Consider the following 49,829-nt stretch of genomic DNA (forward strand, 5'->3'; position numbering starts at 1 on the left):
AAACTGAATATTTTGTGGGGTGCTTACCATTACTTCTGTTTCATTTTGTGGACGCAAAATGATGGGAGGTTCAATACTTTGAATCGGGAAAGTATTGGAACATCCTAGCGGTTCTTCGTCAGATATAGGGCGAAGTGTGGCAGGGTCATAAGCTCTCAAACACAAACGGTATGAGCCTTCAGGAATAGCGCCTGTACGGATAAGCGTATTTTTATCTATCCCAGAAACCTGAATTTTATTGATGTCAAAAATACGACTAAAGTCATTAGCTGATAAGCGGAGGCTTTGGAGAGCATTTACGGTTAAAGTTGTTTGCCCGACAAAAGGCACTGCTTTTAGTGAAACGCCATTGTCATCGGTTAATTCTCCGCCCAAAACAAACGTGTAGCTTTGTCGAGAAAGGTTTTGTACCAGTATCACAACTTGATTGCTACGAGTTTGTAAATCGGATATTGTTGTTGGATATGGAGGCAACATCGTTACCTGAATTTTTAGCGGAGATTGAGCTTGACTGAGAATACTTACCCATAGGAAAAGCATCAAGAAAAAGTACTTTTTCATAATAGTAAAAGTTTGAGGACTTACTTTTTGAAAAGGGCTACTGCTTGAAAATCAACCTGATGAGGTTGTTTCAAACAGTATATGATTAATATGGGTTTTAGAAAAGAAGATTATAGCTTACCTCGCCTCGTATTTCTGTGTATTTGAGATTGGTACTAGAGGCTGCTTGAGGCGAATTGCTAATCAGAAAACTGTTTAGCGCGAAGCGATGATGTCGATTTACCTGATACGTAGCACCAACATTTCCGTTGATAATAGTACTTTTTTCACCTCCACGGTCGCCTAACAAATAACTCACACTGCCTCTTAGGTTAAATTTATTATCTTTCCAAGATTTGTCAGAACCTAGCGTGACACCATAGTTTTTATCACTCAGATAAGAACCTGTGATAGTGGTGTAATTGAGAGTGCTATAAATAGAAAAATTACTGGCGTTGAAAGAAAGGTTGTAATTGAGAAATATATTTTGAGAACTCAAATTTCTTGATTTACTATCTTGAGAATAGGTATTATTAAAATCCTGCAAATCCATCAGGTTATAGGATAGCATTATAGAATTGGACTGTTTTTCTCCCAAAATTGTATAGCGTGGATTAATCGATAAATTTTGAGTTGTTTGAGTAATTCTGACAGTATCCGAAATCCTGAGTGCGTTTGGTGTCTGATTGTTTGAGTAATTAGAATAGTTGATATCTAATCCTAATTTTTCGGTAAAGTCAGTACTCAAATTTGCCGATCCAATGACTTTTTTGGATTCTGATTTTTTCTGTTTATTTAAGTTATCTCTTTGTAAACCTATACTTCCATTAAATCTGAATTTGTTTTTGAAGATGGAAAATTGTGGGGCAATGGTGATGTTTTCGATGTCGGAATTAAAGAAATAAGCTCCCATCGTTTTGTATTCTGGGTCGATGCGCCTATACTGGAGCCGTAGTCCCCACGACCTACTTTTGTACCGAAGTGCCGTTTGAACAGCCGTGTACAGCTCGGTAGTCCCATTGACCTTGAGTAGCTGGTCGAGTGTGTTTCCTGAAATGGGAAGTTTACTTTTATCGATTTCAGCACTCGAATTAACATCCTTTGTATAGCCACTCGCTCCAGCTTCGGTATCCCATGAGAGCTTTGACGAAAAGGAAATACGCATGTTCAAGCCCAAAGCTAGGTTTTCGGCAGCTGTGGTACTTGACAAATTGGGGTTTCCTTGTTGGGCAGATACATCAAACAGCGCACTTCCCATTTTATCAGATGCTTTGAGGGCACTGATTTCGAAAAAGGTTTTGTCGGTGCCATAACCAATTTTGACAGCCATACCAGTCCTATCGAATGCCACAGGTACTAACGATAGGGTAGTGGAGTCCAATTTGGTAGCTTTGTTGAGCTGACCATACATGAATCCCATTCGGAATTTGCCAGGTGTTAGCTCTATGCCGCCCACCCAACATGGTATGCCCACCCAAGGTAAACTGATTGAAGGATACATTGCGATAGCCGCCATGTAGCGTGAGCCATTTGTAAGTAGGGCTTAGCCCAAATTGAGCAAATGGCTGAGCAATTTTACTTTCCTGATTGCTAAAAGTAAAAGCAAATGGAATCGCAAGCCCATAAAGGTTCAGCGTTGGCGCTCCTGATAAAACGTAAGATGTACTTGGGTATCTTGGCGAGATACCGTTGGCAGAATAGTAAATTCCTCTTAGATCAATATTTCCTGATAGGGAGACTGGCTTTTGTTGAGATAAATTTTCAATGTTTTGTGTGTAGAGAGGTTCAAGAGAGGAAAAATACAGGATAAGTACAACTACTAAACGGCAATTGTTAGAAGTTTTCATAGTAATAGTACGGACTATTGAATATTTGAGTCAATATTACAATTTCTTGAACTATCTAAGAAGGAAAAATCAGGAATCTGAGTAATCGGTATTTAAACTGTAGTTTTTCTTTAAGTATTATGATTGTGAGTGATTTATGTGATTGTGGAAATATTGCTAAGATTGCTTGATTTGTACTTTGAGTTCGATAAAACTACCTTTTCCCACTCTAGAAAGTATAGTAATACTACCACCAAGACTTTCAGCTCGTTTACGCATATTTCCTAAACCATTACCTGCTTTGATGAGATTTTCGTCAAAACCAACGCCATTATCCTTGACGAATAAACGTAGCTCTGAATTTTCAAAACTGATTTCAATGTTTACCTCTGTCGCTTCAGCATATTTGACAATATTATTAATTGCCTCTTTGAAGATCAAATAGAGGTTATATTGTTTGTTCGCTGATAGCTGAATTTCGGGTAAATTTTCAGTTTGGAAATAATAATTGATATTTTTAGGTTCAAAAACTTCTGCCGCAAATTCTTTCATTTTGACTAATACTTCGCCAAAACTATTACTCGTCTGTCTAGTTGTCCAGACAATATCACTTAATGAACGTTGTACTTTTTGAGAACTTTCATTGATACGTTGAACTAGCTCTTTTACAGATAGTGGATTTTTATCTATTTGGTATTCAACAACTTGGCTTAGTATTCCGATACTACTCAATGTGCTACCAATATCGTCATGCAAGTCACGTGCGATGCGGCTTCTGATTTGTTCATTTTCGCGAAGTTGTTGGATTACTTCGGCTTGATACTTTTCTTTTTCTAAACGATAATAGTTGATGCGATACGCTAAGGCAAATGACAGGAGTACGACTTCCAATGCCGAACCTACCTGTAGGGCATTGCGGGTAAAATTGTCGCTTTGTAAAACATTAGAAAGTTGTAAAATAAATATCAAGGCACTCACCAACATCACAGCCCAAGCCACTAAGAAAAACAAGGCTGCTTGAGAACCTTGAATCCAAATATAAATGGCTAAAAATAGGATATACATTACGGCCAAAAAGGCAATACTATGTAAAATTTGTGTGCTCATTGCTCCAGCCCCCAACCAATTGGCCACCAAGAAAAACGTAATAGCAGACAAAAGAATACGAACTGTTTTATACGAAGCAGGAAGGTATTTGTTGGCATCCAAAAAGCTTTCAGCAAACAATAGTCCAAAGCCAATAGCCGCCGAAATAAATACCGAGGTAAAATGGTTGAACCAGATAGCATTGGGCCAAAGATACTCATGGGCAATTCCTTTATTGAATGAGAAAAAACCCGCAAAAGCCAATACATACATGACATAGTATAGGTATTCTTTACTTCGTACTGTCCAGAAAATAAAGAAGTTGAAGATGGCCATAACTAGCATGATACCCAAATAAATACCTTGCATGAGGTCTTTGGGATGGTTGTCTTCAAAGAAAATCTTAAGGGGGGCTACTCTTAAGGGAAATAAGAGTGGTAAATTATTTTGGATACGGATATAATAGGTACACTTTTGGTCTGAATTAAGCTCCAAATCTACCAGATACAAATTGGTTTGTATATCTCTCTTACTTTTATGTTGATAAACACCTAGCCTTTTGTGAGTGATGGTTCCATGATCTACTCGATAAATGGAGATACTATCGAGAACGGGTTCGCCTATCTCAAGATATAAACGTTGACCAGATTTGTTGACCAGTGTAAAGCGTGACCAAATAACCGATTTTGTGATACCGAAATTAGGACTAGCTTGAAGACTTTTGATAAAACGAGCGTCGACATCAGGGCGTTTCAATACATCATATAATGAATACATTCCTTTTTTATCCTCCAGTATTTCAATATTATTTCCAATAGAGAGTGCCTGATTAGGATTTTCAATCACGATTTCTTTTTGAGAAAATGCGAGCTGTGAAGAAAGAATAATCAAAGTTAGAAGTACCCAACGAATCATATTAAAAGAGAAATTAATAGCCTAGTCGATTGTTTAGCATAGTTGTAGTAAAGGAATAGAGCATTTATAAGAAATCAAACCTACGAAGTTACCTGCATTTATCAAAGTATGTACAATAAAAAAGGCGAGAAACTCTCGCCTTTAAAAATTAGATAAGCCTTTTTAGTTCATGGTAAGATTAACAATGTTGCTTGAATGTACAACCTTTTCTCTACCAAGTATATCTCTTACAGCTTGCGCGATGCCCTCTGGGTCAAAACCACACTCTTTGTGTAATTCAATTTGTTCGCCATGCTCAACAATTCTATCTGGAATACCAAGGCGTTTGATTTGTGCCGAATAATCATGGTCTAGCATAAATTCTGCTACCGCCGAACCAAATCCTCCTTGAAGACAACCATCTTCTACGGTAATTACCTTGTCAAAGTTTTGGAAAATCTCATGCAGCATAGCTTCGTCCAAAGGTTTCACAAAACGCATATCATAGTGAGCAGGATTGATACCTTCCAGAGCAAGCTCTTCGCAAGCTTTTACAGCATAGTTTCCGATATGTCCCAGCGTAAGGAGTGCTACCTTTTCGCCATCTTTAACTTTGCGACCTTTTCCAATTTCCATTTTTTCAAATGGCGTTTTCCAATTTGGCATAACACCCTCGCCACGTGGATAACGAATAGAAATAGCTTGCTTTAATTCTTTAAAATCATCCAAAGATGTGGTAAACATGATATTGCGAAGCTCTTGTTCATTCATTGGTGAAAAAACAATCATATTTGGAATACAACGCATATAGGCAATATCATAAGCACCATGGTGGGTTGGGCCATCTGCACCTGCAAAACCAGCTCTGTCAAGACAGAAGATTACTGGTAATTCCTGTATTGCTACATCATGCACCACTTGGTCAAAAGCACGTTGCATAAATGTAGAGTAGATATTACAGAATACTGTCAAGCCTTGTGTAGCCATCCCTGCCGAGAATGTAACTGCATGTTGTTCGGCTATACCTACGTCAAAAGCACGATGAGGCATTGCCTTCATCATAATATTGAGCGAGCTACCTGAAGGCATTGCTGGCGTAACTCCCATAATTTTGGGATTTTGCTCTGCCAATTCAACAATAGTATGACCAAAAACATCTTGATATTTGGGAGGCTGAGGAGTAGCGTAAACTTTCTTCTTAATCTCTCCTGTAATTTTATCAAACTTCCCTGGAGCGTGCCACAAAGTTTGATCTTTTTCGGCTAAAGCATAACCTTTTCCTTTGGTCGTAATACAGTGAAGAATTTTTGGGCCAGGAATATCTTTTAGGTCATTTAAAACCGTTGCTAGATACTCAACATCATGTCCATCGATTGGGCCAAAGTAACGTAGATTCAATGACTCGAATAGATTACTTTGTTTGAGTAAAGTAGCTTTCAGCCCATTTTCGATTTTAGAAACAATTTCTTGTGCTGATTTTCCAAAATTGGACATTTTGCCAAGCAAGTTCCAAACTTCGTCTTTTACTCTATTGTATGTATGTGAAGTAGTAATATCAGTTAAATATTCTTTCAATGCACCCACATTTGGGTCGATCGCCATACAGTTGTCGTTCAAAACAATCAACATATTGTTGGGAATATCGCCAGCGTGGTTCATGGCTTCAAAAGCCATCCCTGCCGTCATAGAGCCATCACCAATTACTGCGATGTGTTGTCGGTGGTTTTCGCCTTTGTATTTTGACGCCACAGCCATACCCAATGCTGCTGAAATTGAAGTAGATGAGTGACCTACCCCAAAGGCATCATAAGGACTTTCTTTGCGTTTTGGAAAACCAGAAATTCCTCCATACAAACGATTTGAATGGAAAGAATCCTTACGACCTGTCAAAATTTTATGTCCATACGCCTGATGACCTACATCCCAAATCAACTGGTCGTCGGGCGTATTAAATACGTAATGAAGTGCAACTGATAATTCAACAACACCAAGTGATGCGCCAAAGTGGCCACCATACACCGATACGTTATCGATGATATACTGACGTAGTTCGTCGCAAATTTGCAACAATTCCGAGCGGTCACGTTTTCTCAAATCCTCAGGGGAGTTGATTTGAGCTAATATTTTGCCTGGTGTAATTTGCATGATTTCGATTGGTCTAAAAGTAGCATTTACTCTACTTGTTTGTTGCTTGGTACGTATCAACTGAGTGTTAAACAATTCAATTGCCTGAAGTATAAACTATGAGGGTTTTAAATTGTTTAAAAAAAATCTAATGGAAAGATTGATCGTTGCGCGGTCCAAATATGGTGCAATTTACGCAATTATTTTGGGCAAATAAAAAAGGGGATGTGTGTATTCAAGCACAACCCCTTTTTGTCGCTAATCTGCGATAGATTTTTCTTTATTTTTGAGAAGCTTTAAATAGCTTTTGTTTTTCTTCTTTGGTAAGACTTTCGTAGCCCGAGCGAGAGATTTTATCTAGTATTTCATCTACCTCTTCTTCGTCAGGAAATCCCGAATGACTGCTCGCTGTGCTACTATAGCTAGCTTCTTTTTGGCGATATGCTACCCGAATCTTGGGTTCATTTTTTCTTTTGAATAATTTTTCAAAAAACTCAATAACTGCTTCAATTGGAGTACTAAAATCTCTTCCCGCTCTGAGTTGTCTAATATAAATATAGCCGAAAATAGCTCCACCCAAATGTACAATTTCTCCACCTGCATTAGCACCAATAGACCCCGCCAGAGATATAATCAACAACAGGAATGCAATATATTTGATGCGTACAGAACCTATTAAAAATAAGAAAAATGAATAGTCAGGTGCTAAAGTTGCCGCCGCAAACACCACTGCCATTACACTTCCAGAAGCTCCAATAATAGAAGTACTTGCTATATTCTGATGATAATAAGGAATAAAATTGAATGCCAATACTGCTAATACTGCCCCAAATATTGCACCAACAATATATAGACCTACGAGTCTTCTACTACCTATATATTCCTGAAGGATTGAGCCAAACCAATACAGCATGAGCATATTAGGAAATATATGAACAATAGGGTTGATGTGATGCAGAAATGAGTACGTAAGAAGCGTCCAAGGTCTAAATAACAAAGTGGTGGGCTCAGGAGAAAGGCTTACATAAGAAAGCAGCGTATAGTATAAATTACCACCTTTAAAGAACAACGTAAAAGTTACAAATAAAAGTAGCGTAAAGATATAGATAGCCACATTCAACCATATTAGCTGAATTAATCCATTGTTACGCTTGGAAAAAGCATCTTTAAAATCATCCAAAATCCCACTCATTGTGATAATCTTTTCAAAACCTATATAATACGGGTCAATTAAATTTTAGCAAAATTAACGATAAAATATTTTGTGTACTCATTAGAAATAACCTTCAGCTGAGTATATTGTTTATCAAGTTGTAATTTATCAATAACGAGGCACAATTTCTAATTGTTGCTCGATGATTTATTATTCGTTTCCTTAATAAAAATTATTACGATTTTTACTCCAAAGTTTTATCAAGATAAAAGCAAAAATCATTCCTCCAATATGGGCAAAATGAGCAACATTATCACCAGGAGTTTTATGTATTCCTCCATAAAATTCATATAAAGCATATAAAGCTACTAAATATTTAGCTTTGATAGGAATTGGTATTGGAAAAACAATCAACTCGGTATTAGGGAATAACATGGCAAAGCCAGCCATTACCCCAAAGGTAGCGCCCGAAGCACCAATGGTAGGAGTGTTGAGTACCGCTCTTAAGCTTTCTTCGGCCACGATAATGGAGTCTTGCAAGGTAATTCGTCCTGAACTAGGTATATAACTATATGCCTCGCTAGGAATACCCATTGGATAGAATTGCTCCAAAAACTTATTAAACATACTCAAATCAGGATGCAAGATATAAGCCCTAGTGGCTTCTTCTAATACAGAGTAATCGTAATATTTCACTCCCATGTATAGAAGTCCCGCCCCGATACCAGTAATAAAGTAAAAAGCCAGAAAGCGTTTTTCTCCCCAATATCTCTCAAGTAAGGGTCCCATGAAAAATAATCCTAACATATTACTAAACAGGTGCATAAAGTTACCATGTACAAACATGTAAGATACAAATTGAATAGGATTAAACCGCTCGGAGGTAAAATAGTGCAAACCAAATAATGAAGTTATCTGATCGTCATAATGTGAATTAAAACTTTGTACCATAAACACTATAACGTTAATAACGATAAGTGTTCTGACAATAGGAGTTAACATTGGGGTTCTCATAGTGCCAAATAAGAGTTATATAGCTAATAAATTAGCAAAATTGTAAGGTTCGTTTAAAGACGGCAAAGTATGAAGTGTTCTATACCTTGAAGACATAACTCAATAACCCAAAACAAGAAGCGTTAGTTTATCATCTCACAAGTTTTTGATAAACTAACGCTTTCTTATTGATTCTATTCTTCGTAAGCCCAATCAATTTTGGTTTTCATGTCCTTAATAACAAGTCCATTGGCCTTGAAATAAGTTCTGATTTGGTCTACTTTGTCGTATTGCTTAGCTTCTTTGTATTCTGAGTAAAGAGTCAGCATTCCTTTTGCAAAAGCATCGATATTGGCATTTGACTCTTCTTTCAAGCCCAATACATCTTCTGTCAATGCTACGAATTTCTCCTGTAATTCGTTGAAGACTTCTTCTCCTAATTGCGCAGGTAATACTTGTCCCATATACAACTGATTAATTTTTTTCAATAAATTAAACAAACCTGCAATGGCTACTGCTGTGTTGAGGTCATCGTTGAGACCATCATAACAGCCTTGGATTCCTTTCTTAACTTCAGTAATTTGTTTTTCGTCTAAAGGAATGCTTTCATCGGCTTTGTAGCTAAGCGTTTTGATAATTCTCAAGCCGTTCATCAGGCGCTTATAGCCTTTTTGAGCAGCTTTTAGGGCATCGTTAGAAAAATCAAGTGTACTTCTGTATTGTGATTGCAACATAAAGAAGCGCACCGTCATTGGCGAATATGCTTGGTCGAGCAATGGATGTGAGCCTGCAAATAATTCAGATGGTAAAAATGAATTGCCTAGAGATTTAGACATTTTTTGACCATTGACCGTTAGCATGTTTGAGTGCATCCAATATCTTACAGGATCTACGCCTGTGCTGCCTTTGGCTTGAGCTATCTCACATTCGTGGTGTGGGAATTTTAGGTCCATACCGCCACCATGAATATCAAAAGTGTCGCCCAAATACTTAGTACTCATGCAAGTACACTCCAAGTGCCAGCCTGGGAATCCATCACCCCATGGTGAAGGCCAGCGCATGATGTGTTCTGGTGCGGCTTTTTTCCATAGGGCAAAGTCTAAAGGATTGCGTTTTTCGCCTACACCATCCAAATCACGAGTTTCTACCAAAAGATCTTCAATCACACGACCTGACAATTTGCCATATTCACCACCTTGTGCATTGTATTTGGCGATATCAAAATACACAGATCCATTCGATTCATAAGCTAATCCTTTTTCGATCAAGGTCTTTGTTGTTTCGATTTGCTCAACAATATGTCCTGTCGCAGATGGCTCGATGCTTGGAGGTAATAGATTAAATTGGGTCAATACATTGTGGAAGTCGTTGGTATAACGTTGTACGATTTCCATAGGCTCTAGTTTTTCCAACTTTGCCATTTTCCCAATTTTGTCCTCACCTTCATCGCCATCACCTACCAAGTGACCTACATCGGTAATATTGCGAACATAGCGAACTTTGTAACCTATATGTGTCAAATAACGATAAAGGGTATCAAAAGTCGTGAAGGTTCTAACATTACCAAGGTGTACATAATTGTAAACTGTGGGTCCACAAACGTACATTCCCACGTGAGGGGCGTTGATTGGCTGGAAAAGTTCTTTTTCTCTAGTGAGGGTATTATATATTTTTAATGATTGCATCTGATTGGTTGATTATCCTATTATGCCATCTTGATGACAGCATCTGATTGAAATTAAAGGTTGTTTCTGGAAAAGCAATGTATCAGAGGCAACATCGAAAATAAGTACTAAGTTCGGTAGGATTAAAGTTCATAAGAGTATAACGCATTGAAATTGATACACAAACTAATTACTTCGCTCGGCTAAATCGGCTTGGTCTTTTACGAAGTACAAAAAGTCTTCCGTTTTTTCGATATATGACAAAATTTCATCTGCCATAAAATCTCCAGCAATATCCTTTTGTAGTACTTGGTATTCTTTAACGAGCATTTTGATAAACTGCTGTATGCTATTGGGTACAGGCTCGCTTTTGATGATATATTCTTCGAAAAACGAGAAGGCTGAGTCTAACATCTTGATTACGATACCTCTTTCTGCAAGTAAACCGCGCATGAGCCATGTACATGCATAATAGCAATGATTGAGAGTGCCACGATAAAAGTCGTTTTGATAAAGATATTTGGCACTTTCGATTTCGTCTTCTGCTCTGAGTATATAATTTTTCATCTTGAGCTTTCCGATAATATTAATGACACAAAACTAATAAAACTTATTGGCTTTCGGTATGAAGTATTTCAATAGAAGGCTTCACAAAAATATCACAATCTGTAGGCTTGTCTGAGCCTGTACCGAATCTGTCCAATCAAATAACGTAAAAAAGACTATCTTTGAAGGATTTTTTCGCCCAAAACTTTTAATCAACAACCAAACAGATGAGGATTTTAGAAGTTGCTAATGATAAAAAGCTTCAAAAAGAGTTTTTAGAGTTTCCAGTAAAATTATATGCCCAAGATACTAACTGGATTCGTCCTCTTGACCAAGATATAGAAAATACCTTTAATCCTGCTAAAAATAAGCATTTTAACCACGGGGAGTGTATTCGCTGGATTTTACAAAGTGATACAGGAGAAACCATAGGGCGTGTAGCGGCATTTATTAATCACGAAACTGCCAAAAATGAAGAACAGCCTACTGGTGGAATGGGTTTTTTTGAGTGTATCGAGAATCAAGAAGCTGCATTTTTGTTATTTGATACCTGTAAAGAATGGCTCGCTAATCGTGGTATGGAGGCAATGGACGGACCAATCAATTTTGGCGAACGTGATTCTTTTTGGGGACTAATGATAAAAGGTTGGGACTATGAACCTACCTATAAAATGCCTTGGACTAAGCAGTACTATATCCAGTATTTTGAGGATTATGGTTTCAAAGACTATTTTCAACAATATGTTTATTCAGCGGGTATCTTGACCTCAAAGACTACTCAGAGTGTCATGGATAAAGCCAACCGTGTTTTTGGTAATCCTGATATTACTTTTAAGCATATCAAGAAACGTGAGCTACCCAAGTTTGGAGAAGATTTCCGTATTATTTATAACGAAGCATGGGCAAAATTTCCAGGAGTAAAGGCCATGACCGAGGAGCAAGGACAAAGCTTAGTTGCTCAGATGAAACCGATTATCGACGAACAATTGATATGGTTTGCTTATGATGGCGACAGACCAATTGCCTTCTTTATCGTAATTCCTGATCTCAACCAAATTGTCAAACACTTGAATGGAAAATTTGGGATTTGGGAAAAAATCAAGTTTATGCTTTTACTTTGGAGAGGTGTTGTGACGCGTACTTGCGGTTTGATTTTTGGCGTAGTACCAGATTATCAAGGAAAAGGCGTGGAGTCAGCTATAGCAATGAAACTTCGTTTGGAAGGTATGAAAGACCCTTTTTTCCAATACGAAACCATTGATATGAACTGGGTTGGCGATTTTAACCCCAAAATGAATCGTTTTGTGTCTCAATTGGGTACAACTCTCGACAAACAATATATTACCTACCGCTATCTGTTTGATAGAGAAAAACCATTTAAGCGTTGTCCGCGTGTGGGTTAATATCAAAATATTGGTTTCCTGTTTTGAGAACTCTCTGGTTTGCAGAGTATTTTGTATCTTTGCCAATTATTCAACTATAACAAAAACTAAATGAGTTTATTAGCTATTGGTTCGGTAGCGTTTGATGCTATCGAGACGCCTTTTGGAAAGACAGATAAAATTATTGGTGGCGCAGGAACATTCATTTCTTTGTCATCTTCATATTTCAAGACACCCGTAAACCTTGTAGCTGTAGTAGGAGAAGATTTTCCTCAAGAATATATCGAATTACTACAAAACAAGGGAATTGATACCACTGGTCTTCAAATCAAACAAGGAGAGAAGTCTTTCTTCTGGGCTGGTCGCTATCATAACAACATGAACTCTAGAGATACTTTGGTAACGGAGTTGAACGTGTTGGCTGATTTTGACCCAATTGTTCCAGCAGAATACCAAGACTGTGAGTATTTGATGTTGGGTAACTTGACTCCTGCTGTACAAAAAACAGTAATTGAGCGTTTAGCAAACCGTCCGAAATTGATTGTCATGGATACCATGAACTTCTGGATGGATATTGCTATGGATGATTTGAAAGCTGTTCTTCAAATGATTGATGTATTGTGTATCAATGATGAAGAGGCTCGTCAGTTGTCTGGTGAATATTCTTTACGTCTGGCTGCTAAGAAAATTTTAGGCATGGGACCAAAAACCTTGATTATCAAAAAAGGTGAACATGGCGCATTGCTTTTCCAAGGAGATAAACTATTCTTCTGTCCAGCACTTCCATTAGAAGAAGTATTTGATCCAACTGGAGCTGGCGATACCTTTGTAGGAGGCTTTATCGGTTATCTTGCTAAGACAGATGATATTAGCTTTGAAAATATGAAGCGTGCAATCGTTTATGGTTCAGCTATGGCGTCATTCTGTGTAGAAAAATTCGGTACAGAGCGTTTGATTGACTTGACTTATGAAGAACTTTTGTCACGTGTACAAGAGTTCAAAGAGTTGGCTGGTTTCGAAGTATAGAAATTATACTCCACAATATTTTCAGGAAACATGAGTTATCCCGAATTTTAGGATCATTCTCCAAGTTTTCATCAAAAAAAAGGCGTTCGAAATTAGTTTTTCGAACGCCTTTTTTGATGCTATATTTCAAAATACCAGCTCTTTAGACCTAAAGTGTTGCGTCTCTACCAGTATTAAAATAATCACTCATACACTCAATTACCACTCACTCGATTATGATACAGCTCCTGAGATAAAGTTTTGTAAATGATTGATCGTATTTTTTTGATCTTCAATAATAAAACGGACCAAATCTCCCATGGATACCAAACCAACTACATGCTTATCGGCAACAACAGGTAAATAGCGGATGTGTTTGTCTGACATAATTTCCATACATCGCTCAATACTATCCTCAAATTTTACCGATGTTGGATTGGCTTGCATGATTTCCGCAACTGTTGTGTCGTGTGAGTTTTTACCCATAATCGCCACTTTCCGCGCGTAGTCTCGTTCTGTAAGCAAACCTTTATATTCGCCATCTTGATACACGATGAGTGCACCAATATTTTTGGAAATCATAATTTCTAGAGCCTCAAAAACAGGTTTATGAGCCTCAATGGTATTGACTGTATTTCCTTTGTGTAAGATGAGATGGGATACTTTTTTCATAACTGTCGGTTTTAAGAATTTGATTACTAATAAATTAACTATCTTCTTTCTTAAAACCAAATTATTCTTTCAAAAATCCATCTTTGTTGTTCAAAATAATAGAAACTACCTATCTTTATTTACCACCGACAGCTACTTCGATAAGCGAAGCTGGGTCGAGATGCTTTTGAGCGGCTTCCAAAATATCCTCAGAAGTGATTTGCTGAATATGTTGGAAATACTGCTGATAAAAGTCAAGAGGTAATTGTTCTGACATAATCACTTTGTAACGATCTGCGATTTCAAATGGCGTATTCAATGAGCCAGCGAATGCTCCAGACATATAATTCCTAACAGTGCTGAGTTCTTCCTCCGAGACAAGTTCGGTACGGAGTACTTGAATCTCTTTTATAATTTCGTCGATAGTTAGTTGAGTAAATTCTTTTTTAACGTCAGTGCCAACAATAAAATATCCATTTTTTGAGAAAGGAACCACATTAGAGCCAATACCGTAGGTAAGCCCTTTTTCTTCACGAATATTCTTCATAAGTCTTGATCCAAAATATCCTCCCAGTACCTCATTTACGATTAACATATTAAAGTAATCTGGATGTGAACGAGTGAATAGTTGTTTCCCCAAACGGATAGAAGATTGTAGTGCATTCTCTTTCTCAATCAAAAATGAAGTTGCATCAAGTCCTCCATCAGTGTGCTCATAGCTTGTTGTATGACCACCACCAACAGGAATACTGCCAAGAATATTGTTTACCACTTCTATCTCTTGCTCTGTGATTTTTCCAGAAAGAAATATTCTGAATGGCTGATTTTGCCAGTGAGATTGATAATACTTTACCAAATTTTCTCTGGTAATGCTTTCAATAACTTCCTGTGTTAAATTAGTACCGTAGGGATGAGTTTCACCAAAAATACTATTTCGAATTTTTTGATTTGCTACAAAGGAAGTTTTCTCTTGATTAACCTGAATGGTTTGTTGTTGGATTTTTTTGATAGTATCTAATTCTTTTTGAGGGAAAATGGAATCTTGCAAAATCTCCTGAACCATAGGTAGTAATTGTCCTAGATGTTTACTCAAGCCATAAAGGACAAAGCTAGCTCTATCTACACTATGCGTAAACTCAGTAAAGGCACCATATTGATCAAAAAATTGATTAATACTTGCGGAGTTATGAGCAGAGGTTCCTTCATTGAGCATTTTAGCAGTAAAAAAAGAAATCCCTTTGTTATCATCAAACCAATTGCCGGCGTTAAAAATTAGCTCTAATTTGATTATAGGTTGCTCGCCTACGTTGATAATATGAAGAGGTAAACCATTGCTCAACGTGACATTTTTTACAGGAGGAATAAATACCTCTTGAATTGTTTGAAATGCAGGAGTAATAGAACGATCTAAAATATCTATAGCCATGTATATGAGAATGCTTTTGGATGAATAAAGTGAAAGCTGAAATTAGTCATTGAAGAGTATAAAAACAAAAAAGACATTTCCGAAGAAATGTCTTTTCTATTAATCAAATATCTTGGAGTCTTAGTTCGCTGATACTTTTGGTGCTGAATTTAAGTTTGCTTGCAAAGAAACTCTAAGTGTGTTGGCCAATGGGCTTCCACTTCCAGTAGGAACCAAGTATGAGAAATCTAAACTATATTTTTTCTCAATTTTGATACCAAAACCAACTGTTGCGTATTTACGGTTACCTTTCCATCCATTTTCGTAGAAGTAACCAACACGTCCAGCAAACATATCATTATACAAATATTCTGTACCGAATGAAACATTAACTTCCTTCAATTCTTCGCTGAAACCACCTGGTGCATCACCAAATGAACCCAAGATACCACCAATAGCAGTAGAAGGCTGAATTAATTTACCATTTGAATCATACTTTGGAGTTGGCACCATCAATTTATTGATATCCAATGTCAAAGTAAGCTTGTTACTAGCATCGATAGAGTTGATAGCAGCAAAACCAGCCTTTAAGTTAGTTGGAATGAAGTTAGATTCATTACCACCATAAGATACACGACCAGAAATGTTTTGGATTGCTACCCCCCAGTTGTAATTCCAAGGCTTATCAGTTTTGGATGTATGGAAAATACCAATATCCGCAGCTACAGAGTTTACTGGTTGAGCAGTAAATGTACCACCTGATGAGTTAGTTACCGTTCCGTTAAACAATGTAGAGTTGATATATTTGATATTAACCCCCAAACCTAGTTTATCAGATAACTTACGAGAATAAGAACCTGTAAGGGCATATTCTTTTGAGTTGAAATTACCTAGAATAGAACCATTGTTATCAGTTTGTTGGAATACTCCCATGTCAAAATAATGGAGAGATAGTCCAATTACATCGCCACCTTTTAATTTTTTGTATCCGCTAACATTTAGGAGAGCCATGTCATTTACCAATTGGCGAAGCCATGGAGTGTATGATAAAGAAACACCAATATCTTTGTTAGAGAAAGGCATTTTACCTGGATTCCAAAAAATTGCATTAGCATCACCATCAGCGTTTGATGTTGCCACACCAGCGTCACCCATACCGGCAGCACGTGCATCTGGAGTTTGAATTAAAGAAGTAATTACCGGTGACGGTGCATTTCTAACTTGAGCTACAACACTTGCAGCAGACATTGTCAATCCAAGCATCAAAGACGCTCTTAGAGCGTTTGTAACTTTTCTAATCATTGTTTTTAAAGTTAAAGTTGTTCGGATGAGGCACGTTCCAAAAGTAATATATTTTTATGCTAAACAGAAGCCATGCCCTAAAATCCTTTACTTAAATTATTTAACGGATACCAATTTGCCGTTTGCTGAAGCCTGATATGATATTGTTCGTGACTTTACAAAAATACGATAAAAGTAAACATCTCTTACAATCCTACCAGAATCTTCTGATAAATCCCAATAAATTTTGTCATAGGGACTCGAAATGTCGTATGCTTGTTGAGAAATCTCTTTGACAAGTGTTCCTCTGGAATCAAAAATTTGGAGAGTAATATCTACATCATCGCCCTCTCTATTGTGCTCAAAACTGAAATATACCTTATCAATGAATGGGTTAGGAAAGGACTTGATATTTTTTAAGGAAGAGATGTTATCTTGGACAACCTTAAATCGCAACGAGTTTTCTGATGAATTATTGTATGTATCCCAAACTTTTATTGATAATTTATGATCTCCCTCTGCGAGACCTTTAAAATCATAGATAATATTGCCTTGTTGGTAGGTATTAAGCGCACTTGTATAGTACTGATTTAGTATTACTTGAGTACTATCATCGAGCGTTAATAGTATTTGATGACCTAAGCCGTCTGTTGCAATATTAATGCCACTTTCATCTTCTAAATCTACTAATAGCCGAGGATTAGGCGTTGTAATATACGTCTCTTTTTCAATTTTTTCATCTAAATATAAATGAATTTTTGGTCCTGTATTATCAACTTTCTGAATTTTACCAGAACCTCCTATCATTGGTCTTTCAAAACCGATTGCATCTGCTAATCCTGTGCTGCTTTGGGCATATAATGAAAACTTTCCTTCCCCATATTGATAATTAATATCCTTCGGTAATACAACAGTTGTTTCAAATCGCCCTTTACTTACAGTAGCAGTGCCCTTGAATAAAATGTTATTGTAATCAAGGTAAACAAATGGGGCATTGTTAGCACCAAGAGTACTTACTTTTTGTGCTTTATCATACAGGATTATTTGTACTGTTCCACTAAACTGTGTGTCGACAATCCCACTATTGGCTCGAACTTTTCCCACAATACGAACCTGTTCCAATGCTTTGAGGGTATCTGTCAGCCCTCTACCTTGTACAAGCATACTGTCGATGGTAATCTTTTGTTGTGGATACAATAACTGCATAGATGGGTCGCCCAACAGACTAAAATTTCGATTCACAACTCCTACGACACTGGCATTCTTTGTACTTCTGACAATATCTCCTAGGCGTTGCGTTGCCTGAGCGTTGGTAGGAAATACATTTTGATAGAATGCTTCGTTGATTAAATAATTTGTACTTTGATAAACAGGACGGGTTGTCGTTAATAGCGCAATTGCTCCTCCTCGATTGCTCAATAGTGCTAATTCGGCTCCTGAAACCTGATTGGGATCATCATACCGACCAAACTGGCAGGTGGCTGTAAGCATCACGGGTAGATTTTTGAGATTGCTCAATTTATCAATATCATTAATCGTTAAAATCTGCTCTTCAGTCCATCCTGTTTCGGCACCATGTCCATTATAATTTACTATCAAAGATCCATTTTGTAGTGCTTGAAAGAGGGCATCTTTAGCTTGAGGACTTCTTTGTCCCTCAGCCAAAGACAATAAGGGATAATTATCTAAATAAATCTTTTGACTTTGATAGGAGGGGTAAAGTTTCTCTACTAGTTGAGAAAAATCTTCTGCATCGCCTTGATGTAGGTTGCCATCGCCATTATCTGCCACAAAAGTGATTTTTGAACGCCAATCTCCTGCTTTACTACTATTGTGATAAGAGATAAGCTTGGTCACTATATCATTTGCTTCTGCCTTGGTTTTCACAGGTAGACGACCTACGCCAATATCGAGGGTATGATTACCATTGGCATTTTCTTCCCAATCTCCTTCCTCTGCTTCCAAAAATCCAAAGTAATCGTCGGATGCATAGCTTAAGATAGGGTGTAGCGATTCTCTACTTTGATAAGCAGGTATATAGATATTTTTGACCTCATCTCCAACGACCTGACTTCGTCTTTTGAAATCATAGGACGCATCACCTAACAAGAGTAAGTATTTTAGTTTGGTTGGATTTTGATCGTATAAGTATTTTACAAAATCACGAATCGCTGTAATGTCTTGCTTCCCAGAAGAAAATTCGTTGTAAATACTTTCTTTGGTCGCCACTACTACATCAAGTTTATCATGGCTACGTCTGAAGTTTGCCAAAGCTTCAGCACTATTTTGAATGGATACTCCACAGACAATTACCAAATCTGGCGTTTTGAGTCCATGCAAATTTTGATTATCTATTTTAGTACTAAAAGCGGGTTGCAGTGCGCTTGATTCTCTAAAAAGAATATATTCTTGCAAATTGCTTTGTGTTCCTGAAATGGTCCAACCTTCGCTATTTTGAGTTAGTGTTTGATTCACAGGAACAGTAGGATTGGTAATATTCCAGACAGAAAGAGTGTTGTCGGTATCCGAAATTTGCCACTGAAAGTCTTTATATTGAAGTTGCTCAAATGCCCTAAATCGTAGGGATGTTGCGTTGTTGAGCTTGATATTCCTTTTGAGTTGGATACTCAGAAAATTCAAAAAGGCACCACCCGATGTAAGATTTTTTCTGTCGAAAGTCAATCCTACATTAATGACATCCGAAGTAACTAATCCACTATTGATACTAAAAATATTTTTTGCTGCTTTTCCTTTATAATCATAGGTACTTGCCGTGATACCATCCATATTTTGTGTGCCCACAGCTTGATTATTCATCGTAAGATTAAAAGCTGTCGTGCCATACGAGGTATTGAGTACCGACGATGTTAAGGATATTTGCGAGTTACTGGCTATGCCTTGACCGACAAAACTAAAAACCTGTTGACTATTGGCGATAAATTCCTCTCCGTACCACTCTTGTCCAGAACCTGCAAATGGGGCTTGCGCCAAAATATTACGTTTATCTATTTCATGAAATTGATAATCATCAAAAAGGCGAATCGTATTGGTAGACTTAACATCTGTAGCAGTTTTAATTCTTTGTCCATTACCACTCGATACAGTCAGAAAGTAATAGGTTGTGTCGGAATAAGTATTGATTTGATGAGAAATTTGCTTCTGAGCATTATCAAAAATCAGTTGCTGGGGTGCTTCTCCATAAAAAAGAATATAATCTGTATCATCCCACTTACCATCTTGTTCGCCTCGAACCAAAATTGCGTTTTCAATTAAGTCGCTAGGGCGATAGGTGCTATTTTTTTGAGGTAACATTTTACCACCATTACCATATAATTTAAGATTCTGTGGTGTGATTTGACTCAAAGACCATCCTGCTTTGCTTAAAATGTCTTTATCAATTTTATATATACCACTTTGTGTAACGCCAACTTTTATCCAGTTACCCTCCGAAAGTACGCTTTTTTGAGCTATGCCTTCATTAGTATAAATTATTAAAACTATCAAGATTAATGCCTTCAACCAGTTTTTCATCTTTTTTCTATTAGCCTTCCTTTCTATTTATAACAATTTGACTAGCGCATTCGCTGCTACTACATAACGTTTTCCTGTTGTAGTTTCGGTACATAAAAAGCGAGTTCTTCTAAGTTCACCTTTTACAAAGCTTCTACCATTGACAATAAAACTTTTACCTACTTCAACTTGGGTTAAAGGAATATGTTCATCGAGAAGAATTGGGGTATCAAATGCTCGGAGCGCATTACTCAAAGGAATACAACCTTGTGTACTTGCAGAAGGGTTTTCTAAATAGGCAGTTAATGGAGATAGAATACTATCAGGAAAAACTTCTGTGTTGAGGATTGGGAGAAATAGCTTTTTGAACATCATCTTCCATTCTTTCCCGTGAGGCTCTTTACGGCGTTTGTAATGTGTAAAAGTTACTAGATGCGCTACTTCATGGATATAGGTAATGGTAAATGCGTATGGATTGAGATTCTGATTAACGGTTATCTGATGACCACTTTCACGACGAAAAGAATAATCACCTAATTTGGAGTTGCGAGGACGAGTTATCTTAAAATGGAATTGATGTTTTTTCCAAAGTTGGAAACAGTAAGGTACAGCCTCAGTGGGAAAATACTGTTGAAAGGTGGCGTAATCGTTTTTCATGACTCTAATATACAGAAAAACAGAAGGACTATAAAAGTAAAAAGCCTCATTCTAAATGAGGCTTTTCCAAATTTCTTTCGAAATCGTTCAGGAATACTAGTGAGCAGCAGGAGCAGCAGCAGTATCAACAGCAGCTGAATCAGCAGCAGCAGTGTCAACAGCAACAGTAGTATCTACAGCTGTAGCAGCTGAATCAACAGCAGTAGTTTCAGCTTTCTTCTCTGAACAAGCAGCCAATGACATCATACCAGCTACTAATGCGAATGCGAACAATTTTTTCATTTCTTTTGTGGTGTTTAAGGTTTGAGTTACAAAGTTAAGTACAACTTATATTCCCTCCAAGTTATTGAGCAATAATTTTAATTAATTTTTAATAATTCCTGATAAATTCTTTATTTATTACTTTATTTTATTTGAATAGTTATAATATTTGCTTGTAACCATCTAGTAAAAACATTAGAAAATTTTAATTTTTGCCTTTTAAGACACTAATTATGATGTGTTTACATCTTGATTTTGTGATATTTTTAGGGTCTTTAATTTTTCAAGAGCTTTTCAAGATAAATAGTGATGCAAATCTTGATACTGGATAAAATATAAAAGTCCCTACTGAACATTTACCAGTAGGGACTTTTTAATGATAATTATCGAATGAACGCCTTGAGTCTGTTATAAAAACCAGTACTTCTAAAAGTGAAGGTTTTGTGCATGATGTAGTTAAAAACAAAACTAAATCCCATGCCTACAATTTGACATCCTAGCTCATTTGGATTAATACTTTTTTGTAAAATGGGCAAAGTAAATGTTCGCTCTCCTAGCATTTGATTTACGAATGATAGTGAAGCTACTGCAAAAAACCAAGTTACTCCCCACGAGCCAGCAGCTACCATCATGAATTTGACCATTTCACGACGTGTTTGATTTGAGTTTCTTGCATCAAATGCAAACATTTTTGTGAGTGTGAATCCTACAAAAAAGAGATAATATATCCATAAGAAACAGATGCACCATAGGTTAAATCAAACTGATTTCTTAAAATACTACCTGACACTAATTGAACTACTGCTCCTGTACCTGCTACGAGAAAGTAAGCAATGAAATCTTTCTTGTTAAGCAGTTTTGATTGTTTTTGTTTTGACACTTTTAGAAAATATTTTTAACAAGATCTGGAGCAATACCCAATAGGATTGTCAAGGCTGTTGTTATAATCAATGTAAGTTTATAAATCGGAGACAATTCAATTTTCTCTAAATCACCTTTCTTCAAATAGGCTGCAATGATTGGCTTAAAGTAGTAATAAATACCAACAGTAGACATCAAAATCGCTACAACTGCAATTGTTTTGAATAGACTAGATACATTACTAAAGGCATCTGCGAAAATAAAAAACTTACCAAAGAACCCTGCCGTAAGTGGAATACCTGCCAAAGACAACATTGATACCGCTAAAGCAAATGCTAGTAGTGGATTGTTTTTAGCAAGACCATTTAAAGCATTAAAGCTTTCGTCTGTTTTACCTGTTTTAGCCTGCGCTTCAGATACTGCCATTAATACTGCAAATGCAGAGATAGTAGCAATTGAATAAGCCAAAGAATAGAACAAGATTGAAGAATTAGTAGTTGGAGTTTTGGCCAAAACGGTAATCAATAAATAACCAGCGTGTGAAATACTTGAGTATGCCAACATACGCTTGAAACTTTGTTGATAAACAGCCGTAATATTACCAATAAACAAAGTCAAACATGTAATATACACTAATGGATTACCCCACAAACCATACACCGCTGGAAATGAAATTGAAAGTAGACGGTAAGTAGCAGCTACACCAGCCGTTTTTACAACCGTCGACATGAATGCTGTAAAGATGCTTGGCGCTCCATCGTATACATCGGGCGTCCAGAAGTGGAAAGGAGCTGCCGAGATTTTGAATAGTAAACCAACGAAAATCAAAATGATACCACCGTAAAGAATAGGACCATAAGGATTCAACATGATATCTTGTAATTTGGCTTGATTAACCATATTGCCTATTCCATTGATATCGAAAGATCCTGTTGCTCCATAAACCAATGCAATACCAAATAGCATAATACCAGTAGCAAACGACCCCATCAAGAAATACTTAAGAGCTGCTTCGTTTGATCGAAGATTACGTTTATCAGATCCTGTAAGTACGTACATCGCAACAGATAGAATCTCGATACCTACGAATAACATAAACAAGCTTTGAAAAGTAACCATCATAATGGCTCCCACCACTGAAAAAAGCAAAATCGCATAATATTCAGCTGGGTGAGTATGCTCTTCATCTTCCCCAAAACCACGTGAAATTGCTACAACCAATGCCGTTGCTACCAAGATAATAGAGGTAAAGTTGATAGAAAGGTTATTAGTCTTGAGCATATTGTGAAACCAATAGTACTCATGATTCCAGTCGGCTAGATTTAGCCCTAGAGCTATCAGAACGAATAGGAGGGTGGCTGGCAATAAGATTTTACGGTTGTTCAAAAACCCTAAAAACAAATTGGAAATACCAAAGAGTGATAAAGCTATAATTGCGTTCATATCTGCTATATCCTAAGTCTGACAGCAGAACCATCAGACTTGATTAAATTTCTTACTTATTTATGATTGATAACAATTGACTTACCGCAGGCTCAGAAGCTTTCAGTATGATATTAGGCACAATACCTAATACAATTACTAATGTTGCAATTGGCAATAAAGTAGCTCTTTCTGTCAAGCCAAGGTCTTCAAATCCTTCAGTCAATGAAGTAGTTGTTCCAAACATTGATTTTTGTACTAAGCGTAGCATATACACTGCACCAAGGATAATTGTAAGTCCTGCAACTGCCCCCATCCAAGCGTTGTACTCAAATACGCCTTTCAATAACAAGAATTCACCAACGAATCCATTTGTTAATGGTAATGCTACTGAGCCCAACATGATGATAATAAATAATACCGTCAATTGTGGGGTAGTTTGGGTAATACCTCCTAAGCTAGATAATTCACGAGACTTGGTACGTTGTTGGATGATTTCTACGACGAAGAATAAACCCACTACGTTGATACCGTGCGCAAGCATTTGAATTAACGAACCTTGAATACCGTCTAAGTTGCCAGAGAAAATACCTGCTGCCATAAGGCCAACGTGTGCGAAAGATGAATAAGCAATCAAACGCTTCATATCTTTTTGCTGAATGGCGATGATTGAACCATATACGATTCCGATAATGGCCAAAACAACAGCAACTGTCCCCCATGCTTTAACGCCTAGTGGTGCAATTGGTAACAATAAACGAATCAAACCATAAGTACCCATTTTCAACATAATACCTGACAATAACATTGTACCAGCCGTTGGAGCTTCAACGTATGTGTCTGGTTGCCATGTGTGGAATGGGAATAAAGGCATTTTGATAGCAAAAGCTATAAAGAACGCCCAGAAGATAAAGCCTTGTTGAGACGCATCAAGTAATCTCGCTGTTTCGTACAATGCTGTAATTTCAGAACTATGTGTTGGCGTTTTGATGTACAAATAAACCAAAGCTAACAACATAAATAATGATCCGAAAATAGTATAAACGAAGAACTTGAAAGTTACTTTGATTCTATTTTCACCACCCCAAATTGCTGCAATGAAGTAAATTGGGATAAGGGCTGCTTCGAAAAAGAAATAGAACAAGAAAGCATCTTTTGCAGTGAATACACCTACTAAACCCGCTTGCATAAACAAGATGAGTGAGTAGAATGTAGATGCTTTTTCGTAGTTGTTTTGAAAAGTTGATAGAATAATAAAAGGCACTACCAACGTTGTAAGGCTCACCAAAATAAGGCTGATGCCATCGATACCCACTGAGAATTTGATGCCTGCTGATGCAATCCAATTATACGATACGCCAAACTGGCTGGTAGCGTCTGGTACAAAAGCAAAGAATGTATAAGCTCCTAAAGCTAGCTCGACTAATGCGGCTACCAAAGCTATAACTTTCGCATTTTCTCCTTTCGTGCTAAGGGTCAACAACCCTGCGATAATGGGAAGAAGTATGAGTGTAAGTGTTAACATTATAAAAACGTTATCTGTTAATCATTCTATTTAGAAAAACTGTTCTGAAAACAGCTGAATACCTTCGGGGAAATATTAACCTAAAATGAAGATTCTTAAACCCCAAATCAACATGACAGCAATCGAAATTACCATAGCGAAGATGTAATAGCCTGTTGTACCATTTTGTACCAAACGTGCTTCGCCAGCAATGCCTTTTACTAATTTGCCAATTCCTTCAACAATCAAGTCGATAACCAAGAATTCAACAAATGAATAAAATGCATTCGAAAGTGCTGTGATTGGTTTTACAAATACAGTATCATAAAGTTCGTCGATATAATATTTGTTATAAACCACTTTTTGAAGACCTGTCTCAGTACCATCTGCGTCTGGAACAGCCTTTTTACTCACATAAATCACATAAGCAACAGCTGCTGAAACCAAAGCTGCTATCACAGAAATAATCATCAACATTTTTTCTGTAGCTTCGTCTGGGGCATGAGCTTCCACATGACTTTGAGCAAACAATGGCTCCATGAAAGTGGCAAGACTTGCATGTCCACCAAAAATATGTGGTAAGTTAAAGAAACCACCTGCTGCCGAAAGTACTGCCAAAATCATTAATGGCGCTGTCATGGCAATTGGTGATTCATGCAAATGATGCTCTTGTTCGTGAGTTCCTCTAAATTCTCCGAAGAATGTCAAGAACAATAATCTAAACATATAGAATGATGTCATCATAGATCCTGCCAATGCCAATACCCACATCAATTTGTTGTGCTCGTATACATGAGCTAAAATTTCATCTTTTGAGAAGAAACCTGCAAATGGAGGAATACCAGAAATTGCAATTGTAGCAATCAAGAATGTAATGAATGTAATTGGTAATTTTTTACGCAAACCGCCCATTGAACGAATATCTTGTTCATCTGACATCGCATGAATTACTGAACCTGCACCCAAGAACAACAATGCCTTGAAGAATGCGTGAGTCATTACGTGGAAGAAAGAAGAACTATAAGCCATGACGCCTAAGCCCATAAACATATATCCTAACTGCGAAACAGTTGAATAAGCCAGTACTTTTTTGATGTCGTTTTGTAACAAACCAATTGATGCTGCCAACAATGCTGTTGCTGTACCTACCCATCCAATCACTTCAAGTGTTTCTGGTGAAAGGCTATACAACACATTAGAACGGATAATCATGTAGATACCCGCAGTTACCATCGTTGCAGCGTGAATCAAGGCTGATACAGGAGTAGGACCCGCCATCGCATCTGGCAACCAGGTGTACAATGGAATTTGAGCTGATTTACCCATGGCTCCTACAAATAACAAAAGCGTGATGTACATCAACGTTTTGTCACCTGACTCATAACCACCTTCAGCTACTTTGCTAAATACGTCAGCGTACTCAACGGTGCCAAAGTGTGTGATAATAAGGAAGATACCTAATAAAAAGCCTAAGTCACCAATACGGTTCATAATAAAGGCTTTGCGAGCTGCATTGCCGTAGTTAGTGTTTTTGTTCCAGAAACCGATCAATAAATAAGAACATAAACCTACGCCTTCCCAACCGATAAACATTACCACGTAGTTTGAACCCAATACCAACAAGAGCATGAAGAACAAGAAAAGGTTTAAGAAAGCAAAGAACTTTCCAAAACCTTCATCGTGGTGCATATAACCAATTGAGTATATGTGAATCAAAGAACCAACTCCTGTGATAATCAACAACATCAACAAGGACAATTGGTCGATTTGAAATGACATCGAAATGTTGAGATCTCCGATGGTAATCCAGTCGAAGATATGAGCAACTTCTGGCTGTCCAGAAAAGTTGAGGAACAGACTAAGCGCACAGGCAAATGAAGCCAACGCTGCTGCCGAGCCAATTACACCAACTAATGATTTTGGTACACGACGGAATCCAAGCCCGTTGATTAAAAAACCAATTAGTGGAAAAAGGGGGATAAGTACTGCTAATGACATAATTTTTAGAGCTATAAGCAGTGAGTCTTGCTGTAAATGATTTAAAACAAATACTCACACCTGATAATTACCACTTTAATTTATTCAAAATACCTACATCAATTGATTGAATATTGCGATAAATCATCACAATGATGGCCAAACCTACCGCTACTTCGGCAGCCGCCACAGCCATAATAAAGAATACAAATACTTGCCCAGTTGGGTCAGCTTTGTACGAAGAAAAGGCTGCTAAAAGAAGATTGGCTGCATTTAGCATCAATTCGACTGACATAAAGATGATGATTGCATTTCGGCGTGTTAATACTCCAATAATGCCGATACAAAATAAAGCCGTACTGAACCACACATAGTTGTTCAGAGGAATTTGTCGGATAACGTCAGGTATTTGTTGCATAAGTCTTTAAGTTTGGTGGATAGATGAAGTCTATCTCTTTTGTTTTTGTCAAACTAAGAAAGAATAGATTCGTCTAAACATTCAACTTTAAATGGTTAACCTCGAAGTGCGAGGCTCATTTATAGTTCTTACAGTTTTCGGAAAATTCGGGGCAAAAATAAGGAATATGTTTGAAAAGTCGCTAAAATATGAACCAAATACAAGCGGTTTTTCATTATAATTATTTTCCCTATTAACGATTATTAAAAGCTCGTAACTTTATCTCGGTAAGTTTTCGCTTAGTATCAAGTGGAAAATCGCCTTTCATCATCCAATCATAATACGATGGCTCGTCCTTAAGTACTTGTACTACAGGCTTTCCAGCGTGCTTTCCAAAGTTGATTACTTCTACGCCTTCACGATTGAACACAATTCTTTGCGCAAAATCTACCAGTTTGGCAGAAGTTAACTCATGAAGTGCATCCATATCATTTTTGACAGGGACGAAATCTTCCCCTTTCTCGTTTTTGATGACGACACCTTCGTATCGTTTAACTTGGGCATTCAAAATTTCCAACGTTGCAATCGTATCCGCTTCGGCTGAGTGCGCATCAATAAGCTCTTTACTACAGTAGAACTTATAAGCCGCCGAAAGGTTTCGTGGTTCCATCATGTGAAAAATCCTTTGAGCATCGATAAGGCGACGGTTTTTGACATCGAATTCTACATCATTGCGCAAAAATTCTTCAACCAACATTGGTACATCAAAGCGATTCGAGTTGAAGCCCGCTAAGTCACAACCCTCCAAGAATTGAGCCATAGATTTGGCAATTTGCTTGAATGATGGCTCATTGGCAACATCGTCATCATAAATACCGTGGACCATCGATGACTCCACTGGAATTGGCATTCCTGGATTGACACGACGAGTTTTGACCGTTACTGTCCCATCAATATTTGCTTTGGCAATACTGATTTCGACGATACGGTCTTTGATAACATTCACGCCTGTTGTTTCCAAATCGAAAAAGGCGAGTGGCTTGCGAAGGTTTAATTGATGTGTAAGCATAAGGCTAGCCCTCAGGTGAGATGAGGCTCTGCAAAGTTAGAGAAAATATAGTTGATTCCTGTGTTGGGTTTCACTTCTTATTTCTATTTTTGGCAAAACATAACAAAAAATGAGTATTTTCAGTTATTCTACTAAATCGATTTTGTACAACGTTTGTAGTTTACAGTTGGATTAAAATAGCTTCATAGATGATACTTTATCTGAAGTTTATTTAGTAGATAGAGACCCTAATCAATAAAGTTATCTTCAATGTTAAGTATAAAAATCTCATAGAGTTGAAGATACTTTTTAGCGATATACAATAAGAATGCTCTAAAACACATTGAGAGTTATATCCTGAACAAAAAATAAATGTTCGCATAGATAGAATTTGACAATTCAAATTCACCAATCATTATTTATCACCCTTAGTATCCAGCTTAGTAGTTGGATTAAAGTATGACCACAAAACAGTTTATCCAAGCTTTAGAAGAAGAATTTCAGCAACAACAATACGGGCAATCGCCGGTTGAACTTTATGAGCCTATTCGTTACTTGATGTCTTTGGGAGGCAAGCGTTTACGCCCACTTATGACCTTGATGTCGACGGCTTTGTTTACAGACGAATGGCAAAAAGCCATCAAACCAGCAACCGCAGTAGAAGTTTTCCATAATTTTACCCTAATGCACGACGATATTATGGACAAAGCGCCCTTGCGTCGTGGAAAGCCCACCGTTCATGCCAAATGGAATGACAATACTGCTATTCTTTCAGGAGATGTGATGTTGGTACAAGCCTATGAGTTGATGCTTTTTGTAGAAGATAAAAACTTGAAAAAAGCATTACAACGCTTCAATCGTACGGCGGCCGAAGTATGTGAAGGACAACAGTTTGATATGAATTTTGAGACTCGTGAAAATGTGACGGAGGACGAATATATCGAAATGATTCGCCTGAAAACTAGCGTACTTTTGGGTTTTGCCCTCGAACTAGGCGGAATCATTGGTGGCGCAAGTGATAAAACTTGTCAAACATTATATGATTTGGGTATTAATATTGGTTTAGGTTTTCAGTTGAAGGATGATTTGTTAGATGTTTATGGCGACCCAGCTAAGTTTGGTAAGCAAGTGGGAGGTGATATTATTTCTAATAAAAAAACTTATATGCTGATTGAAGCACTAGGTCAAGCTACTGGCGAAACTAAAACACAGCTTGAATATTGGTTATCCTTAAAAACTTTTGACCCGGCTGAAAAAGTAAACGCCGTGAGAGGTATTTATGACAAACTTGAAATTCGCAAAATGGCTGAAGCTAAAATCAATGACTATTTCCAAAAAGCCTTTGAATTGCTAGATAGCCTAAAAGTTGAAGCTGAGCGTAAAGCGGAGTTGAGGGCATTTGCTAATATTTTGATTGATAGAGAAGTTTAGTTTAAATTTGTAGAATACGGCTGTTGTCCGTAAGCTATGGGCTGTAGGCTTTTGGCTTATTTTATTGATAAAACTGGTAGTTTTAAAGAAGCTCCTGAGTTTCATAGAGTCTATACACTCAATATTCAAAAACTTTATGAACAGTCGGACCTGGTCTGACTGTTTTTATTTTTATTTCTAACAAATGGCAGATTTATCTCTAAATGAAGTACTAATCCTGATTACAGCGTTGGTTAGTATTCTCGCCTTTCGTAATTACGAGCTTATGGATAAGCTTGTTTTGAATCCCTATTCAATTAGTCGCCGTCAAGAGTATTGGCGTTTTGTAACTTCAGGTTTTGTTCATGCAGACTTTGGTCATTTGTTTGTAAATATGTTTACCCTGTATTCTTTTGGTAATATGATGGAGCAGATTTACAATCAAATTTCACCCGGGAATGGTGCTTTGCTCTATTTATTGCTCTATATCGGAGGTATCATTGTTTCGGATTTACCTACTTTTTTTAAACATAGGAATCAATTTAGTTATAATTCTCTTGGTGCTTCAGGTGGTGTATCTAGTGTGTTGTTTGCTGCTATTTTGTTTGCACCAACTCAAAGCCTTTATATTTTTGCTATTTTACCCATTCCTGCCATTGTTTATGGATTTTTGTTTACAGGCTATTCTATTTATATGTCCAAAAGAAGTATGTCGAACATCAATCACGATGCACATTTGTATGGCGCTTTATACGGTGTAATCATTACAATTATTATCTATCCAAAAGTACTTATGATTTTTACAAATCAGATTTTACATTGGGGAGGTGGGCTTTAAGTATTATTGGTGAATTTTGAATGCAAATATTTATACTCACAACTCTTCACTCAAAATTCATCACTCATAGAACCCTTCAACTATCTGAGTACAACAAACAGAATAGATTGTTTCATCATTAAGATTTATGCAAAAAAGGAATATTGCTATTTTAGGTTCGACAGGTTCGATTGGCACACAAGCCCTCGAAGTAATTCAGGCGAATCCTACTATTTTTGAAGTAGAAGTACTTACAGCTCAAAGTAATGCTCAGTTGTTGATTGAACAAGCCCTCGCTTTTCGTCCCAATTGTGTTGTGATTGGTAATGAATCACTTTACAGCCAAGTTTTTGATGCCCTCGACCCATACGGAATTAAAGTATATGCAGGCGCACAAGCCCTCGAGTCGGTTGTACAAATGGAAGCAATAGATATGGTATTGACTTCGATGGTAGGATATGCGGGCTTACTTCCAACAATCAAAGCTATCGAAGCTGGCAAACATATTGCTTTGGCTAATAAAGAAACTTTGGTGGTGGCGGGTGAGTTGATTACTGCCTTGGCACAACAAAAGGGTGTTAATATTTATCCTGTCGATTCTGAACACTCGGCTATTTTTCAATGCTTGGTAGGGGAGTTCCATAATCCTATCGAAAAGATTATTTTGACAGCATCGGGTGGTCCTTTTAGAGGAAAAAAACGTGAAGAATTAATTAATGTAACTAAAGCTCAAGCTCTGAAGCACCCTAACTGGGTGATGGGTGCTAAGATTACGATCGACTCGGCTAGCTTGATGAATAAAGGTTTAGAGGTAATTGAAGCAAAATGGCTTTTTAATCTTAATGCTTCTCAAATTGATGTGGTGGTACATCCACAGTCTATTATTCACTCGTTGGTACAGTTTGAAGATGGCTCTATCAAAGCTCAAATGGGTTTGCCTGATATGAAACTCCCTATTCAGTTTGCATTGGGTTTTCCAAACAGACTAAAATCAGACTTCCCTCGTTTTGATTTCATTAATTATCCAAATCTTACATTTGAGCAACCTGATAAAGAAACATTTCGTAACTTGCAACTAGCATTTGACGCAATGGCTCAGGGGGGAAATATGCCTTGTATCTTGAACGCTGCGAATGAGATAGCCGTGGCTGCCTTTTTGGAAGATAAAATTGGCTTTTTACAAATGTCAGATTTGATTGAAACTTGTATGGCAAAAGTTCTGTTTATCAAGCATCCAACTTTGGATGATTATATCCAAACAGATGCTGCAACGAGAGTATTTGCAAGTGAAAATCTCTAAGAGTTTATCCACAGGAGAAATAGGAATGTAGATAAAAGTATCGAAAACGAACTTTCTCAGCTAAATTATATTTTTAAAACCTTAATAGAAAACAGTATTGGTCTGACAAGTTCAGACTGGGGCTAAAAGCTAAACAATGGAAGGACTAGTGAAGGTTGGACAACTCATTTTGGGTTTGTCAATTTTAGTAAGTTTACACGAATTTGGGCATTATATTACTGCCAAATGGTTTAAGATGCGAGTAGATAGATTCTACTTATTTTTCGATTTTCTTTTTCCAATACCTACTTTATTGAATTTTGCTTTGTTCAAAAAGAAAATTGGCGAAACAGAATATGGTTTAGGTTGGTTTCCGCTCGGTGGTTATGTGTCAATCGCAGGTATGATTGACGAGACACAGGATGCGTCTAAGCTTTCGGCTACTCCTGAGCCTTGGGAGTTTCGTGGAAAACCCGCTTGGCAACGATTGATCGTAATGTTGGGTGGTATTATCGTCAATGTAATTTTAGGGGTATTAATCTTCTGGGGTATTAGTTTCAAAGAAGGTAATAACTATATTTCTAAAGCTGAGCTAAATAAAGAAGGTTTGTACGCTGGAGCACTCGGTAAAGAAGTAGGCTTTCAGTTAGGTGATAAGGTATTAAAAGTAAATGGTGAAGACTTCCATAGTTATACTGATATTGCTGGTGCTATTTTAGAAGACAAGACGGTTTATACAGTTGATAGAAATGGGAAAACGGTAGAAATCGTTATTCCAAGTGATTTCTTGAATAAGCTATCTGACCAAAAAGGAGAATTCATCCAGCCTTTATACAAATTTAAAGTAGCTCGTGTGGCTGAACCAAAAGAAGCCTCTTTCTTAGACAAACTTTTAGGTAATCCAGCGCCAGCCCCTGCACCAGCTTACACAGCAGGGATGAAGGATGGTGACGAAATTGTATCGATTAATGGCACTCCAGTGAAATACTTCCAGACTTTCAAGGAGGAACTTCAAAAGTATAAAAACAAACCAGTAACCTTGGCTATTATTCGTGCTGGTAAAGCGGATACGCTTCGTATGACTACTGCTGAGGATGGTACTTTAGGTTTTTTCCAGAGTATTTGGTTCAAAAATCACATGAAGATTATACCTTGGGGCAAGCTTTTGTGGTAGGAGCTGGCAATGCATTTGATGTAGTGTGGAAAAATATTCAAGGATTTAAGAAAATTTTCTCAGGTCAAGTACGTGCTGACAAAGCTTTGAGTGGCCCATTTGAAATTGCCGACATGTATGGTTCACACTGGGATTGGTTAAATTTCTGGAGCTTGACAGGCTTACTTTCAATGGCATTGGCATTTATGAATTTATTGCCAATTCCTGCTTTGGATGGTGGTCATGCTTTATTCTTGTTGTTTGAAATCATTACAGGACGCCCACCATCAGAAAAATTCATGGAGCGCGCTCAACAAGTAGGAACCGTGATTTTACTTGGTTTGATGGTATTCGTTTTAGGAAATGGCCTTTTCAAAAAGCTTTTCTAGCAATAACCAATTTATACATTCAACAAACGTATGTTAATAAAATCAAAAAATATATTCAAAAACCTGTGAGATTCTCTTACAGGTTTTTGCTTTTGGGCGTAATGCTATCGCTCGGATTGATGGCTTTCAAAAAGCACGCTTTCCATACTAGCATTACTGAAATGCGTTATAATGCAAAGGAGAAAAGCTTTGAGATAAGTTTGCGTGTTTTTAAGGATGATTTAGAAACAGTATTGACCAAAGAAAATCAAGGCAAGAAGATTGTATTGGACAAAACTGAAAAGTTTGACCCACAAATTGATAAATATATCCAAAAGCATTTTGTGTGGTTCAATGCTCGTAATCAGCGAGTATCCTATCATTATTTAGGAAAAGAGCAAGAGGGAGATGCGATGTGGTTGTATATCGAAATGCCTGCTCAAGAACCAATCAATGGCTCAAAACTTCAAAACGATGTATTGATGGAAGAGTTTGACGACCAAACCAATGTGGTTAATTTGTTTTATCAGTCAGAAAAAAAATCCTTTATTTTTAATCAAAAGAATAAGGTGTTTGGGGTAGGTTTTTAGTCACTATTTCCAATAAGTCTTCGTGGATTTTCTCCCAAGGTTGAGCTAGATTGATAGTTTCTATTCGGATTTGATGCTGTTCAGAAGTATAAGATAAGCTCAAAGATTGCTTTACAGTTGGATACAATAAGATACCTTCAGCCTGCTCGTCAGGCTGATTTTTTAGGTAGGCAAATAACTGGTATAGGTTCTCGGTATGTATTTTTTCTGAGTTAAAATAGGTATTTAAAGTACGAGCATAGTACTTGGTATCAATAATCAATTTTTTGCCATTGTTCAAAATCAAACTAATATCAGTTTGCATTTTGGGCAAATATTGTGGTTCTGTTCCTGTTAGTTTCCATTGAAGTCTTTCTCTAAAAACTTTCGCACTTTTGAGTTCTATTTTATAAAAATTACGTACAAAAGCTTCAAACAAACCTGCCATTTTACGATCATCTTGCTCAAAATCTCTAAATAAAATACTTTCTCCTTGCTCACTTACCATACTTTGAGAGTAAAGTAATTCACAAATATGTAGTAAAAACGTATAGGTTGTATTTCGATGGCATTGGGCAAAAGCCTGACGGAACAATGCTTCGTGTAGAGATATTTCTTGGATATAATGTAGTCTTCGTAATTCCGTATATAAACTTTGATGAACTTTTTCTGAAAGGGTCGATACCTTAAGAAGCCTAACTAGACTACTTTTTAAAATCTGATTGGCTAAAATATTTTCTGAAAATTCATCAAACTCACAATACGCCATTCCTTTCTCAAATGCTCCAGTTGCCAAAGAAGGTGAAATATGTACTTTGCCTCGTATGCCTTGGATATATTGATTTTGTTCTGTGTAATTCTTGAAATATCCTTTCTTCCAAAGCATAGGTAGCTCTCTAACCAAGATACTCGCTAATAATTCATAAATACTTTTTTGCCCTGACACACCAGCTTTTACCAAGCGGCGTTGCTCAAGTTTATCCCAAGCATAACAAAGCAAAAAGTAAATATTTTCTATTGGAATCATGTAGGGTCTATGTTAGAAATACTCGACGACTAGTTCAAGACTTAGTCTTGGACTTATTTTTATACAGTTTATAAACTGAAACAAAAGATAGTCCGAGACTAAGTCTCGAACTAGACAAGACCACAGCTACCCAAGCAGTTCTTCAACGCAATTTTGTACCTTTTCGGGCTGGTCGTACCAATATTCTTCCAGCAAAGGCGCTATTTCTAGTTGAATAATACGTTTGTACCATTTTGGGGCGTTTTCGCCTGCAGGAAAATGTGTAAAATAGCTATGTCCGATTTGAAAGCCTTTTAGTAAATGCCTATCTTGACTAATTTCCTGATTGAGTAAGTTGAATTTTTGAGCAATACCTTCCACAAATTCCTTATCTAGTCCTTGCCCGACTAAGCAATTTACCCATCGTTCATTAAAACATGGTTGTAAACTGATAAAAGCAAAGCGACGACGAAGGGCATAGTCAATCGTAGTCAATGAGCGGTCAGCAGTATTCATGGTTCCGATGATATGAAGGTTATCAGGAACGGAAAAAGGTTCAGCATCTTTGTCACCATAAGTCAATGGAATTTCGTTGGCTCGTCCACGCTTATCGTTTTCAATAAGTAAGAGTAATTCCCCGAAAATACGACTTAGATTTCCACGATTTATTTCATCAATAATAAAGAAATGGTCGATTCCTGCATTGCGTTGCGCCATTTTACAAAACTCATAAAAGACACCATTTTTGAGCTTAAAACCACCGTCACCATCGGGTCTTAATCCTTGTATAAAATCTTCGTAGGAATACGACTGATGAAACTGCACCATCTTTATTCTTGATTCGTCTTTTGTACCAATAAGCGTATAAGCGAGCTTTTTGGCAAGGAAGGTTTTGCCGACTCCAGGAGGGCCTTGAAGGATAATATTCTTTTTATACTTGAGTGTCTCAACTATTTCGTCAAACTGCTCTGCCTCGATAAATAAGTCTGCTAAAGCATCATTTCTTTCGAAGGGAATGATAATATTTTCGGCTACAATAGATTCTTTTTGTAAATCTATCATTGCCTGAATTGCTTCAAATTCGTCTTCAGAGATTTGAAATAAGCTTCCTTGATTATTCTTCAGAATATCTGAGTCTTTCAGAAAATGAATTTGCTTGAGTTCTGCCCATTCAATCGGAAAAGGGAGTTTTTCCTTCAAACAAAATGCAATAGATTCACCAGCTACAGGATGTACATGTAGTGGTTCGGTAATTTCTAGTATTGCTTTGATCTGTTTGATGGGTGTACTTTCATACCCAATCACCCAGTCACCTTTTTGTACTGATTGAAAGTGCTGGTAAATACGGCGTTTGTTTCCGAATTCGTTATGTGAGGTAAAGTGTTGTGATTGGTGATAGCGGAGCTGATCAATTGACCCTGTTTTAGGATTAAGATTGAGCCACCAATAGTTTCTATTTTTTTGAAAAGACATAAAGCAAAGATAAACATTCGGACAGCTCAAGACAAGCATAGGATAGGAGTGAAGCTACAATAAAAAACCCATCTACGAAGGATAGATGGGTTTTTATATTCATTAACCATTGAGTTCGATTTCTTCTCCGTGGTTGTTATGAAATTTAAAGTCGGTAATACCAAAAGAGCTATCTTGGATAATATTGACCCAAGTTTTGTATTTGAAATACCATTTCATTCGAAGAGAAGGGAAACCTTTGGTAAAGTATGCATGCAAGAAAGGATGCAATACGATAGTTGGCTTTTTCTCATTTTGTTTGATAATGATATGCTCAAGGTGATGTTCGATTACATCCGAAACAACAATACTCGCTGTGATTTTGCCTGTACCGCCACAAGTAGGACAGTTTTCAGACGTTACAACGTTCATCTCTGGGCGAACTCTTTGGCGAGTAATTTGCATTAAGCCAAATTTGGTAAGCGGCAAGATGGTGTATTTTGAGCGGTCAGATTTCATTTCCTCCTTCATGATGTCATGAATCAGCTTTTTGTGTTCAGCTTTCTTCATATCAATAAAGTCGATAACGATAATGCCACCCATATCGCGAAGACGTAACTGACGAGCAATTTCTTTGGCTGCTTCGATATTTACGCTTACGGCGGTTGCTTCTTGGTCTTCTTCGCTATTTGATTTGTTACCAGAGTTGACGTCGATTACGTGCAAAGCTTCGGTATGTTCGATAATCAAATAACCACCAGCAGGAAGACTTACTGAGCGTCCGAAAAGCATTTTTAATTGCTTTTCGATACCGTATTGTTCAAATACTTTGGACTTGCCTTGGTGTAATTTTACAATACGTTCTTTTTCTGGTGCGATGTGCTGTACATAAGCACGAGCTTCTTGGAATAATTCTGGCGTGTCAACAATTACGCTATCGAAGTTTTCATTCAACAAATCGCGAAGCATTGAAGTAGCACGGCTCATTTCGCCGATGACCTTGTCGCGTGGTTTTGCTGATCTGAGCGCTTTCATTCCAGCGTCCCATTTGGCTAAAGACTCCTTCAAATCTTTGTCCAATTCCTCTACATCTTTGCCTTCAGCTACAGTTCGAACGATTACGCCAAAATTGGCAGGCTTGATAGACGACATCAATTTGTGTAATCTTTGGCGTTCGGATTTGGCCGTAATTTTTTTCGAAATATTTACACCATTCGAAAACGGTACCAAAACTGTATAGCGACCAGCGATAGAAATATCGCAAGATAAGCGGGGGCCTTTGGTCGAAATAGGTTCTTTTACAACTTGAACAAGAATAGGAGAGTTTTTCCCTAAAACTTTATCAATTTTGTCGTGTTTGTCTATTTCGGGTTCAAGCTTAAAGTTGTCTAATCTTCCAGAATTGTGTCTTCCAGCGATAACATCTTTGGTGAATTTATTCAGGGAATTGACATTGGGGCCAAGGTCATGATAATGCAAGAAAGCATCTTTTTCATAACCAATATCGATAAAGGCCGCATTCAATCCCGTAACCATTTTCTTGACTGTACCGAGATAAATATCTCCAACAGAAAAGTGTGGTTCGGACTCCTCTAAGTGATACTCCACAATCCTTTTGTCTTGCAAAAGAGCAATGCGGTCACCTTTGGGAGTCGAATTGATGATTAATTCGTTGCTCACAGGTGATTGAAGGATTAGAAGTGAATAGTATATAAGAAAACGAATATATATTGTCGCTGTGAGCGGTTGGTGAATAGAAAATCAAAGCCATCAAACTACATATAGAAGGGTTCGTGCCGAAGAGTAAAAAGCAAGTTGTAAGAAATTGATTAAAGCAACTGAATTTTACAATTGGGAAGTCATTCCAACGGAATGCAATAAAGTAATAGTGAGTCTATAGTATTTTATTGGTTTTTTGATTTTTAATGTTGCTGACTTATTGCGTGGCTGTGTATTATGACCAATCTATAATACAACGGAATCCATGCGGTCATGAGCAGATAAATTATTGCCAAAAAATAAAGTAAGAAGGCAATGAATTTGGGTTTTACCTAGCAATCTCACAAAAACGACAAAAACAGGCTCTTTTCTACTGGAGAAAATAGCCTGTTTTCTAGTAATTAGCAACTAAGGATTAGCACCAATTCGTACTAATCCTTAGTTACAGATTACTTCTTCTTATGTCTATTCTTTCTAAGACGCTTCTTTCTTTTGTGAGTTGCAATTTTGTGTCTTTTTCTTTTCTTTCCGCAAGGCATGACTTTAAAAGGTTTTAAATGTTACGAAATCTGTTTTAGTTGTTTGTCACAGAAGATTCCTATCCAAGCACAATTTAGTGATAAAGTAGGAACTTACCGAGAACTTATTTTAATTTTGATAAAATTTCATTGGCAGCTGCCTTCTCCTGAGGGTCTTTGCTATTGGCTAAAACCTTCTCAAGAATAGTGCGAGCTTCATCAGTACGGTCGAGTTCTGCCAAACAGTATCCTAAGTTCAAAGCTGCTTTAGAATTAGCAGGGTTGATTTTCAAGATTTGTTTAAAACGCTCAACGGCCTTCCCAAACTGATTCGACCGAATTGATAGAATCCCCAAATTGAACAATGCTGGTTCAAACTCAGGCTCTTTTGCAATTACCTCACGAAGCATCAAAATTCCTTGCATGGGAGTTGATGTTGAAACGTAAGTCATTGCCATGTTCGTTTTTGCTAGAAGATTATTCGGGTTTTTTGTTAAAATTTCCTGATATAACGATCTAGCTTTTTCTCCCATATTCTTGGTTTTTGCATCCTCGAGTGCGTAGGTGAAGGCTTCATAATATAAGTCTGCCGCCTTCATCAAATTGCGCTCGTTGCTATCAAGTTTTACGACTTCTTCTGCATAATAGGCAGCGCTGTCGTATCTTGTAAATGCTGTAAACTTCGAAATAAGAGCATTTGCTGCTTCGATTTTATCTTGCTTGCTTGAACTTCCTAAATATTTCGCTCGTAAACTCTCAACTACCTTGCTCTGTTCGGGGCTAAGGGCTGTGCCATGGCTTTCATTAGCTTCACCTTCGGTGTGCTGATGGGTGTCTTCCGACTCAATGGCTTTATCACGATTGGCTGAGCCAGTCTGTGCTGTTTGCTCTAAGGTCTTTTTTTCGTCACTTACCACAACCTTCGGAAGGCTATATAAAGCTCCAACCGTACCCAGTGCAACCACTATTATGAAGATAAAAGACTTTTGCATGTCGTTTACAGATCTGTTATCTGTTACAAGTTATCGGCTATGAGTTCATAACTGATAACCTATAACGGACAACTTATTGCGAAAAATTATTTAGCGTTAGTTTTAACTTGCTCGATAAATATTTTAGCAGGTTTGAAGCTTGGAATAAAGTGCTCGTCAATCACAATAGAAGTGTTTTTCGAGATGTTACGAGCAACCTTCTTAGCTCTTTTCTTGTTCACAAAACTACCGAATCCACGAACGTAGATAGGTTCTCCTCCAGCCAAGTTATCTTTAACTACAGTGAAGAATGACTCTAGAGTGCTAGATACATCTGCCTTGTCAATGCCCGTCTTGTCTGCGATTTCTGCGATTACGTCTGCTTTTGTCACTTTTTTAAAAAATTTAGGAGTTAATAAAATATGATAAACAATGGTTGTCGATTGCCATAAGTTTCCAAAAAATTCAGTTGAATTAGCATCGATTAAGGTCGATTTCAGTGAATTTTGCTAACTCTCACAGCCTCAAATTATAAGCCCCTGATTATTAAGGGTCACAAAGGTACGACTTTGGTTTCAAATATGAAAGAATCAATAAATAAATGTCTGAACTTTTTTTTCGTAAATGCTTAATTTTTAGCTATTTGAATTCTAATTCTAAAATTAATCTAATTCAGACTTCTTGCTTTTCTCCTATTATTCCTCGGTTTTTGTTGTACTTCTTTCATGAATCATGGATTATTTATAGATTGTTTTATTCTAAATCTCTTCCTTTATTTTTGCTGAATCTATCCCTCTTTTAGACTGGATACGTTTCTTAAAAGATTTTTACTTTCATAAACCTATTTTATACTTTGAAGGTTAAATCAAAACAAGTTTTTTAAGTATTGGTTGATGATTTGTTTCGAAAACCTCCATTAAGTATCTTTTTTTAGCTAAATCAGAAAGTCAACTTTCCCTTTTTCATGACCGATTTTTCGCAATTTCATTTTTCTCAAAAACTCACCCAATGGTACGAAATCCATAAAAGAGATTTGCCTTGGCGCAATACAACCAATCCTTATTATATATGGCTGTCCGAAATAATTTTGCAACAAACTAGAGTAGTCCAAGGAATGCCTTACTATTATAAATTTGTAGAGGCTTTCCCGACGGTATTTGACTTGGCCGCTGCCGATGAGGCTGAGGTGTTGCGGTTGTGGCAAGGATTGGGATACTATTCTCGGGCTCGTAATTTGCATAAAACAGCCAAAATGGTGGTAGATGAATACGATGGCGTATTCCCTGAGTCGTATCAAGAGTTGCTCAAACTCAAAGGAGTGGGCTCTTACACCGCTGCTGCGATTGCTTCTTTTTCTTATAATGAACCTGTGGCAGTATTGGATGGCAATGTGTATCGTGTACTCTCAAGAGTGTTTGGCATAGAAACTGATATTGCATCAAACGAGGCAAAAAAAGTCTATTCAGAATATGCACAGGCGCTTTTACCGATCAATAATGCCAACACGCACAATCAGGCGATCATGGAATTTGGTGCCATGCAATGTACGCCTGGAACTCCCTCAGATTGTATGTTCTGTATTTTTGCGAACGAATGCGTAGCTCATGCACAAGGACGACAAGCAGTGCTACCTATCAAGAGCAAAAAGGTTAAAGTAAAAGAGCGTTTCTTTCATTATTTCTTATTAGAACAAAACGAAAAGTTTGTGATGCGCAAACGAGTGGGGCGTGACGTATGGGAAGGCATGTATGATTTTTACCTACTAGAGCCTTCCGAATCTTCTCAATTAGATGATTTGTTGGATCAGGATCACTGGTTAAAAGAAGTAATCTCCAATGCGGTGATTTTGAATGAATCAGGGAATTTTACCCATGTATTAACGCATCAAAAGATTCAAACAAAGTTTTGGCACATACGAGTAAATGCAGACTTTTCTCTAAATTTGCCAGAAAATCATGCGTTTTATAACCTTTCTGAAGTAGATGATTTACCTAAATCTACTTTGGTGAATAACTATTTGACTCAAGAATCAAAAATTTTAGCATAGTATTCCATAGAATAGATAGTTGGAGATTGATAGGATTTTTATTAAATTCACTCACATTAATGTTTGAATTCTCACACCATATTTAATTTTATGCCTATCAATTTATTTACAACTATTTTAAAAAATTAACCCAAATGGCTGGCGTAAACAAAGTTATTTTATTGGGCAATTTAGGCTCTGACCCAGAGGTGAGAGTTTTGCCTAGTGGTGCAAAAGTGGCAAATTTTAATATCGCTACTTCCGAAACCTACACAAATCGCGATGGACAGCGAGTAGAACAAACAGAATGGCATCGCATCGAATTATGGGATGGATTGGCTAATATCGCAGAACAGTATTTGCGCAAAGGAAATTCTGTTTATGTAGAAGGGCGTATCCGTACCGAAGAATATGTAGATAAAGATGGTATCACGCGTCGTGGTATTCGTATTCGTGGTACTTCTATGACTTTAGTGGGGGGCGGTAATCGCGACAATAGTGCTAATAGCGAGGGGGCACCAGCGGCATCAGCTCCTGCACCTGCTCGTCCTAATCCAGCACCTGTAACACCTCCACCGCCTGCATTTGATGCTGGTGGTGACAGCGATGACTTGCCATTCTAACGAAAGGCTTATCATTTGTTAGACTAGTTGAAAAACACTTTTCAACTAGTCTAACTTTTGTTTAACTAAACAAACCAAACCTTGGAAACTCGATTATCTGACGATTATCACCCGATTAGGGTGCTTTTGGCTCAAGTTGAAAGCACCTCATCTTACAGCGTATACGGTATCGATGCGCTTATCCTGATTGCCCTGCTGGGTATTTCTGCCCTACTGGCTGGCTCTGAAGTTGCCTTTTTCTCCCTATCTGCCGATGAACGTGTTGCCTGTCGTGAAAGCGATAGTGGAAGTGAGCGTACTGTTGCCAAGTTGCTCGACAAGCCTCAACAACTCCTAGCAACCCTCCTGATTGCCATCAATCTTGTCAACATTACCTTTGTGACAATCTCAACGTATCTAACAGAACAAATTTTAGGGGAAGAAGAAAAAGAAGGATTAGTTGCTACCTTGATTTTGTTGGTGGGTGTAACATTTATGATTACTTTTTTTGGAGAATTAATACCAAAGGTTTGGGCACAACAAAATAATTTGAAGTTTGCCAAACTTACTGCGCCGCTCATCGAAGTCGCCAGTATTATCTTCAAACCTTTGTCTTCTTTGCTTTTAGGAATTAGTAATATAATCGAAAAACGTGTCGAGCGAAAAGGATATACTATTACTGCTGATGAACTTAACCATGCGCTTGAAATTACAACTGGGCAAGGGACTTCGGCACAAGAAAAGGATATTCTAAAAGGTATTGTCAATTTTGGTAGTACTTCGGCCAAAAGTGCCATGCGCCCTCGCCGCGATGTAACCGCATTTGATATTGAATGGGATTTTCATGAATTGATGGATAAAATCAATAAGTCTGGGTATTCTCGAGTGCCTGTATTTAAGGAAACCATCGATAAAATAGAGGGAGTTCTTTATATCAAAGACTTGTTGCCACATATCGAAAAAGATGAGCACTTTAATTGGCAAGAGCTGATACATCAAGCATTTTTTATTCCCGAAAGTAAAAAGATTGATGACTTGCTTTATGATTTTCAAGAAAAGCGAGTTCATATGGCTATCGTAGTAAATGAATACGGCGAAACCGAAGGAATTATTACGATGGAAGATATCATTGAAGAAATTGTAGGTGATATCAACGACGAATACGATGAAGAGGATCTGGGATATAAGCGATTGGAAGATGGCTCATTTGAGTTTGAAGGTAAGGTTACACTAAACGATGTATGTCGTGCGTTGGGAATAGATAACGATTACTTTGAAAAGGTAAAAGGTGAAAGTGAATCACTGGCAGGGTTATTAATCGAATTGTTTGCTCGTCTACCTCATGCGGGAGAAGAAATAGATTATGATAAATTCAGATTTAGAATAGCCTCTGTCGATACGCGTCGTATTAAGAGAGTAAAAGTGACTATCAAAAACGAGGAAACCGACGAAACCAATCGAGAGCTTACCTAACGTGCCATTATTATTCAATGAAATATTACCCATTTTTAACTTTATTGACAGGACTTCTTGCTTGTAATAACGATTGCCCAACTCCAATAATTGATGATTTTGAGAAAGGTGTTGGAAGTTTAGTTGAGAATTCTAATCTAGATGAGGCTTCTGGATTGGCCGCAAGCTACACCAATCCTGGAATGATGTGGTCCCATAATGATAGTGGTGATTCTAATCGTATCTTCTTGATGGATAGCTTGGGCAAAGGAACCAAAGAGTTTTATTTGGAAGGTGCCGTGAACCGTGATTGGGAAGATATGGCTATAACCAAGTTTTCGGATGGTACTTATATATATCTGGGAGATATTGGCGATAATTTGGCAGTGTATCCAAGTTGTACAATTTATCGAGTAAAAGAACCTAATGCTGCTAGTCAAGCGGTTCAAGCTAGTAATAGTATTACGTTAAAAGATGTACAAAAAATTACTTATGTATATCCAGATGGCGCTCGTGATGCCGAATGTATGTTTATCGATCACGATACCAAAGATATTTACATTCTTTCCAAAAGAGACTTAAAACAGCGATTGTATAAACTGCCATATCCACAGTCTTATACTCAAACTATCACAGCGGAGTTTGTAGAAGAGGTCTCTTTTTCGACAGCACTCAATACGATGTTTTATATTACTGCTGGAGATATTTCGCCTGATAACAAAGAAATCCTTATCAGAAATTATGGACAGATATATCATTGGCGTAGAGCCGACGGCGAATCAATAGCAAAGGCTTTACTTCGTCCTGCCAAATTGTTGGATTATACTTATTCGGCAAGTGAAGAGGCTCAAGGTGAAGGAATAGCTTTTTCAAGAACTGGAACAGATTATTATACGATTGGAGAGGCAACAGATTACAAACTTCCTGTAAAGCTTTTTAGATATGCTAGAAAAAAATAGGCAAGCTTAGCTTGCCTATTTTTTTGTTTAAAACGAAATTTTATCTCCCTGCTTAATGCCGTTTCGTTGACAAAATCCTGCGTTTACTTCCAACACATACTGAGCTGGTTTGTAGGAAGGAATTGCTTCTTCTGAGAAAGGTGGGCGATTGGGTTGTATCGTGATGACTTCCTTATTAGAATTGATAAATAGGAGGTCTAATGGAATAAAGGTGTTTTTCATCCAGAAGCTTCTTTCTTGACTATCTGGAAAAACAAACAACATCCCACAAGTATCTGGCATGCTTTTACGATACATTAATCCTTGAGTAGTTTCGGCATCATTATCGGCAATTTCGATACTAATTTTCTTCTGAATTTTCGGAAAAGTTAATTCTCCTTCTTTTTTGAAAGCAGGTTCGTTCGAAACAACCCCAGATGGAGCAGGTGCTGAAATAGAGCTTACTGTTCCAGCTTCGCTATCTTCGGAACGAAAAATAGCAATTAGCTTAGGAATCATACTACCAAACAGTAATAAGCCCACAAATAAGAGAACTACGATTTTTTTCATTTTAGGATAATGAGTTTTTGATTTGAAAACGTTAAACGCCAGTTTTATGATATAATTCTGAGCTTCGCAAAGCTTAATAATAAGGTTTTTTCACCAACTCCTCCTTCAAACTCAATGGTTGCTTTGCGGTCGTTTCCGTTTACATCCATTTTTTGACTTTTCCATAACCAAATTTTAGATGCTCCACTCGGTCGCCTTCTTGTAAATTTTTGGTATCACTAGGGGCAAAGTCAGGTGATGGCACATACGTTGCTGGTGCCGAATTGACCACAGGCTTTTTCTGAATCAAATTAGAGGTCGTTGTGGATATACCAGTTTTGTTGCTGAGAGGCAAATTGTTAGATACAACACCAGACTGACTATCGGTTCTTCTGACAAATCCCTGTGGAACACGTTGGGTTTCTTCGACAGCACGACGGATATTTCTGGCAAACTGTAAATATTTTGGATCTATTTCATCTAAAAATCTACTAGGTTCACAAGGCTTCAATCTTCCGTATTGATATCTACTTTCGGCATAAGACATTACAAGTTTTTTCTCAGCACGAGTAATAGCTACATAAAACAAACGACGTTCCTCTTCCAAATCTGCACGACTCTGAAGCATCATTTGACTAGGGAAAAGGTCTTCTTCCATACCTGCTACATACACATGATTGAACTCCAAACCTTTGGCACCGTGAATTGTCATCATAGTTACACGGTCGTTGTCGCCATCAGGGTCATCTTCGTCGGCAGTAGTTAATAAAGATACTGTTTGCAAAAAGCTGGCTAATGAATGGTCTTCAGTATCGGGGTTATCTACAAACTGTTTGATAGAGTTCAATAATTCCTGAACGTTTTCATAACGAGAAAGTCCCTCAACGGTTTTATCCTCATGAAGTTCCTTTAACAAACCCGAAGCTTTTGCCACATGACTGGCTATTTCGTAAGCATCTTTGTTAGGTACTTGAGTCATAAGAATAAATGACTTAATCAAATCAGCAAATCCTTCGATGGTCTCAGCAAAGCGCCCTGCTTGATATTGACGAATATTACTTACAATTTCCCAAACAGATTTTTGTTGTTCAGCTGCTGTGATTTCGATTCTTGCAATGGTAGTATCACCAATACCTCTTTTGGGTAAATTAATAATACGTTTGAATGCCTCTATATCTTTTTGATTTATGACAAACCTCAAATAAGATAAAAGGTCTTTGATTTCACGTCTTTGGTAAAATGATAAACCGCCAACAATACGATACTTGATATTTAATTTTCGAAGAGCTTCTTCAAAGGCCCGTGATTGGGCATTAGTACGATACAAAATGGCAAAATCTGTATTACGCAAACCCAAGGCCATTTTCGCTTCAAAAATATTAGTTGCAATCAATCGACCTTCTTCATTGTCCGAAGCCGCCTTGATGAGCTCGATAGGGGAGCCTTCTTCGTTTTCAGTAAAGACATTTTTCTTTAACTGATTTTTATTTTTAGCAATAACTGAGTTAGCTGCTTGTACAATACTATTAGTCGAGCGATAATTTTGTTCCAACTTAATGGTTACAAGATTCGGATAGTCTTTTTCTAAATTAAGAATATTGTCAATATTAGCGCCACGGAAAGCATAAATCGACTGAGCATCGTCGCCCACTACTGCAAGATTGTTGTGCATAGCAGCAAGTTTCTTGATAATGAGATATTGGGAAACGTTGGTATCCTGAAACTCATCGACCATAATGTACTGAAACTTGCGCTGATATTTGTCTAATACCACAGGATGATCTCTAAACAATACATTGGTATTGAAAAGTAAGTCATCGAAGTCCATGGCATTGGCTTGAAAGCAGCGCAAGGTATACAATTTATATAGACGTCCTATTTCGGGAAGTTTGGCAGCCGCATCGTCAGCTTGAATGATTGGATTGTTGAGGTATTCATCTGGGCCAATCAAGCGGTTTTTCGCTCCTGAGATTCTGTTGAAAACAACATTGGGTTTATACACCTTATCGTCGAGTCCTCTTTCTTTGATGATACTTTTTAATAAAGATTTAGAATCGTCAGTATCATAAATAGAAAAGTCGGAAGTATAGCCCAAGTGTTTGCCCTCAAATCGCAATATTTTGGCAAATACTGAGTGAAATGTACCCATCCAGATATTCTTGGCATCGTTTCCTACAGCCTTTTCTACCCTTACTCGCATTTCGCCTGCTGCTTTATTGGTAAAAGTCAATAGCAGAATCTGAAAAGGATCTACTCCTTTATCCAAAAGATACGCCGTTCTGTAGGTAAGAACTCTTGTTTTGCCAGAACCCGCTCCTGCAATAATCATGAGAGGACCTGTGGTATGTTGTACTGCCGCTTGTTGCGGTTCGTTAAGACCTGCTAAATAATTCATATTTCAAAAACTCAATACTATTACAAGACACAAGCCATCAATCTTTATGTGTAAAAGATTGATGGCTTGTAAGTCAAACCATTCTCCAAAATTACGAAGAAAAACTATGGTAATCAGCTTATATCAAATATCCTTTACTAAGTTTGAATAACACCTACTTTAAATTCTTTTTCAATAGGAGCATGATTAGCCGCTGCAATACCTTCAGAAATGACACGTCGTGTCTGTAGTGGGTCTATAATTTCGTCAACCCACAATCTTGCTGCCGCATAATAAGGGGTTGTTTGAGTGTTATATTTTTCGATAATTTCTTTGAGTAGCTGTTCTTCTTCTTCCTTCGAAACTTCTTTTCCCTGCGATTGCATAGATGCTATTTGCGTTTGCAACAAAGTCTTGGCTGCTTGTTCGCCACCCATTACGGCAATTTTGGCACTTGGCCAAGCATAGATAAATCGAGGATCATAAGCTTTTCCACACATCGCATAATTACCCGCTCCGTACGAATTACCTATGACAATCGTAATTTTAGGAACGACCGAATTCGCTACAGCATTCACCATTTTGGCGCCATCCTTAATAATACCCGAATGCTCCGAGCGACTTCCGACCATAAATCCCGTAACATCTTGTAAAAACACCAACGGTATTTTCTTCTGATTACAGTTCATAATAAACCTTGCAGCTTTGTCGGCGCCATCATTATATATAACGCCCCCAATCTGAACTTCACCTTTGCCACTTTTAGTAATCAAGCGCTGATTGGCTACAATGCCCACAGCCCAACCATCAATACGGGCATATCCACAAAGAATAGTTTTGCCATAATCTTTTTTAAACTCATCAAACTCCGAATTATCAACCAATCGCTCAATAATATCTACCATATTATAAGGCTTAGTTCTGAGTTCGGGTAAAATATCATAAATCTCTTCCTGATTTTTGATTGGCAAACTAGGTGTTGCTCTATTAAAACCTGCTTTGGTATCCTCGCCAAGTTTTCCTATAATTCTTTTTACCTGATCCAAGCACTCTTGTTCGGTTTTGAATTTATAATCCGCATTGCCCGAAAGTTCGGTATGCGTGACAGCACCGCCCAGTGTTTCGGCGTCAATGTTTTCGCCAATAGCCGCCTTTACCAAATAGGGACCTGCCAAAAAAATTGAACTCTGTCCTTCGACCATCAAAGTTTCGTCTGACATAATAGGAAGATAGGCTCCTCCAGCAACACAACTTCCCAGCACCGCCGATATTTGAGTAATACCCATCGCACTCATAATAGAGTTGTTGTAAAAAACTCGCCCGAAATGTTCTTTGTCTGGAAAAATCTCGTCTTGCATTGGTAGAAAAACTCCAGCACTGTCCACCAAATAAATAATAGGAAGCCTATTTTGTAAAGCTATTTCCTGCAAACGGAGATTCTTTTTTCCCGTAATAGGAAAATACGCTCCAGCTTTAACAGTTTGGTCGTTGGCAACAATCATACATTGTTTTCCCGATACATACCCAATCCCTCCAACTGTACCTCCTGCAGGACATCCGCCATATTCTTTGTACATTTCAAAACCTACAAAAGCACCCAATTCTAAAAACGTTGTATCAGGGTCGATTAGGTATGCAATGCGTTCTCGTGCTGTGAGCTTTCCACGGTCGTGTTGTTTGGCAATATTTTTGAGACCACCTCCTAGCTTTATTTTCTCTAGATGGTTTGCCATTTGCTCTACCAATTGCTGGTTAGAGGATTGATTCATAGTTGACATGAGTTTTAGATAATAAATTGTTGATGAATGTGTTTATATAGAATAGCATAACCTTAGTATTCTATATAACTTTACTAAGTTATATAAATTATGCAAATATTAATAAATTGGATTATTTGACCAAATAGGCTACATTAGCAAATACTTAAATTTTGACAATAGGGAATATTCCTAATAAATTGTCTTATCATAAACTAACTATATACATATTGATATAATGACCAGAATTCTGCTCGTCGAAGATGATGAAAGCCTAGGGTTTGTAGTAAAAGATAATCTTGAACAAGAAGGATATCAAATCGATTTACAAGTAGATGGTAAAGCAGGGCAAAGAGCTTTCCAACAAAATGAATATGATTTGTGTATTTTTGATGTAATGCTTCCAGAAATGGATGGGTTTATGCTGGCCGAAACCATTAGAAAAGCAGGAAGTGAAATTCCTATTATATTCCTAACGGCAAAATCGCTCAAAGAAGATCGTATTAAAGGTCTTAAATTAGGAGCCGATGATTATTTGACAAAACCCTTCAGTATCGAAGAACTTGTTTTGCGAATTGAAGCTATCCTAAAACGGACAGGCAAAAAAACTACAGTTTCCAATGGTGTGCTTCAAATAGGACGTTATATACACGATAGTAAAAATCTTAAATTGACTATCGAT

Annotated in this window: 43 protein-coding genes (2 of these 43 cut by a window edge); 13 read left to right on the forward strand and 30 right to left on the reverse strand. The window is 37.4% G+C overall.

The window, feature by feature from the left end; translation table 11 throughout:
• The 9 genes from BWI92_RS00190 to BWI92_RS00230 all read right to left on the reverse strand — a co-directional run.
• Positions 1–561, reverse strand: the start of a protein-coding gene (locus tag BWI92_RS00190; protein WP_095160111.1) for a carboxypeptidase-like regulatory domain-containing protein. Its footprint begins 6,201 nt before the window's first position; the window shows 561 of its 6,762 coding nt (coding positions 1–561); it begins with the start codon at positions 559–561; the stop codon falls past the left edge of the window.
• Positions 562–658: 97 nt separating this feature from the next.
• Positions 659–1,960 (reverse strand): hypothetical protein, encoded by a 1,302-nt coding sequence (locus tag BWI92_RS00195; protein ID WP_176464324.1) that lies wholly within the window; start codon positions 1,958–1,960, stop codon positions 659–661.
• Positions 1,878–2,387, reverse strand: coding sequence for a hypothetical protein (locus BWI92_RS00200; protein ID WP_095160113.1), 510 nt, complete (start codon positions 2,385–2,387; stop codon positions 1,878–1,880). The genes BWI92_RS00195 and BWI92_RS00200 overlap by 83 nt, the downstream gene beginning before the upstream one ends.
• A gap of 156 nt (positions 2,388–2,543) precedes the next feature.
• Positions 2,544–4,367, reverse strand: a complete 1,824-nt coding sequence (locus tag BWI92_RS00205) for a 7TM diverse intracellular signaling domain-containing protein (protein ID WP_095160114.1) — start codon at positions 4,365–4,367, stop codon at positions 2,544–2,546.
• A 162-nt stretch (positions 4,368–4,529) separates the two neighbouring features.
• Entirely contained in the window at positions 4,530–6,491 is a 1,962-nt protein-coding gene (gene dxs / locus BWI92_RS00210; protein WP_095160149.1) for a 1-deoxy-D-xylulose-5-phosphate synthase, read from the reverse strand.
• A gap of 259 nt (positions 6,492–6,750) precedes the next feature.
• Positions 6,751–7,662 carry a rhomboid family intramembrane serine protease gene (locus tag BWI92_RS00215; protein ID WP_095160115.1) on the reverse strand — a complete coding sequence of 304 codons (912 nt, stop codon included), beginning with the start codon at positions 7,660–7,662 and terminating at the stop codon, positions 6,751–6,753.
• Between the two features lie 183 nt (positions 7,663–7,845).
• Positions 7,846–8,637, reverse strand: coding sequence for a rhomboid family intramembrane serine protease (locus BWI92_RS00220; RefSeq protein WP_229362611.1), 792 nt, complete (start codon positions 8,635–8,637; stop codon positions 7,846–7,848).
• 173 nt (positions 8,638–8,810) lie between these two features.
• Entirely contained in the window at positions 8,811–10,301 is a 1,491-nt protein-coding gene (gene cysS / locus BWI92_RS00225) for a cysteine--tRNA ligase (RefSeq protein WP_095160117.1), read from the reverse strand.
• A gap of 165 nt (positions 10,302–10,466) precedes the next feature.
• Positions 10,467–10,847, reverse strand: coding sequence for a HEPN domain-containing protein (locus tag BWI92_RS00230; protein ID WP_095160118.1), 381 nt, complete (start codon positions 10,845–10,847; stop codon positions 10,467–10,469).
• Between the two features lie 206 nt (positions 10,848–11,053).
• Here BWI92_RS00230 and BWI92_RS00235 point away from each other — a divergent pair, with 206 nt between their 5' ends.
• Together BWI92_RS00235 and BWI92_RS00240 are read left to right on the forward strand one after the other, a co-directional pair.
• Positions 11,054–12,229: a hypothetical protein gene (locus tag BWI92_RS00235; protein WP_095160119.1), complete on the forward strand. Its 1,176-nt coding sequence runs from the start codon at positions 11,054–11,056 to the stop codon at positions 12,227–12,229.
• Between the two features lie 90 nt (positions 12,230–12,319).
• Positions 12,320–13,234 carry a PfkB family carbohydrate kinase gene (locus BWI92_RS00240; RefSeq protein ID WP_095160120.1) on the forward strand — a complete coding sequence of 305 codons (915 nt, stop codon included), beginning with the start codon at positions 12,320–12,322 and terminating at the stop codon, positions 13,232–13,234.
• 213 nt (positions 13,235–13,447) lie between these two features.
• On the opposite strand, the gene BWI92_RS00245 is transcribed toward BWI92_RS00240, so the two are convergent.
• The 13 genes from BWI92_RS00245 to BWI92_RS00300 form a co-directional block, all read right to left on the reverse strand.
• Positions 13,448–13,885, reverse strand: a complete 438-nt coding sequence (locus BWI92_RS00245) for a CBS domain-containing protein (RefSeq protein ID WP_095160121.1) — start codon at positions 13,883–13,885, stop codon at positions 13,448–13,450.
• 115 nt (positions 13,886–14,000) lie between these two features.
• The gene (locus tag BWI92_RS00250) at positions 14,001–15,290 is read right to left on the reverse strand and encodes a pitrilysin family protein (protein ID WP_095160122.1); all 1,290 of its coding nucleotides are present in this window, start codon (positions 15,288–15,290) and stop codon (positions 14,001–14,003) included.
• A 120-nt stretch (positions 15,291–15,410) separates the two neighbouring features.
• Complete coding sequence (gene porV, locus BWI92_RS00255) at positions 15,411–16,571, reverse strand: type IX secretion system outer membrane channel protein PorV (protein ID WP_141234658.1); 1,161 nt, start codon at positions 16,569–16,571, stop codon at positions 15,411–15,413.
• Positions 16,572–16,667: 96 nt separating this feature from the next.
• On the reverse strand, positions 16,668–20,081 hold the full coding sequence (porU, locus tag BWI92_RS00260) for a type IX secretion system sortase PorU (protein ID WP_095160123.1): 3,414 nt from the start codon (positions 20,079–20,081) through the stop codon (positions 16,668–16,670).
• A 27-nt stretch (positions 20,082–20,108) separates the two neighbouring features.
• The gene (locus tag BWI92_RS00265; protein WP_095160124.1) at positions 20,109–20,717 is read right to left on the reverse strand and encodes a SprT-like domain-containing protein; all 609 of its coding nucleotides are present in this window, start codon (positions 20,715–20,717) and stop codon (positions 20,109–20,111) included.
• A 96-nt stretch (positions 20,718–20,813) separates the two neighbouring features.
• Complete coding sequence (locus tag BWI92_RS00270) at positions 20,814–20,999, reverse strand: hypothetical protein (protein WP_095160125.1); 186 nt, start codon at positions 20,997–20,999, stop codon at positions 20,814–20,816.
• A gap of 362 nt (positions 21,000–21,361) precedes the next feature.
• Entirely contained in the window at positions 21,362–21,667 is a 306-nt protein-coding gene (locus BWI92_RS28020; RefSeq protein WP_229362613.1) for a GtrA family protein, read from the reverse strand.
• Positions 21,668–21,684: 17 nt separating this feature from the next.
• On the reverse strand, positions 21,685–21,858 hold the full coding sequence (locus BWI92_RS28025; RefSeq protein ID WP_229362615.1) for a hypothetical protein: 174 nt from the start codon (positions 21,856–21,858) through the stop codon (positions 21,685–21,687).
• Between the two features lie 2 nt (positions 21,859–21,860).
• Positions 21,861–23,282 carry an NADH-quinone oxidoreductase subunit N gene (locus tag BWI92_RS00280; protein ID WP_095160126.1) on the reverse strand — a complete coding sequence of 474 codons (1,422 nt, stop codon included), beginning with the start codon at positions 23,280–23,282 and terminating at the stop codon, positions 21,861–21,863.
• A 52-nt stretch (positions 23,283–23,334) separates the two neighbouring features.
• Positions 23,335–24,786 carry a NuoM family protein gene (locus BWI92_RS00285; RefSeq protein WP_095160127.1) on the reverse strand — a complete coding sequence of 484 codons (1,452 nt, stop codon included), beginning with the start codon at positions 24,784–24,786 and terminating at the stop codon, positions 23,335–23,337.
• Between the two features lie 75 nt (positions 24,787–24,861).
• A complete protein-coding gene (gene nuoL, locus BWI92_RS00290) occupies positions 24,862–26,763 on the reverse strand; it encodes an NADH-quinone oxidoreductase subunit L (protein ID WP_095160128.1) in 1,902 nt (633 codons plus the stop codon).
• A 67-nt stretch (positions 26,764–26,830) separates the two neighbouring features.
• The gene (gene nuoK, locus BWI92_RS00295; protein WP_095160129.1) at positions 26,831–27,160 is read right to left on the reverse strand and encodes an NADH-quinone oxidoreductase subunit NuoK; all 330 of its coding nucleotides are present in this window, start codon (positions 27,158–27,160) and stop codon (positions 26,831–26,833) included.
• Positions 27,161–27,392: 232 nt separating this feature from the next.
• Positions 27,393–28,208, reverse strand: a complete 816-nt coding sequence (locus BWI92_RS00300; protein WP_095160130.1) for a 3'-5' exonuclease — start codon at positions 28,206–28,208, stop codon at positions 27,393–27,395.
• Between the two features lie 438 nt (positions 28,209–28,646).
• Between BWI92_RS00300 and BWI92_RS00305 the strand changes: the two genes are divergently transcribed.
• From BWI92_RS00305 to BWI92_RS00325, 6 genes are all read left to right on the forward strand, one after another.
• Complete coding sequence (locus tag BWI92_RS00305) at positions 28,647–29,618, forward strand: polyprenyl synthetase family protein (protein ID WP_095160131.1); 972 nt, start codon at positions 28,647–28,649, stop codon at positions 29,616–29,618.
• A gap of 184 nt (positions 29,619–29,802) precedes the next feature.
• Entirely contained in the window at positions 29,803–30,435 is a 633-nt protein-coding gene (locus tag BWI92_RS00310) for a rhomboid family intramembrane serine protease (protein WP_095160132.1), read from the forward strand.
• Positions 30,436–30,562: 127 nt separating this feature from the next.
• Positions 30,563–31,714: a 1-deoxy-D-xylulose-5-phosphate reductoisomerase gene (locus tag BWI92_RS00315; protein WP_095160133.1), complete on the forward strand. Its 1,152-nt coding sequence runs from the start codon at positions 30,563–30,565 to the stop codon at positions 31,712–31,714.
• 136 nt (positions 31,715–31,850) lie between these two features.
• Complete coding sequence (locus BWI92_RS00320; protein WP_310588843.1) at positions 31,851–32,867, forward strand: site-2 protease family protein; 1,017 nt, start codon at positions 31,851–31,853, stop codon at positions 32,865–32,867.
• On the forward strand, positions 32,846–33,235 hold the full coding sequence (locus BWI92_RS28575; RefSeq protein WP_310588844.1) for a site-2 protease family protein: 390 nt from the start codon (positions 32,846–32,848) through the stop codon (positions 33,233–33,235). Before BWI92_RS00320 ends, BWI92_RS28575 begins: the two co-directional genes overlap by 22 nt.
• Positions 33,236–33,300: 65 nt before the next feature.
• On the forward strand, positions 33,301–33,804 hold the full coding sequence (locus tag BWI92_RS00325; RefSeq protein ID WP_141234659.1) for a DUF6702 family protein: 504 nt from the start codon (positions 33,301–33,303) through the stop codon (positions 33,802–33,804).
• Here BWI92_RS00325 and BWI92_RS00330 read toward each other — a convergent pair.
• The 5 genes from BWI92_RS00330 to BWI92_RS00350 form a co-directional block, all read right to left on the reverse strand.
• A complete protein-coding gene (locus BWI92_RS00330; RefSeq protein ID WP_095160135.1) occupies positions 33,767–34,810 on the reverse strand; it encodes a 5-methylcytosine restriction system specificity protein McrC in 1,044 nt (347 codons plus the stop codon). The two genes, BWI92_RS00325 and BWI92_RS00330, sit on opposite strands and share 38 nt — an antisense overlap.
• Before the next feature lie 126 nt (positions 34,811–34,936).
• Positions 34,937–36,262: an AAA family ATPase gene (locus tag BWI92_RS00335; protein WP_176464325.1), complete on the reverse strand. Its 1,326-nt coding sequence runs from the start codon at positions 36,260–36,262 to the stop codon at positions 34,937–34,939.
• A 102-nt stretch (positions 36,263–36,364) separates the two neighbouring features.
• On the reverse strand, positions 36,365–37,921 hold the full coding sequence (locus tag BWI92_RS00340) for an Rne/Rng family ribonuclease (protein ID WP_095160137.1): 1,557 nt from the start codon (positions 37,919–37,921) through the stop codon (positions 36,365–36,367).
• Positions 37,922–38,603: 682 nt separating this feature from the next.
• Positions 38,604–39,470 carry a tetratricopeptide repeat protein gene (locus BWI92_RS00345; RefSeq protein ID WP_095160138.1) on the reverse strand — a complete coding sequence of 289 codons (867 nt, stop codon included), beginning with the start codon at positions 39,468–39,470 and terminating at the stop codon, positions 38,604–38,606.
• Positions 39,471–39,556: 86 nt separating this feature from the next.
• Positions 39,557–39,841: an HU family DNA-binding protein gene (locus tag BWI92_RS00350; RefSeq protein WP_095160139.1), complete on the reverse strand. Its 285-nt coding sequence runs from the start codon at positions 39,839–39,841 to the stop codon at positions 39,557–39,559.
• A gap of 572 nt (positions 39,842–40,413) precedes the next feature.
• Between BWI92_RS00350 and mutY the strand changes: the two genes are divergently transcribed.
• The 4 genes from mutY (at position 40,414) to BWI92_RS00370 (ending at position 44,488) form a co-directional block, all read left to right on the forward strand.
• Entirely contained in the window at positions 40,414–41,496 is a 1,083-nt protein-coding gene (gene mutY / locus BWI92_RS00355; RefSeq protein ID WP_095160140.1) for an A/G-specific adenine glycosylase, read from the forward strand.
• 134 nt (positions 41,497–41,630) lie between these two features.
• Positions 41,631–42,098, forward strand: a complete 468-nt coding sequence (locus BWI92_RS00360; RefSeq protein WP_095160141.1) for a single-stranded DNA-binding protein — start codon at positions 41,631–41,633, stop codon at positions 42,096–42,098.
• An 81-nt stretch (positions 42,099–42,179) separates the two neighbouring features.
• Positions 42,180–43,550, forward strand: coding sequence for a gliding motility-associated protein GldE (gldE, locus tag BWI92_RS00365; RefSeq protein ID WP_095160142.1), 1,371 nt, complete (start codon positions 42,180–42,182; stop codon positions 43,548–43,550).
• A gap of 17 nt (positions 43,551–43,567) precedes the next feature.
• On the forward strand, positions 43,568–44,488 hold the full coding sequence (locus BWI92_RS00370) for a hypothetical protein (RefSeq protein ID WP_095160143.1): 921 nt from the start codon (positions 43,568–43,570) through the stop codon (positions 44,486–44,488).
• 27 nt (positions 44,489–44,515) lie between these two features.
• Here BWI92_RS00370 and BWI92_RS00375 read toward each other — a convergent pair whose 3' ends face one another.
• The 3 genes from BWI92_RS00375 to BWI92_RS00385 form a co-directional block, all read right to left on the reverse strand.
• Positions 44,516–45,037: a DUF192 domain-containing protein gene (locus BWI92_RS00375; RefSeq protein ID WP_217903368.1), complete on the reverse strand. Its 522-nt coding sequence runs from the start codon at positions 45,035–45,037 to the stop codon at positions 44,516–44,518.
• A 139-nt stretch (positions 45,038–45,176) separates the two neighbouring features.
• The gene (locus BWI92_RS00380) at positions 45,177–47,411 is read right to left on the reverse strand and encodes an ATP-dependent helicase (protein WP_409024739.1); all 2,235 of its coding nucleotides are present in this window, start codon (positions 47,409–47,411) and stop codon (positions 45,177–45,179) included.
• A 137-nt stretch (positions 47,412–47,548) separates the two neighbouring features.
• Positions 47,549–49,159: an acyl-CoA carboxylase subunit beta gene (locus BWI92_RS00385; protein WP_229362617.1), complete on the reverse strand. Its 1,611-nt coding sequence runs from the start codon at positions 49,157–49,159 to the stop codon at positions 47,549–47,551.
• A gap of 226 nt (positions 49,160–49,385) precedes the next feature.
• Between BWI92_RS00385 and BWI92_RS00390 the strand changes: the two genes are divergently transcribed.
• Positions 49,386–49,829: the 5' portion of a response regulator transcription factor gene (locus BWI92_RS00390; protein WP_095160145.1), read on the forward strand. 237 nt of this gene lie beyond the right edge of the window; only the first 444 of its 681 coding nucleotides appear in the window; its start codon is at positions 49,386–49,388; its stop codon lies off the right edge, out of view.

The organism is Flectobacillus sp. BAB-3569, assembly GCF_002270355.1.
In the GTDB taxonomy this organism is placed as follows: domain Bacteria; phylum Bacteroidota; class Bacteroidia; order Cytophagales; family Spirosomataceae; genus Flectobacillus; species Flectobacillus roseus.

Excerpts from the sequence above, each read along its gene's own strand:
- BWI92_RS00235 (WP_095160119.1), top strand. The coding sequence starts at position 11,054 with ATGAGGATTTTAGAAGTTGCTAATGATAAAAAGCTTCAAAAAGAGTTT.
- BWI92_RS00285 (WP_095160127.1), bottom strand. The coding sequence starts at position 24,786 with ATGTTAACACTTACACTCATACTTCTTCCCATTATCGCAGGGTTGTTG.
- BWI92_RS00215 (WP_095160115.1), bottom strand. The coding sequence starts at position 7,662 with ATGAGTGGGATTTTGGATGATTTTAAAGATGCTTTTTCCAAGCGTAAC.
- BWI92_RS00230 (WP_095160118.1), bottom strand. The coding sequence starts at position 10,847 with ATGAAAAATTATATACTCAGAGCAGAAGACGAAATCGAAAGTGCCAAA.
- BWI92_RS00385 (WP_229362617.1), bottom strand. The coding sequence starts at position 49,159 with ATGAATCAATCCTCTAACCAGCAATTGGTAGAGCAAATGGCAAACCAT.
- BWI92_RS00315 (WP_095160133.1), top strand. The coding sequence starts at position 30,563 with ATGCAAAAAAGGAATATTGCTATTTTAGGTTCGACAGGTTCGATTGGC.
- nuoL (WP_095160128.1), bottom strand. The coding sequence starts at position 26,763 with ATGTCATTAGCAGTACTTATCCCCCTTTTTCCACTAATTGGTTTTTTA.
- BWI92_RS28020 (WP_229362613.1), bottom strand. The coding sequence starts at position 21,667 with ATGTTTGCATTTGATGCAAGAAACTCAAATCAAACACGTCGTGAAATG.
- BWI92_RS00360 (WP_095160141.1), top strand. The coding sequence starts at position 41,631 with ATGGCTGGCGTAAACAAAGTTATTTTATTGGGCAATTTAGGCTCTGAC.
- BWI92_RS00310 (WP_095160132.1), top strand. The coding sequence starts at position 29,803 with ATGGCAGATTTATCTCTAAATGAAGTACTAATCCTGATTACAGCGTTG.
- BWI92_RS00265 (WP_095160124.1), bottom strand. The coding sequence starts at position 20,717 with ATGAAAAACGATTACGCCACCTTTCAACAGTATTTTCCCACTGAGGCT.
- porU (WP_095160123.1), bottom strand. The coding sequence starts at position 20,081 with ATGAAAAACTGGTTGAAGGCATTAATCTTGATAGTTTTAATAATTTAT.
- BWI92_RS00280 (WP_095160126.1), bottom strand. The coding sequence starts at position 23,282 with ATGAACGCAATTATAGCTTTATCACTCTTTGGTATTTCCAATTTGTTT.
- BWI92_RS00380 (WP_409024739.1), bottom strand. The coding sequence starts at position 47,411 with ATGAATTATTTAGCAGGTCTTAACGAACCGCAACAAGCGGCAGTACAA.
- BWI92_RS00240 (WP_095160120.1), top strand. The coding sequence starts at position 12,320 with ATGAGTTTATTAGCTATTGGTTCGGTAGCGTTTGATGCTATCGAGACG.
- porV (WP_141234658.1), bottom strand. The coding sequence starts at position 16,571 with ATGATTAGAAAAGTTACAAACGCTCTAAGAGCGTCTTTGATGCTTGGA.
- BWI92_RS00195 (WP_176464324.1), bottom strand. The coding sequence starts at position 1,960 with ATGGGATTCATGTATGGTCAGCTCAACAAAGCTACCAAATTGGACTCC.
- BWI92_RS00220 (WP_229362611.1), bottom strand. The coding sequence starts at position 8,637 with ATGAGAACCCCAATGTTAACTCCTATTGTCAGAACACTTATCGTTATT.
- dxs (WP_095160149.1), bottom strand. The coding sequence starts at position 6,491 with ATGCAAATTACACCAGGCAAAATATTAGCTCAAATCAACTCCCCTGAG.
- BWI92_RS00335 (WP_176464325.1), bottom strand. The coding sequence starts at position 36,262 with ATGTCTTTTCAAAAAAATAGAAACTATTGGTGGCTCAATCTTAATCCT.
- BWI92_RS00270 (WP_095160125.1), bottom strand. The coding sequence starts at position 20,999 with ATGAAAAAATTGTTCGCATTCGCATTAGTAGCTGGTATGATGTCATTG.
- BWI92_RS00200 (WP_095160113.1), bottom strand. The coding sequence starts at position 2,387 with ATGAAAACTTCTAACAATTGCCGTTTAGTAGTTGTACTTATCCTGTAT.
- BWI92_RS00330 (WP_095160135.1), bottom strand. The coding sequence starts at position 34,810 with ATGATTCCAATAGAAAATATTTACTTTTTGCTTTGTTATGCTTGGGAT.
- BWI92_RS00250 (WP_095160122.1), bottom strand. The coding sequence starts at position 15,290 with ATGGCTATAGATATTTTAGATCGTTCTATTACTCCTGCATTTCAAACA.
- BWI92_RS00245 (WP_095160121.1), bottom strand. The coding sequence starts at position 13,885 with ATGAAAAAAGTATCCCATCTCATCTTACACAAAGGAAATACAGTCAAT.
- nuoK (WP_095160129.1), bottom strand. The coding sequence starts at position 27,160 with ATGCAACAAATACCTGACGTTATCCGACAAATTCCTCTGAACAACTAT.
- BWI92_RS00370 (WP_095160143.1), top strand. The coding sequence starts at position 43,568 with ATGAAATATTACCCATTTTTAACTTTATTGACAGGACTTCTTGCTTGT.
- BWI92_RS00345 (WP_095160138.1), bottom strand. The coding sequence starts at position 39,470 with ATGCAAAAGTCTTTTATCTTCATAATAGTGGTTGCACTGGGTACGGTT.
- BWI92_RS00300 (WP_095160130.1), bottom strand. The coding sequence starts at position 28,208 with ATGCTTACACATCAATTAAACCTTCGCAAGCCACTCGCCTTTTTCGAT.
- BWI92_RS00320 (WP_310588843.1), top strand. The coding sequence starts at position 31,851 with ATGGAAGGACTAGTGAAGGTTGGACAACTCATTTTGGGTTTGTCAATT.
- BWI92_RS00375 (WP_217903368.1), bottom strand. The coding sequence starts at position 45,037 with ATGAAAAAAATCGTAGTTCTCTTATTTGTGGGCTTATTACTGTTTGGT.
- BWI92_RS00205 (WP_095160114.1), bottom strand. The coding sequence starts at position 4,367 with ATGATTCGTTGGGTACTTCTAACTTTGATTATTCTTTCTTCACAGCTC.
- cysS (WP_095160117.1), bottom strand. The coding sequence starts at position 10,301 with ATGCAATCATTAAAAATATATAATACCCTCACTAGAGAAAAAGAACTT.
- mutY (WP_095160140.1), top strand. The coding sequence starts at position 40,414 with ATGACCGATTTTTCGCAATTTCATTTTTCTCAAAAACTCACCCAATGG.
- BWI92_RS00305 (WP_095160131.1), top strand. The coding sequence starts at position 28,647 with ATGACCACAAAACAGTTTATCCAAGCTTTAGAAGAAGAATTTCAGCAA.